The sequence below is a fragment of the Microbacterium mangrovi genome, from assembly GCF_000802305.1.
In the GTDB taxonomy this organism is placed as follows: Bacteria; Actinomycetota; Actinomycetes; order Actinomycetales; family Microbacteriaceae; genus Microbacterium; species Microbacterium mangrovi.
In genome coordinates this window covers 1-56033 of record NZ_JTDK01000015.1, presented here as the reverse complement: position 1 = coordinate 56033, position 56033 = coordinate 1, and the positions used below count along the sequence as shown (strand labels likewise).

Here is a 56033-nt window from a genome sequence, read left to right as displayed (position 1 = left end):
CGCCGTCGGTGATGCGCAGGACCTCCTCGTGGAGGTCCTGCTCGGAGATGTTGATCGTGATGTCGGCACCCATCCGGCGCGCGATCTCCAGGCGTGGCTGGCGGGTGTTCGAGACGATCACGGTCTGCACGCCCTGCTGCTTCGCCAGGAGGGCATGGAAGCACCCGATCGGGCCGGCCCCGACGATGACCACGACGTCGTCCGGCTGCAGGTCGACCTTGCGCTGGCCGTGCAGGCAGCACGACATCGGCTCCAGGATCGCCGCCTCCTCGAACGACAGCACATCCGGCACGTGCATGAGGTTGCCGCGCGCGATCGCCGCCGCAGGCACCCGCATGTACTCCTCGAAGCCGCCGTCCATCGTGATGCCGAAGGCCTCGTAGTCGGGGCACAGATTATTCAGCCCGCGCCGGCACATGCGGCACCGGCCGCATCCCACGTTGGGCACGACCGAGACGCGGTCGCCGACGGCGAAGCCGCGCACCTCGCTGCCGGCCTCCGCGATCTCGCCGGCGACCTCGTGGCCGAGAACGCGATGCTGCCCCGCGGGAAGCCGGAAGTGGCCGTGCTTCATGATGCGCAGATCGGTCCCGCAGATGCTCGCGGCACGGACGCGCACCAGTACCTCGTCGCTGCCGATCACGGGCACCGGGATGTCGTCGATCTCGATGACCCCGGGCTCGCGGAACACCGCCGCCCTCATGCCGGCACCTCCGCCGAGAACGATTCGGCGAGGATGCGTGCACCCTCCGCGAGGGCCGCTTCGGACACCGCGAACATCGACTTGTTCGACCACTGCGCCCGATCGGCGAGATCGGTGAACGCCTGCTGCGCGTCGTCGATGTCGATGACGTGACTGATGAGGTCGGCGCCCGCCACGTCGCGCCCGAGATGCGCGATGACCATGTCCCAGTCGCTGTGATCGCGCGGGGCGATCTTCGCGTTCCAGGTGCCGTGCAGCACGAGCTCGCGACGGAGGATGCGCGACACCGTCTCCTTCGCGAGAACGGCGTCGTCGCGCAGGTCGCCGAGGAGGATGACGTGGCCGGAGTGCGCGGCGGCGTTGATCGCCTGCACGAAGGTGAGGGCGAGTCCGCTCGCCTCGACGGCGATGTCGACCCCGCGACCGCCGGTGCGTTCGAGCACCTGCTCGTCGGAGGGTCCCGCCGCCGCATCGATCGTCTCGAACCCGAGGCGCTCCGCGAGGCGGCGCTTGCGATCGTCGACATCGGCCACGATCACCCGGGTGACTCCGAGCACCCGCAGCCACTGGGCGGCGAGCATCCCGATGGGGCCGGCTCCGATGACGAGCGCCGACGCGTTGGCCGGAACGGGGGCCTTGCGCACGGCGTGCAGCGCCACTCCGGCGGGTTCCACCATCGCGCCCTCGAGCAGGCCCATGTCGTCGCGCAACGGGAACAGGTTGCGCTCCGGCACCCGGAGGTACTCCTCCAGGCCGCCGTCGCGGCGGGAGCCGAAGTAGTCGTATCCGGTGCCGAGCGTGAACTCGCCGATCTCGGTCATGGGGTCGTCGGGGTTCGGGATGCACGGGAAGATCGCCACCCGGGTGCCCGCCTTCAGCCGCCCGGACGGCGAGTCCTCGGCGAGGGTGCCGGACATCTCGTGCCCGAGCACGAGGGGGAACCCGTAGCCCTTGCCGACGCTGAAGCGCAGCACGTCCGATCCGCACACCCCGACGGCGTCAATGCGCACGAGGGTGGCGGCGACGCCCACCGGCTCGGGGAGCGGGACGTCTTCGATCCGGATGTCCCGGATGCCGTGGAGGACCGCCGCTTTCACGGTCAGACCTCCATCCCGTAGCGGTGCGCCTTGTGCGTGGGGTACAGCGAGAACGTCGGGATGGTGACGTCCGGCGTGCGGGTCGCGATGTACAGGGCCGCCTCGGCGACGTTGGAGACGTCGATGCAGCTGGCCGCGATCCCCTCCTCGATCTCCTTCTCGTCGAGCCACCCGTCGGTGTAGGCGGGCAGGTCACCGTCGTAGAGGCCCTGGTCGATGATCTCGGTCATCGGCGTGCGCACGTGCGAGGGGTTGAGCACGGTCACGCCGATGTTCTTGTCGACGCCTTCCAGCAGGATGTTCTTCGAGAAGCCGAGCATGCCGTGCTTGCTCGCGCGGTAGGGGCTGTGGCCGGGACCGGATGCCACCCGGGTCGACGACGACCCCATGTTGATGATCCGGCCGCCGCTCTCCTGCGTCTCCATGATGAGGAACGCCTCGCGGCAGCAGAGGAACACGCCGGTCAGGTTCGGGCCGATCGTCTTGTTCCACTCTTCGAGGGTGACCTGCGTCACCGGCGGCGCGAGCGAGTCGCGGCCGGCGCTGTTGACCAGGATGTCGAGGCGCCCCCAGCGCTGGACGGTCTCGGCGAAGAACGCCCGAACGGCGTCCTCCGACACGACGTCCGCCACGGTGTCGACGACGTCGCCCCCGCGCTCGCGGATGTCGGCGGCGACCTCGCGCAGCCGCGCAGCGTCGGTGTCGATCATCGCGACGCGGGCGCCGTTCGCGGCGTACTCGCGCACGACCGCCTCTCCGATGCCGGAGGCGGCGCCCGTGACCAGCGCGACCTTTCCGACGAGGGCGTCGCCCGGACGGGGCAGGTAGTCGGGCACCATCGGGTGCTCCTCTCGTTCGTGGGACCTGTGCTGTCTCTGTCGCTCGGATCGGCGGAGCCGCCTCGCCTGTGAGGGGAGTTTCCGAGGTGGTCTCACCATAACAGAAATTTCTTCTCTATTGATGGCTCCGACGGAAAAACTGACCGCCGCACCCGTCGAGGACGGGTGCGGCGGTCGGTCGCGGCGGCGGATCAGCGCCAGTCGATGAGCACCTTGCCGACGACCTCGCCCCGGTCGACTGCGGCGAAGGCGCGCTGCGCGTCACTCGCCGGGTAGGACTCTCCGAGCAGGCGGCGTAGGTCCGGCATCCCGCGGGCGGCTCGGAAGATCGCCGGGATCTCATGGCGCTTGAAGATCCAAGTCCCGAGCACCCGCACCTCTTTGCGGATGAGATCGACTCCAGGGTCGATCTCCATCGAGCTGTTCGACCCGATGAGCAGCACCGTGCCGTGCGGGCGCACCGCCTCGGTCGCCTGGCGCTGCGCGCCGGCGTTCGCCGAGCATTCGATCACGATCTCCGCCCCCTCGCCCTCCGTGGCGGCACGGATCGCCGCGACCGGGTCCGCCGCGGTCGGATCCACCGCGATCGCGGCGCCGAGCTCGCGCGCGAAGTCCCGCCGCTCTGGGATCGGATCGACCGCGATCACACGGCATCCCGCAGCGACGGCCGCGATGACGACGCAGAGGCCGACCGCCCCGAGCCCCGTCACCACCACGCGATCGCCCACCCGAGCACCGCTCTTACGCAGGCCTGCGAACGCGGTGCCGAAGTTGCAGGCGATGAGCGCGGCGAGCGCGTCGTCGATGTCGTCCGGCAGCGGCACGAGCGAGACGTCCGGCGCAACGAGCCATTCGGCATCCGCCCCGTGCCGGTGATTCCCGAGGGTCTCACGCCCCGCACAGAACATCGGCTCCCCGGCCGCGCAGTGCTCGCACCGGCCCTCCCCGCTGTGGTGGTAGACGAGCACGCGGGTGCCCGCCGGCACCCCGCCGGGCGCCGCTTCGACCACGAACCCGACCGGTTCGTGCCCCGGGACGATGTGCGCGCGGCGCCCGAGATCGCCCGCCGGCGCGCGGTAATGAGGCAGATCACTGCCGCACACCGCCGACATGGTGATCCTCACCAGTGCCTCGCTCGGTCCCCGCGGCGGGACATCCAGCTCGGCGAGGCGCACCGCGCGGTCGCCGGCGAGCTGGATGCCCCGCATGCGGGTGGGCGCCTCGACGGTGGTCGCCGTCTCCGCGGGCTGCACAGGACTCACTCCCCCGCGTGCACGCGATAGCCGCGGTGGTCCGGGTTGGGCACGAGCGCCCAACCATCTCCGTCGGCCACGACGATATTCTTCATGCCGCCGGCGTCGGAGATCACCTGGTAGTCCTGGCCGGCATCCGCCGCGTAGCAGAACAGCGTGACGAATGGTTCGTCGCCGATGTTCACACTGCGGTGCACCCAGTGACCGGGGACGTCCACCGCCTTGCCCGGGGTGAGCTCGATCGCGGACGACTGCCCGTCGACGGTGTCCATGAGCATCACCCCGCGCCCGCTCAGGCAGTAGTAGAGCTCGGCACGGTCCGAGACCTCGTGGATGTGCCCGCGGGTGAGCGCGAACTCGTCGCCCATGCGGCCGGGCAGCACTGTGCTGGTGCCGACGATGAGAGCCCCCGGGCCCTCCTGGTAGCGGTGGTCGTCGACCCAGTACTCGAGGCGATCCGCGCCGTGCTCGGCGACGGCGGCCTCCCAGGCGTCCGCGTCGCGATAGACGCCGGCCATGTCCCCCAATCGCTTCTCGTAGCGGCGGCTGCGTCCCTCGATCCCGCCCTCCCGGGCGATCTCGAGCAGGACGGGGGTGTCGACGACGGGGTGAGTGGTCACGGTTTCTCCTTCGGATGTGTGGTGTAAGGGGTCGCGCCGGGTCAGTCCGGCGGCAGCGCCCCGGTCATGACGCCGACCAGGTCGTTCATCGACTGGTCGCCCGGCGTGCGCAGCGCGATGCGGCGCCCGAGCCGGTGGACGTGGATGTGGTCGGAGATCTCGTAGACGGACGGGATGTCGTGGCTGATGAGCACCACAGACCGGCCGGCATCGCGGATGCTGCGGATCAGGTCGAGCACGCCCTTCGTCTCGCGGACGCCGAGAGCGGCGGTGGGCTCGTCCATGATCACCACGTTCGTGCCGAAGATCGCCGCGCGGGCGACCGCCACGGTCTGCCGCTGCCCGCCGGACAGCGTCTCCACCCGCTGCGTGATCGACTGCAGGGTCGAGATCCCCAGTTCGTCCAGGCTCGCCTGGGCGTGCTTTTGCATCGTGCGGCTGTCCAGCATCCGCAGCACAGAGCCGAGCCCGCCGCGATACCGCTTCTCGCGTCCGAGGTAGAGGTTCGAGGCGATGTCGAGCTCGGGCACCATCGCGAGATCCTGGTAGACGGTCTCGATGCCCGCGCGCTGCGCGTCCTTCGGGCTCTTGAACGAGACCTCCGTGCCATTGAGGAAGATCTGCCCCGAGTCCGGGACGACGTCTCCCGAGAGCACCTTGATGAGCGACGACTTGCCCGCGCCGTTGTCTCCGATCACCGACAGGATCTCCCCGCGCCGGAGCTCGAAGTCGCTGTCGCGCACTGCGACGACGTGTCCGTACTGCTTGCGGATACCGACCGCCCTCAGAACCACTTCGTGTTCCGCCACGGCGGTCGCGCCGCTGCCGTTGCCGGCTTCTGCTTCAGGCAAGTCTCTCCACCCTTCGTGTGAACTGGTCAAGTGCGACGGCCGCGATCACGAGCGCACCGGTGAGCACCTGCTGGTACAGCGGATCCAGGCCCATCTGCGTCAGGCCCGACTGCAGCACGAGCACGATGAGCGTGCCGAAGTAGCTGCCGATCACGGTGCCGCGTCCGCCGAACAGGGAGGTCCCGCCGATCACCACGGCGCTGATGGTGTCGAGGTTGGCGGTGCCGAACACGTTCGCCGAGGTCGCCGGGCTGCGGCCGAACGCCTGCCAGGCGCCGAGCGCGTACAGCAGGCCGGCCACGAGGTACACGACCAGCAGCACGCGCCGCACGTTGATGCCGGTGCGCCGGGCTGCGGTCGGATTGCCGCCCACGGCATAGACGTGGCGACCCCACGCGGTCCGGGTGAGCACGTAGTGCAGGACGATGACGGACGCGATGACGACGAACACGCCGATCGTGATCTGGAACACGCCGAACAGGTAGCCGCCCGTCCCGAGGACGGTCAGGGGGCCGTCCGGCACCACCAGCGTCTGCTGCGAGTAGAGGCGCGCACCGGCCGTCAGCATGGTGTACATGCCGAGGGTGACGATGAACGCCGGGAGGGCGAACCTGGCCACCAGCACGCCGGAGACCAGAGCGAGTCCGCCGCAGACCAGGAAGCCCACCAGGAGGATGCCGAACTGTGCCGCCGGGGGCTGCCCTTGCGCCAGCTGCGCCATCACCAGCGCGCCCACCACCAGGATCGCGCCGTTGGCGAGGTCGATCCCGGCGGTCAGGATGATCAGTGTCTGACCGAGAGCGAGCGTGCCGATCACGACCGACTGCTGCAGGATGACCGAGAAGTTCTGCGCGCTGAAGAAGGTGCTCGTGGTCACCGAGAACAGCACGATCAGCACGAGCAGGGCGGCCAGCGGTCCGAAGAAGGGATTGCGGGCTGCCAGGGCGAGAACCTTCACCCCGGTGTCGTTCCCCTTCTTCGGCGGAAGCGGGATGCCGGCCGTGTCCGCCGCGCCATCGGAGGGCGCGGGGCGGACACGCGAGTCCGGGATCGTCACTTCGTCCCCCAGCAGTTGGCGGCGCCCCAGGTGGTGTCCTTGTAGCTGATCCCGTTGACGGCCTGGTCGGTGATCAGGGTTGTGCCGGTGTCGATGTAGCCCGACGACGGCATCGTCGGCTTCACGCCGTCCTTGATGTACTTGACGGCCGCGTCGATGGACATCTCGGCCATCTTCGCGGGGAACTGCATCACGGTCGCCGTGAACTGGCCGTCCTTGACCGATGCGACGCCGTCGCAGCTGCCGTCGATCGACCCGAGAAGGACCGCCTTGGTCTTGCCGGCATCGGCGATCGCGGTGGCGCCGCCGCGCCCGGCCGGCTCGTTGATGCTGTAGACGACGTTGATGCCGGGCTTCTTCTGGAGCATGTTCTCCATCGCCTGCTGCCCCTGGCTCTGGTCTCCGCCGGTGTCCTGCGCGGCCACCACTTCGGGGTCGGTCCGCTTGACGCCGAAGCCGTCGAGGAAGCCGGTGCGGCGCTGGTCGCCGACCGTCACGCCGGGGTGGTAGTCCAGCAGCGCGATCTGCGGGGTCTCCCCGGCGTCGTTCTTGCCGAACGCGGCCTTCACGTACTTGCCCAGCAGGACGCCGCCCTTGTAGTTGTCCGTGGCCCACGTGCCGTAGACGGCCTTGTTGCCGTCGACCTGGGTGTCCACGGCGAACGTCGCGACGCCCTGCTTCTGGGCGGACTGCAGCGCCGGGATGATGGCGGTGCTGTCGTTGGGATCGACGATGATCGCCTTCACGCCGCTCGTGATCATGTTCTGGATCGCGGTGATCTGGCCGTCGATGTCGCCGTCGTTCTTGCCGGCGGCGGTGATCAGGGTGACGCCCTGCTTCTTGGCCTCTTCCTGCGCCTTCTGCTGCATGAAGACCCAGAAGGGGTTCGAGTTCGTCTTCACGATGAACCCGATCTTGATGTCGCCGTTCGCCCCGCCCGAGGCGGCCGAATCGGTGGGCTTCGCGGTGCACGCAGACAGTGCGATCGCGGTGAGTGCGACGGCTGCGATCGCGAGGACTCGCTTCCCCGTCCTGGCTGTGACGCGCATTTGATCTCCTTCTCCGTTGGCGGATTCAAAACGTGCCGCAACGGGTCGGGTCGGATCGCCCTCGCCATCGTGGTCAACGCCCAAACTGTAGCAGGACTACATTCTGAGGGTCAACAGGTGCGCCAGGAGGTTGATTTTGCGTCGACTGTGCTCGATTCTGTAGTTCTACAAAACTTTCAGTCCTCGCTGCGGAACTGCGCGAGAGCGCGCTTCATCCCTCGGATCGCCTCGACGTGCTCGTCGCCGCGACGCATCGCCACGGTCGTCGCGAGGATGTCGACGATCACGAGAGCGGCCAGCCGGCTGACGGCGGGGGTGACGGTGTTGGTGTCTTCGAAGGTGCGGACGATGATGCCGATGTCACTGCGGTCCCAGAGCGGCGACTCGTCTCCGGTGATGCCGATGACGGTCATCCCCCGCGCCCGGGCGTGGTCGACCACCTCGAGCACCAGGGCCGTGCGCCCGGTGTTCGAGATCGCGATGACGACGGTGCCGGGGTCGCTCGTCATCGCCGCCATGAACTGCTGGTGCGGGTCCTCGGGGGCCGAGCAGGGCACGCCGAACAGGGCCGCCTTCTGCTCGGCATCCTTCGCGATCACCGCCGATGCCCCGAAGCCGATGAACAGCAGGGAGCTGGCTCCCATGATCGCATCCGCGGCCGCGGCGAGCGCATCGGTGTCGAGGTAGCGCCGCGCGCGGTCCAGGCTCGAGATGCTGTGATCGAAGGTCTTGCGGGAGACGTCGGCGATGTCGTCGTCCTGACGCAGCGCCGAATGGGTCACCGGCATGCCGAGAGCCAGCGCTTGGGCCAGGGAGAGCTTGAACGACTGGAAGCCGTCGAATCCGAGGCTGGTCGCGAAGCGCATCACCGTGGGCTCGCTCACGGTCGCCGCCTCGGCGACGGCGGCCATCGTCGACTCCACCACGAAGTGCGGATTGTCGAGCACGAGGGCCGCGACCTTGCGCTCCGACTTGCGCAGGCCCGTCAGTTCTCCTGAGAGCCGTTCCAGCACCGACCCGCCGGTCGCCGTCCCTTGATCGTGGACCTCGGTCATCGGTCCTCACCTTCCGTCTGCGACGAACGGCGGCATGTCCGCGCGCATCGCGCTCTGAGAATACTGTGCCGGATCAGCAGGCATCCCGTGACGAGGTCGGCCGTCCCGATCTGTGATGTTTCACTACATTCTCTCGCGGAGATCGCGGCCTGATCGGATCGAATCGGACGATTTTCGGAATGCTTCATCGCTATTCGTGTAGTCTAACTACATTCTGACGAATCAGAGATCGACTCCGAAAGAAGGAAGAACATGGATGTTCTCGCCGAGGTCGCGCAGATCCGCGTCGTTCCCGTCGTCGAGATCGACGATGTCGCGACCGCCGTCCCGCTCGCGCGCGCCCTGACCGCCGGCGGCATCCGCACCATGGAGGTCACGCTGCGCACACCGGCCGCGCTCGACGCGATCCGTGCCGTCGCAGCCGAGGTGGAGGGCTTCCTGGTGGGCGCCGGCAGCGTCGTCACGACCGATCAGGTCGCCGCGGCCGCGGCCGCGGGCGCGGTCTACGGGGTGAGCCCGGGGTGGCATCCCTCGCTGTCCGCGGCGGCCGCCGACGCGGCCTTCCCCTACGTCCCCGGGGTCGTGACGCCGTCCGAGGTCCTCGACGCCGCGGCGCACGGACATCGCCGGCTCAAGTTCTTCCCGGCCGGGGTCTACGGCGGGGCGGCAACCCTTCGCTCGTTCAGCGGCCCGTTCGGAGCCCTGGGCGTCTCGTTCATGCCCACGGGCGGCGTCACCCCCGCCAGTCTGCCCGATTTCCTCGCCCTCCCGAACGTGTTCGCCGTCGGGGGCACCTGGGTCGCCGCTCGCGGCACCATCGCCGCCGGAGACACCCCATCCATCACCCGCGCCGCCCGCGAAGCCGCGGCCGCCGCCGCGGCCTGACAACGAAGGAGCACCATGCCCCTGACCTTTACGTGGGACACGCTGGAGCCCGCACGAAAGCCGACCTTCTACTTCATCGGGGTCACCACCGGCCGGTCGTCGATCCGCACGGTCTTCCCGCTGTGGGCCGAGCACCTCGGCCTCGGCGACGTCGAAATGGTCGGCATCGACCTCGCCCTGCACGCCCCGGCGGAGCACTACCGCGCGGTGGTCGAGTTCCTCAAGAAGGACGAGCTGAGCCTCGGCGCGCTCGTGACGACGCACAAGCTCGACCTGTACGCGGCAGCCCGGGACCTCTTCGACGAGATCGACCCGCTCGCCGACCTGATGGACGAAGTGAGCTGCCTGTCCAAGCGAGACGGCCGTTTCCGCGCGCACGCGAAGGATCCGATCACCGCGGGCCACGCGCTCGACGCGCTCCTGCCGCCGGGCCACTTCGCCGCGACCGGAGCGGATGTCGTGGTCTTCGGCGCCGGAGGATCGGCGATCGCGATCGACTGGTACCTCTCCCGCCCGGCACGAGGTGCCGATCGGCCCCGCCGCATCCTGGTGACCAACCGGAGCGCCGCGCGACTGGAGACCCTGCGGCAGGTGCACGACGCATCCGGGACCGACACCGTGCTGGAGACGCGCCTGTGCCCGCAGCCCGCCGACAACGACGCCGTCCTCCTGACGGCTCCGGCCGGATCGCTCGTGATCAACGCGACCGGACTCGGCAAGGACGCCCCCGGCTCGCCGCTCACATTCGGCGGGGTCTTCCCGCAGGACGGTCTCGTGTGGGAGCTGAACTACCGGGGCGACCTCGTCTTCCTCGATCAGGCCCGCGCCCAGGAGCACTCGCGCAGCCTCGCGATCACCGACGGCTGGGTGTACTTCATCCACGGATGGACGCAGGTGATCGCCGAGGTGTTCGACGTCGAGATCGCCCCCTCCGGCCCGTCCTTCGATGCGCTCGTCGCGATCGCGGAGTCGACGCGATGACCCGCATCCTCGTGACCCCGCGCTCTCTGACCGCTGCCGGGCTCGACCGGGTCGATGCGCTCGGCGCGCTGCGCGAACGCGGGTGGGAGCTCGTGCCGGGCCCGGCCGGGCGACAGCCCGACCCCGCGGACCTCCACGACCTGCTGCCCGGCATCGACGGCTGGATCTGCGGTGTCGAGACGGTGTCGGCGGACGTTCTGCGGTCGGCGGACCGGCTCAGGGTCATCTCCCGCAACGGGGTGGGTGCGGAGAGCGTCGACCTCGCCGCAGCCGGCGCCCGCGGCATCCGGATCGTGCTCGCTCGCGGTGCGAACTCGCGCGGGGTCGCCGAACTCGCCGTCGCGCACATGCTCGGCGCCCTCCGCGACATCCCCGCCGCCGACCGGGCGCTCCATGCCGGGGACTGGGTGCGGCGCCAGGGCCGAGAGCTCGCCGACAGCGTCGTCGGCATCGTCGGCTTCGGGGCGATCGGGCGCCTCGTCGCCCGGCTGGTCCAGGCCTTCGGCGCCGATGTGCGCGCCTACGACCCGTTCGCGATCATCGACATGCCGGGCGTGCAGCAGGCCACCCTCGAAGAGCTCTTCGCCGAATGCGACGTCATCACCCTGCACTCCCCGCCGCCGGCCGACGGCGCTCCGCTCGTCGGATCCGCGCTCCTCGCGCGCAGCGCGCCCGGCACGGTCCTCGTCAACACGGCCCGCAGCGCCCTCGTCGACCAGGACGCCGTCCGCCTGGCACTCGAAGACGGCCGACTGCTGGCCTACGCCGTCGACGCGTTCGACGAAGAGCCGCCCGTGCTGAACGGACTGCTCCGGCATCCCCGGACGATCATGACCCCGCACGTCGGGGGCTTCACCGCGGCGAGCGTCGAGCGCGCGACGGAGCAGGCCGTGGCGAACCTGATCGACGCGCTAGCGGACCCGTCACCGGCATCCGCCGGAGCGGCGCGAGCGGACGCCGCGTCGTGAAGGCCGTCCACTTCGGCATCGGCAACATCGGTCGCGGACTCATCGGCCTCGTCCTCCACCGCGGCGGATACGAGATCACGTTCTGCGACGTCTCCTCAGCGCTGGTGGACGCGATGAACGCAGCAGGAAGCTACACCGTGCACGAGGCGGGCGTGGGCGGCGCCGTCTCGGTCGTCACGGGTTTCCGTGCCCTCGACAGCGGCATGGATCCCGACACTGTGGCCGCCGAGATCGCGACGGCCGACGTCGTCACCACGGCCGTGGGACCGACCGTCCTCTCCCGAATCGCGCCGCTCGTGGTCGCCGGACTGCGCCGCCGCGACCCTGCGCGACCGCCGCTGCAGGTCATGGCCTGCGAGAACGCGATCGGAGCGACCGATCTGCTCAAGAGCGAGATCGCGCGCCTCGCTGGAGGCGATGCGACGACCTTCCGGGCCGTCTTCGCCAACACCGCGATCGATCGCCTCGTGCCGACGCAGCCAAGCCGCGACGGCGTGGACGTCACGGTCGAGCCCTTCTTCGAGTGGGCCGTCGAACGCGCGCCCTTCGGCGATGACCCTCCGGTCCTCCCCGGTGCGCACCTTGTCGACGACCTCGCGCCGTTCATCCAGCGGAAGCTCTACACCGTCAACACCGGGCACGCCACCGCCGCCTATCTTGGGTTCCGGGCCGGCTTCGAGACCGTCCCCGAGGCACTCGCCGATCCTCAGATCGCGCGTGTCGTGGCGACCGCGATGGAGGAGACGTCCGCGGTCCTGGCACGTAGGCACGGTCTCGATGCGGTCGAGCTCGCCGAGTACCGAACGACGGCGCTGCGACGGCTCGCCGACCCGGCGATCCCCGCCGACACCGTGGCGCGCGTGGGACGCCAGCCGATGCGCAAGCTGTCCCGGCACGAGAGGTTCATCGGTCCGGCGGCGCTCGCCGCCGAGTGGGGATTGCCGGTGGAGGCTCTCCTCACCGGCATCGGCGCTGCGCTCGCCTTCGACGTGCCGGCGGACGCGCAGGCCGTCGAACTTCGGGCCCTGCTTCAGACGAGGGATGCCGGCGAGCTGACGAGCATCCTCACCGGCCTCGACGGCTCTCACCCGCTGTTCGCGGCGGTGCGGGCCCTGATCGTTGATCGTCAGGCGTCGAGCGTCAGGGGCAGGATGCCGTCGCGCGCCATCCGGGCGTAGAGTCGCATGACCCTCTCGGTGACCTGCAGGTCGAGCGCCATCACGCCGGGATCCGACGTCACCGAGGCTGCCTCCTCGAGCCGCCGTGGGCGGATGAGGCGAAGCGTCGAGATGCGGTCGGCTCGGCGCTCCTGCCATCGCGTCGTTCCGACGTCGCCGTGCTCCCAGTGCACGAGCTCGTGCGCGACCGCGCACCGCTCGACGGCGCCCTGCAGGTTCGGCCGCACGAAGATCACGCGGCGGCGATGGGAGTAGGCGGCCACCATCGAGCCGGGAAGGGTGGGGTTCGCGACGATCCGCGCGCCGAGCAGGTCGGCGTGCTCCCACGGGTCGTAGTCGCGCGCGTCCGGCGTGTCTGCGGCATCCACCCCGAACATGCGCGCGGTCGCGATCTCGGCGAGCCCCACCCCGATCACCGCCCTTCTAGGCGCGGCGGTCCGGATCCACCGCGCTGTCGTCTTCTGACGCTGCAAGGTCGTGCGCCTCCCGGGAGAGGTCCACGCTGTGGTCATCCTCCCGGCGGCCTCCGACATCGCCGCTCTCGCGCAGCCGCCGCACCAGTTCGGTGGCCAGCTCGAGCTCGCTGAAGTCGTCGAGAGTGTACGCACGAGGCGCAGCGGCGGGCAGCTGGGCCTCGGCCTCGGTCAGGTAGCCGGCCGCGATGAGCGCCGAGACCGGCGTCTGCCCGAAGGCGCGGGCGTAGGCGACGACCTGCCGGGGCTTGGGGTCGACCGTGCCCGTCCGCCAGCGCCCGACCGTCGCCGGGTCGACGCCGATCGATTCGGCGATCGCGTTGTTGTACGCGCCATCGCTGGTCGCGTCGATGTACTTGCTCCACTGTGTCTTATCCACCACGTGTGCAACCGTAACACTGTTCATTGCACTGTTGCAATGATCTTGCGACGTATACCACGCAGTTCATCTGCACCTCATCGCCACGACGCGTTGACATGGGTGCAAAGTGCTTGCGCTTCATCCATCATCGCGGATATGTTGATACTATGCGATCCCCAGGCAGAACGTCCAGAGGCCCCCACCTCACGGTGGAACGAGACCGACTCGACAGTCTCCGCAAGGCGCACGGCATCGACTCCGATGCGGACCTTGCACGAGTGATCGGTGTCGACCCCGCCACGCTGTACCGCGTGCGGGAAGGCAAGACCGTGGCCTCGAACGAATTCCTCGCGAAGGTGGCGATCGCCTTCCCCGGCGCATCCTTCGACCACCTCTTCACGGTGGTTCCCGGCGCGTGATCGGGCGCCGACGGAGTGGTCGCCGTGGGAGCGGCGAGCTTCTCGGGATCTGTCCATGAGCGGACCAACAGAACGGAAGGGGGTGACATGGAGAACGAACTTGCCAAGATCGAGCAGCTCGAGCCTCTCGAGGCTCCGGGCTGGGGCGAGTGGGTCGCCGGCATCGGCGCCGGACTCGTCGGCGGCGGTCTGCTGATCTACGGCGGCGTCGCCGTCGGTGTCGCCATCACCTGAGCGACGAAGGCCGACTTCTTGGACGAACCCACGGGAGGGGGTGACTGAAATGGAACAGAGCACGATCGACATCCGCGATGCCTTCGACGAAATCGTGGCGGGCATCGAATCCCTCGAGCCGCTCGAGGCGGCATGGGATTGGGGCGCCTTCTTCGGCGGTGTCGCCATCGGCGTCGGCGGAGCCGGCGTCTTCGCCGGCGGCGTCGCCATCGGCGTCGCGATCACGTGAGCCGGGATTCTCGGTCGTGGTCGGACGGCCGCGACCGAGAATCCCGCACTTTCCCGCCCGGCTGCAACCCCGGAGGCAAACCATGCCCGCAAACTCCAACAAGACCCCCCTCATCGCCGCCATCGGCGCCCTCGTGGCGGTGATCGGCGCACTCACCGCGGTCCTGGCCGTCACCATCGCGTCACCTCTGGTGACCGGAATCGGGATCGGCCTGGCCGCGATCCTCGTCGTGCTCCTCGGCATCCTCATCGGCCTGTCGATCTCGGAGCGGCGCACGCGATGACACCGCCGATCGTCGTCGACCGACTGTCGAAGAGGTACCGCTCCGTCTCCGCGTGCGACCGCATCTCCTTCACCGTCGAGTCGGGTCAATGCGTCGGTCTGATCGGCCCGAACGGGGCGGGCAAGACATCGCTTCTGTCCTGCCTGGCCGGACTCCGGCTCCCGACCACGGGTGTCGTGCGCATCGACGGGCACGACCCGACGCGCCTTCCGCACGCAGGATCCGCACTCGGCTACGCCTTCGACCCGCCGCCACTGACGACCGACCTGACCGCAGAGGGATGCATCGTGTGGGAGGCCCTCGCCCAGGGCTTGAGCATCTCGCAGGCGCAGTCCGTGATCGCCCGATACGACCTCAGCGACTATGCCCGCCGGCGCGTCGGCAGGATGTCCACCGGGCAGCGTCAGCGTGTCGCGATCGCCGCATCCCTCGTCGGAGACCCCGACGTCGTCATCCTCGACGAGCCGACCAACGGACTCGACATCGAGGCATCTCGGTGGCTGCGCGATCTCATCGTCGATCGCACCGCCCGCGGCAAGACGACCGTCGTTTCCTCCCATCAGCTCGGCGAAGTGCGGCGGATCGTCGACCGCATGATCGTCATCGACCGGTCGCTTCGATACGACGGCGCGGTCCCCGCCGGCTCCGACGAAGAACTCGAATCCTGGTATCTCGCCCAGATCGGCCGCGAAGCGGAGGTCGCCCGATGATCATCCGAGCCGAGATCTACCGATTCCTGCGCAACGGAGCGCTTCCGGCGCTGCTGATCATCGCGATCGGACTCAACGCTCTCGCCGTGTTCGGCACGTCCACCCAGCTGCCGCACGTTCCGGTCGCGACAGCGGCCACGAACGAGGCCCGCACCATTGAGCTGCTGCACCTCGGCTTCGGCGCGAGCCTGTTCTCGATCATCTTCGGCGCTCTCTCCGTCACCCGTGACTTCGGGACCCGCGTCGTCGGACGTGTCCGGCTGCTCACCGGCGGCTCCGGGCGCCTCCTCCTCTCGCGCGCGATCGTGGTCGCTCCCGGCATGCTCTCGTTCGGCGTCCTCGGCCCCGGGACGGTCATCCTGGTGGCGTGGATCGCCCTGCCTTCATCGGGCAGCAGTCTCGCCTGGTCGGCGGATGCCACGACGATCGTCGCGGGGACCGCGGTCTCGACCGTCTTCGCAGGCTACCTGGGGCAGTTCGTCGCCTGGCAGACCCGCCGGTCGCTGCTGACGGTCATCGGCCTCGTCGCCTGGACCGTGGTCCTCGAGACCTACGCCATCACCCTCCTCCCGCTCATCGGGCGCTTTCTGCCCGGCGGACTCGCCCAAGCCATGATGATCGACACGTCCACGACGACGGAGGTGCTCGACGCACCTGCCGGGTACCTCGGCTACGGCATCTGGCTCGTCGTCCTCGGCGCGCTGGCCTACTGGCGACTGCGACGCTCCGACCTGGTCAAATGACTCCGGGGACGTCCGCGGGAGGGCGCGGCTGGATCGAGCGCATCGCGTTGTCCGCGCCCGACCCGCAAGGCCGAGTCATCGTCTCGACAGCGGAGGGCCCCGTGCTCCGCCTCCCCGCAGCGCTGGCACCGGTCATGCGCGCGGTGCATGCCCACCCTGAACGCGACCCGGCCGACATCGCCGCAGAGCTCGACCTCACCGTCCCGCAAGTTCAGGCGGTCCTGGACCGTGTGGCCGCGGCGCCCTCGGTCGTCACGCCCCGGCGCCCTGCCCGCGTGCAGTTCCGCCCGCCGTTGACCGTCCAGTTCACCCTCATCGATCCGTCACGGCTGATCCGCCCGGATGGTGCGATCGCGCGCGCGGTGCGTGCGCGCGCCTTCTGGATCGGCCTGGTGGTCGTCAACGTGCTCGCCGCAGGCATCGCCGCCGCACTGATCACGGTCCCCGCGGGCCCGCTGTCCGAGCGACCGACGCCGTCCGCGTACGGATGGCTGCTCGCGGGGTTCCTCGGGTCGATGTTCGTCCACGAAGCAGCCCATGCCGTCACGCTCATCACCCACGGAGGCCGGACGCACCGGATGGGCTTCATGTTCTTCTATCTGGCACCCGCATTCTTCTGCGACGTTCGAGACAGCTGGTCGATCCCGCCGCGGGCGCGCGTGAAGGTGGCCGTTGCCGGGGTGATGGCGCAGGGCGTCATCTCCGCCGCCTGCGGTGCGGCATCCTTCGTGACGCCGCCGGACGCCGCCGCGGTGCTGGCGACGCTCGCTGTGCTCAACATCCTCTACTGGCTCCTCAACCTCATTCCCTTCGTCAAGCTCGACGGCTACGTCGCGCTGGCGGGGTACCTCGACCGTCCCTACCTGCGCGATCACGCGATCGGCGCGTTCCGCGAAGCGGTCGACTCAGCCCTCGGCATGCGCCCCCGAGCAGCGGCGCGACCCACCGCAGGATGGGTGCTGTTCGGCGCGGCTTCGCTGCTCTTCCCCGTCGTTCTCGTCATCGGCTTCGCGTTGTCCGTGAGGTCCGTCCTCGCGTCCCTGGGGACGACCGCGCTCTGGGTCGAGTTGATTCTCCTCGGGGGTCTTCTTCTCTGGGCGCTGCTGAAGATCGTGCGACACATCGGGCGTCGATGGCGGGATGCCGGCTCCCGGATTCGGCTGCTCGCCGCATGGAGCCTGACCGTTGCGGTCACCGTGGCCGCGGCGACCCTCATCCCCATTCCGCAGCTGCGAACGGGAGGGGTGTTCACAATGGACGGAGTCACCCGGATCGGTCTGCTCTCACCGCCTCCCCCCGGCGACCCGAGCGGCCGCGGAGTCGTCGTCCGGCAGGCGGGGATCATCCCGGGTCCCCGGATCGGCAGCGGGACGATCTCCGATGGCTTCCGCGCATGCCGGATTCCGCTGAACGCTGTCGTCTTCGTCAGAGCCGGCGGATTGTCATTGCCCGGCCGGTGCGCGGAGGTCTCGGAGGGTGGCCGGCTGCACGACGCCCTGAGATCAGAGCCCTACGGGGTGGCGAGCGGAATCGTGACGTTTCCCGCACGCACGACCGTCCAATACCTCGCAGACCTCTGGCGGACGGCCACATCATGAACGCGCATCGCCCTCGTTTCTCGGTGGTCTGCCCCACCTACCGGAGCGGACCCGGGCTGGCAGCGACGATCACCAGCGTCCTCAGCCAGACCGACGGCGATCTCGAACTGCTCATCGGCGACGACGGGTCGGACGACGGCACGCTCGCGCTCGCCTCCTCGTTCGCGGCGACGGACGAGCGCGTGCGCGTTCACCGCTTCGCGCACAGCGACGACCCGGGAGAGGTCCGCGCACGGCTCGTCGAACGCGCATGCGGCGACATCATCGCGTACATCGACCACGACGATCTCTTCCACCCCGAGCACCTCGCACAGCTCGGCGGTGCGATCAGCGTCACGCGCCCCTTCGTCGCCGCGGGAGCGGTGTATCGAGCGGAAGATCCGGATGCGGCGCCCATCGAGCGGACCGGCGAACTCTGGTCGCGCGAGATCGCCGTGGTGGACCCGGTGGCAGAGCCCTCGCGGATCGCACATCGGCGCAACATCCTCGAGGTCGCCAGCTGGCGTCGATCGGGTGGAGCGCTCGAAGACTGGGATCTGTGGTGGCGGCTCGCGACGCGGCGCGTGCCGTTCGCCGTGCTGGACGACGTCAGCGTCACAGTCCGGCTGAGTCCCGGCTCGCGCCGGAACCGACTGCGACACCGCCCGACGGTGGTGGTGGGGCACGCCGGGCGGGATGCCGACCCGGCGGAGCTTCTGGCCGCTTTGAGGCGCACCCATCTGGCCGCGTACGAGCGGGATCTCGCCCGCTGGCACCGTCAGCGCGGCCGACGCACGTCTTCGGTGCCGGCCGATCCCCACACCCCTCATCCGCCCCCGTCGTGGTTCGTGCCGTGCGCGATGCCGGGCGGGCCGCACGGATGGCTCCTCGGATACTTCGCCCCCGTGGTGGATCGGGCGCACGCCGCCGCCATCGCGGGCGTCATGCGTCGTCGCTTCCCGGGGCTCCTCGACGCCACCGCCGACGCCATCCGAGCGGTTCCCGGAACCGTCCGCGCAGACATGATCACCACGCCTCAGCCGTCAGAAGGGACCAGCCGATGAACGACGATGCAGACCACACGATGGCGGTCCAGGCGCCCCCTGGTGCCGCGGGTGCCGCGGCCGAGCGGCTCCGGATCTGGCTGGAGGGAGAACGGGCCGACCCGAGTGCCGTCGATGTCTTCGTCGAGCCCGACGCGCCGATCGACGCCGTGAAGCAGCTGCCTGCGGGCGACGTCGGCTGGGTGTTCGCCGAGCAGGGGCAGGCGGAGGCGCTGGCCGGCACGGGCACCAGGGTCGTCCCGTACACCGGACGACTCGACCTGCTCGGCGGGGAGGTGGCCCTCGCTGCCGACGTGCTCGTCCAGACCGAGAGCTACGCGACCGCGGCCTACGTTGCGATCTCGGTACCGACGGCCTTCAGCGTCGCCGACGAAGTCGATCTGTCGGCGCTTCGCATCGATGCGGAAGTCGCCCTCACCGAAGGGCGTTTTCCGGACCACCTCACGACCCCCATTGTGACCGTGGTCGACGAACGCGCCCTGTTGGTGCCGATCCTCCCCCCGCTCCCCCACGTCGCGCGGCTCCTCGTCCGTGCCGACGGGGAGGTGCTGGACGGTCCGCTCGGCGCGCAGACCGGGCCGGACCTCGGGCGGGCCGCCCCTCAGCGGGCCGGCCGTGACGCCGTTTCACTGGCGCGGTTCCTCGGAGCAGCCAAGGTCATCCGGGCGTTGCGGTCCCGGTTCGGTACCGAGGTCGAGATCGCAGACTTCGGTCCCCAGCGACGCATCCCTGCCCGCGAGCGCGACGATTCCGTGTTCGTCGCGTCGGCGGCTGGTCAGGCGTACGTCGTCGATCTCGCGACGCGGCGCGTGAGCCGCGTCCCGTCCCCGATCGCCGAGCTCGTCGAGCACATGTTCAGTACCTCCCGCGGGGCCGGGTTCGACGCGTCGGAGCGATCCGTGCTCGAAAGGCTCGGCCTGCAGCGATACGACGTCCCCGCGCCGATCGGTGCGGCGGAATGACCGGCGCAGCCCCCACCGCTTTGTACAGCGGGCGCGGTGCAGAACTGTACGACCGGATCGTCGCGGGGGACCGAGCCGAGCTGCGCGAGATCCTGCGGCGCATCGACCGCCGAAACCTGAGCGTGCTGGAGCTCGCCTGCGGGTCGGGACGCATCACACTGCCCCTTCTCGCGAGAGGCGCGGAGGTCACCGCGGTCGATCTCTCAGAGGATCTCCTCGCCCGTCTGCGGATGCGGGCCGGTCGCAATCCACGACTTCACGCGATCCAGGGCGACATCCTCTGCTGGGAGACCGATCGCCGCTTCGACAGGGTGGTCCTCGGAACCACGTCGATCAGCCTGTTCGATTCGTCCGAACGGCGCCGGCTGATGACGCGCGTCCGGCGGTGGCTGTCTCCCTCCGGTGAGCTGCTGCTCACCCTGCGCGTGCCGCGTGATCGATCGAACAACCGGCACGAGGTCGAGCCGGGGCTGCAGCTGCGCGAGGTGTACGACCCCGAACGACGGACCCTCACTGCGACGCTGGCGCACACCGCTCCCGACGGCAGCGTCGCTGAATACTCGGTGACCACGCACCTTCTGGAGCTCGACGAGCTGCGGGACGAACTCGCCGCCGGCGGTCTGGAAGTCGTCGACGAGACCGGCATCCCGCCGGCCCCCGGTGCCGCCCCCGTCGGCGACCACCGGCTGCTGACTGCCCGCCGCGCGCCGCGTCCCGCGTCGTTCGAGTTCTTCCGCCCACCGTCTGCCTGGGGCGGCGTCGAAGCGGTCGCCGCCCGAGGGACGACGGTCACATTCCGAGACGGCTCCGAGGCGATCTGCGCGATCAGCGGCATCTGGAACGCCTCCCTCGGCTACGGGAACGAACGCATCGCGCACGCGGTGCACCGGGCGAATCTCGATGCATCGGCCCTTCCTCTCTTCCGGCGCGGCAGCAGTTACGCCCGTGAAGCTGCCGCGCGCCTGCGGGCGTGGGCCGGATCCGACCGCTTCGCAGCCGTGTTCTTCTCCACCTCGGGAAGCGCGGCGCTCGACGCTGCCGTGAAGCTGAGCCGGCAGGTGGGCAAACTGGCGCACGGCCCGGCGCGACGCCGCGTCGTCAGCCTGGTCGGCAGCTATCACGGGATCACGAGCTCATCGATGGCGCTCAGCGGCGTGTACCTGTTCCAGGACGTCTACGACGCGGACGAGAGATGGCACATCAAGATCCCGCAGGACGATCCGCGCGCACTGGATGTCGTCATGCAGCGCCACGGCGACCAGATCGCCGCCGTCGTCGTCGAGCCCGTGCTCGGCTCGGGGGCACACCCCCTTCCCGGGGCCATGCTGGAGGCGCTGCAGCGGCACCGCGCGCAGCACGGATTCCTGCTCGTCGCAGACGAGGTCGCAACCGGCTTCTACCGGACGGGAACGCGGTTCGCGAGCGACAGCTGGACGCCCGGTCCCGACATCCTCATCACGAGCAAGGCCCTCACGAACGGCACCTGCGCCGCCTCCGCGCTGCTCGTCTCACCCGACGCTCTCGCCGTGCTGGACGATGCCGATGCGGTCTTCTGGCACGGGGAGACGCAAGCGGGGTCGCCGCAGTCGTGCGCAGCCATCCTCGCGACGATCGCGGAGTTCGAACGCCTCGACATCGCCTCGACGGTCCACGCGCTGTCTGACGCACTCGCAGCCGGCATCGGGGCGATCGCAGACAGTTCTGGTCGGCTGTCGACGACCGGATGCGGGGCGATGCGCGCCCTGCGGATCCGACACGAGGACGGCCGCGACCTCTCTACGGACGAGGTGCTCGACCTCGTGACCAGATGCCGCATCGCCGGCGTCGTCGTTCAGCCCTCGCCGTCCGCGATCCAATTCATGCCCGCTCTGACGATGCCCCTGGAGGTGCTCGAGGAGGCGATCGGCCGCGTGTCCCTGTGCGTCTCCGAGTTCCTCGCGGAGCCCGCATGATCCCTTCGACGCCGGTGGCACGCGGGCCGGCGCCGGCCCAGCTGGTCGGGACGGGAGCGGTCCGGGCGGCGATCGCTTCCCTCGGGATCTCGCATCCGGTGGTCTTCGTCGATGCGAACACCACCTCTGCTGCGGATACGGTGCTCGGCGGCTGCCCCGCCCTCTCACCCGCGGACCGCATCGTCGTCGACGCCCCGATCGGATGGACCCAGATCGAGTCGTTTGCACGGATCGTCCGCGACGCAGCGCCGGACGCGCTGCTGGCCATCGGCGGAGGCAACACGATGGATGCCGCGAAGCTGTCCGGCTGGTGCGCAGCCGCGGATCGGACGACAGGTGCGCTGCGGGCGCGGTCGCAGCTCGGCGGCCTGCTGTTCGCCGGACGCGCGGACGATCTGCTGCCGCTCGTCTGCGCCCCGACCACCGTGGGGACGGGAGCAGAGGTGTCATCGGTCGCTTGCACCGAGGTGAGACTCGGGGATGACTCGTTCAAATGCCTCGTCGGGTTCGAGCAGTCCACGGTTCGAGCGGCGGCGTATGATCCGCGGCTCCTGGACGTGCCGCGCCGGCTGCTGACGGCGGGCATCGCCGAGGCGTGGATCAGGGTGCTCGGCGCGTTCGTCGGGGCTTCGTCGAGCATCCCCGGTTCGGACCAGGAGGCCATTGCACTGATTGGTCGGCTGGCGTCGATCGCCGAAAGGACACACGGAGGCGACGACCCGGATCAGCGTGTCGTCGCGGATGTCGCTCTCGCAAGCGCGGCCACGCACACCGGCTGGGCTCTGCGCGGGCGCGGCCTGGCCCCGTCGCCGCTGTGGTTCATCGCCAACGAGCTGTCGATGATGGCGTCCGTCTCCAAGATGGAAGCGACGCAAGCCCTCCTCCCGGGATGGCTGCGAAGCGTGTCCACGGGTGATTCCGCCTGGGGTGCAGCGCCCCGTGTGCATCAGGCGCTGGAGGCCTCGGGCTGCGACCGCGGCAGCGACCTCGCCGCACGCATCCGCGCGCTCGTGGGTGCTCCGCGAATCACCTTCGATGCACGGCGCCTCGCCGACCGCGTCGTTGCCCGGTTCGGAGGCGGCCGGCCCCTTCCCCGGGCACTGACGAGGACCGTGATCGCGCGGATGGTCGCCCCGTCCGCGGATGACGAGAAGGGAGGATCCGATGCTGCGGATTGACGTCGCCGCCACGCTGGCCCGCCGCACGGGGGTCGTCCGCGAAGTGCGGGTCATCCCGCCGGACGGCGTGGAACGCGCGCTGTGGACGGTCGCCTGCGACGTCGGCATCGGAGATCGACGATGCGATGACTCGCCGCTCGACATCACATGGGTCGGCGCAGCCGGACTCCGCCGTGCCGGGACGATGGTGCGCGCCGCGGGCGAGAGCATCGAGCGCTGCGCACTCTCGATCGCGGGGGCCGGGCTCGGCGGCGGTGATCTCCCCTGGGCGCCGCGGGGGTCGTCGTGGGCGCCCGATGCAGAATCCGGCACCGTGCACACGTATCGGGCGCTCACGGTCACCGGAGGGGCCGGCCGCCCGACCCGCGTCCCGGCGGCCGCCGTGGACTACCCGCCGTTCGCCGAGTCCACCAATGTGGACCCTGGGCCGTCCGGAACAGCATCCGGCATCGGACGGGCGATGGCACTCCGATCCGCCGCGAAAGAGACGATCGAACGGGATGCCGCGATGCGCGCCTGGTATCGACCGGACCGGGCACTCCGACTGCCGGCCGATTTCTCGCGACTCGCACCTCCGGAAGTGGTCCGCGTCGTTGAATGGATGCGGGAAGCGGGGGTCGAGGTCCGCTGCTTCGCGCTCGACGCCGCCGGCGACGCACCCGTCGTCCTCGCGCTGGCGGTCGATCACGAGCGGGGCGTGGTCGGCGCGGGCCTCGGCCTGGAGTCCTTGACATCCCTCTCGGTCGTGCGTGCCGTTCAGGAATCCCTCCAGATCCGGACGCTGCTGCTCGATCTCACCACGGTGAGCCGCCCCGCCCGGCTTTCGGGGCCCGTCGAACGGGAGATCGACCGGGCGAGGTACTGGTCCGGTCCGGCAGCGATCCCGGCGGCGCTCCGATGGGTCGAGCAGACGAAGTCAGATGCTCGCGAGCTGCCGCACAAACCGGCGATCACCGACTGGACGGCGCTTCTGGACACCTATACCGCCGTGGAACTGACCCGGCGCCTTCCCGCTCGAGCCCGCGAACTCGGTTGGTCGGTGGTGCGCCTGTTCTGCCCGTCGATGCAGCCGCTGCGGATGTCAGAGGCGCTCGCGTGGAATGCCCTGGCTCCGGTGGGCTCCCCGACACCGCACCCGTTCGTGTGAGCGCGATCAAGCCCGCGTGCGCTCCGTGCCGCTCCCGCTCGGATGGGTGATCTCGAGCGACGTGCGAGTGCGGGAGTCATTGCGGCACCAGTAGCCGTTCGGCACGGGAACGCGGCTCCCTTCGGGGCAGAACAGCGCCGTGAAGTGGTCGCGCGCGAACAGCGTGACCCTTCCGCCGACGACCCGCAGGATCGTGCCCGGAACCGTCTCCGAGTACGCGACGATGCCGCCCGGCGCGATCACGATGATCTCGCCGGAGGACTGGCGATCGAATGTCTGGAAGCGACGGACCCCGACATCGGCCCACGGCGTGTCGACCGTCCAGTACGCCGGTTCGAGCGTCATCGCGAACCCTCCGTGAACACTCGCACGTGGTCTTCCGGCTCCTGCTGCAAGACCCGGAGGACCCGCGCGACCGAGATGCGATAGCTCTCGAAGAACGAAGACCGCCCCGCCGCCATCGCCTCCCGATGCAGCGGGTGGGCGACCCACCGGCTGTGCGCCTCATCGTCCTCGAACTCGACGATGGCGCAGTTCTCGCCGTCCTCGGCACGGAACCGCTTGAACGACACGAATCCGGGCACCTCGCGGGCGGCCTCCAACAGGCGCCGCTCGAGGTCCGCGTACTCCGCTCCGGCGTCGGACCGGGTGCGCTGTCGAAACACCGTGATGATCATCGAAAGTTCTCCTCCACTCCCCGGCTCCCCCTCGTTCTGCGGCGGCGGAAGCCTCTGTACTTCTACCGGCCGCACGGCCGCCCCACCGCCGAAAATGCCCTCTTCGAGTGCGCGATGGCCGAAATTGAGTAGTCCTCGCGAAAATCCGTGCAGGTCGAAAGATGGCACCCCTTCGAAGCAGTCTTCTAATATGGACATCGATGTCCCGGCTCATCATCGAACTGTCCGGCCCGTGCACGCTCTGCGGCGGCACGAGCGGCATCCGCGGTGCGCAGGGTCTCGAATGCGCGGTGTGCGGCTGGCGGGTCGGCGATGCGCCCGACTTCGAGCTGCCGCTCCCCCGCGTCGACGTCGTCTACTACCTGAGGTACCAGGACCGCATCAAGATCGGCACGTCCCGCAATCCCCGACAGCGGCTCGCGGCCATCTGGCACGACGAGCTGCTCGCGTTCGAACGCGGCGGCCGTGCGGTCGAACAGGCCCGGCACCGGCAGTTCGCCGATCTGCGCGAGGGCGGCGAATGGTTCACGGCCGCGCCCGAGCTGCTCGCCCACATCGCCACCCTCGCCCACGCCGACCCCTGGCACGCGTACGCGCGCTGGATCGCCGAGTCCCTCCGGTAGGGAACGTCAGGCGAATCATGCGATTCGTGTGATGCGGCCCCGCCCGGGGCCTCGATAGCGTCCGAAGCGACAGTGGGCGCCCACCCGTCGGCGTCCCGGTTTGATGAAAGGTACGACATTGTCCTTCTGGGATTTCTTGGTGTGGCTGTTCTGGGTCTACATCCTGTTCGCATGCATCTGGATCTTCATCACGATCATCATCGATGTGTTCCGCGACCACACGCTGGGCGGCTGGGCCAAGGCGCTCTGGGTGATCTTCCTCATCGTGTTCCCCTTCCTCGCCGCGATCATCTACCTGATCGCCCGCGGCCGCTCCATGTCGGAGCGCAACGCCGCCCGCATGCGCGACGCGCAGCAGGCGGATGCCGCCTACATCCGCGACGTCGCCGGCGGCGGATCGTCGCCCGCCGCGGAGATCGAGAAGGCTCAGCAGCTGCTCACCGCGGGCAGCATCACGCAGGCCGAATTCGACGCGATCAAGGCCAAGGCCCTCGCCTGACCCGCGGTCGCCGGATCGACGCAAGGAGCAAGCATGACTGACACGAACATCGACGCCGACGACGTTCTCGTCACGGCGGAGGACGTCGCGGCGGCGGAGGTCGAGGCCGTCCAGGCTCTCGCCGCCGACGCGGCGCTCGGCCCGATCGACTACATCGTCGTCGAGTTCCCCGCCGGTGAGAGCCGGCTGACCGGGGAGGCCGCCGCCGAACTGGTCGCCCTCTCGGCCGCCGGGACGATCCGGGTGCTGGACCTCGTCATCGTCCACAAGGGCGAAGACGGCTCCATCGAGGTGGACGAGTTCGAAGACCACGACGATCTCGGCATCCTGGGTGAGCTCGAGGCCGGACTGGCCGAGGTCCTCGCCGAGCAGGACCTCCTCGACATCTCCGCCGCTATGGAACCGGGCAGCAGTGCCGCGGTGCTGGTGTGGGAGAACACGTGGGCGGCGCCCTTCGCCGTCGCTGTCCGCCGCAACGGCGGCCAGCTGATCGCCTCGGGCCGCATCCCGACGCAGGCGATCATCGCCTCGATGTCGAACGAAGGAGAGTGACGATGCCCATGAGGATCGGACGCGTCGGGCGGGTCGGCATGATCGGCGCCCCCGTCGCACGCACGGCCGCTGTCGTCGGCACGGCCAAGGTGGTCTCCAACGGCGTGGACCGGCGGCAGGACCGTCGCCAGGACCGTCGCGACGACCGTCACGACCGGCGCTGACAGACCGCGACGGCACGGCCGCGCGCATCGTTCGACGATGCGCGCGGCCGTTCGGTTTCGGCCCGGTCGCCGCAGCCCGATAGGATGCCGACCGTGTCGGAGGCCACTCGAGCGTCCACTCTGGGGGAACGCGATCTGCAGGCGCTGCTGCTGGAAAGCAAGACGCAGGTGCCTTCGTGGCGCCCGGATGCCGTCAGCAGACGCCGCCTGATCGACCGCGCCCGGACGAGCGGCGCCCGCGTCGCCTGCGTCACGGCTCCGGCCGGCTATGGCAAGTCGACGCTGCTCGCGGAATGGGCGGCATCCGAGGGTCGCAGCGTCGCCTGGGTGTCGCTGGAGCGCACCGACGACGACCCGGCCGCGCTGCTGCCGGCGATCGCCGCGGCCTGTTCGCCGTTCTCCCCCGTCGTGGCGTCCGTGGCCGCCGACATGCGCGGCGCGGGTGACGGAGCCCTCGGACGCTCCGCGCCCCTGCTCGCCGCGGCGCTGGCATCCACCTCGACGGACTTCGTGCTGTTCATCGACGACCTGCACTTGGCGGGCTCGACCGCCTGCCAGGACGCGCTGGAGGTGATCCTCGCCCGCGTCCCCGCCGGCTCGCAGGTGGTCCTCGCCGGACGCCGGGAGCCCTCGCTCGTCGCGCGGCTGCGGACCGAAGGCGCCGCGTGGGAGGTCACCGCCGACGACCTGTCGCTGGACGCCGCCGCGGCACGTCGCGTGTTCGAGACCGCCGGCGCGCCGCCGGTCGCAGCAGACGACCTCGCCCGGATCGTCAGCCGCTGCGAAGGCTGGCCGACGGGCCTCTTCCTGTGCGCGCTGGTGGCGCGGGCGGGCGGGGATGCCACCGCCGTCACGGGCGACGAGCGGTACCTGGCGGACTACCTGTACCGGGAGTGCCTCTCCCGGCTTCCCGAGAACACCCAGGCCTTCCTCCGCCGCAGCTCCGTCCTCGATCAGTTCTCGCCGGATGCCTGCAACGCCGTGCTGCAGATCGGCGACGCCCGGGCGCAGCTTCGCGAGATCGAGGCGGCGAACCTCTTCCTGGTGCCGATGGACCGGAACCGCACGTGGTTCCGCTTCCACGCTCTGTTCCGGGAGTTCCTCCTCACCGAGCTGGAGCGCTCCGAAGGCGCCGAGGCCGCCGCCGACCTGCATCGTCGGGCGGCGACCTGGCACGAGGAGCAGGGCGCCCCGGCGATCGCCGTGGAGCACCTCCTGCAGGCGCGCGAGACCGAACGCGCCGCCGCCCTGGTCGCCGACCTCGGACTCGAGATGTACGGGCAGGGACAGGTGACGACCGTCCGCCGCTGGTTGGAGGAGCTCGGCGACGACGTGCTGCTGGCCAACCCCGCCCTGGTGGTCTCGATGACCTGGATCGCCGTGCTGCTCGGAGACGTGCGGCTCGGTGAGAAGTGGGCCGCCCTGCTCGACGCCATCGAGGCGAGCGCGCTGCCGGCCGACCATCGGGTGCCGTTCTCGTCGGCGCGCGCGATGGTCCGTGCAGCGATGTGCCCCGAGGGGTACCGGGCGGTCGTGGCGGATGCCGCCTACGCCCTCGAGCACGAGCCGGCATCGAGCCCGTGGCGCGACCAGGCTCTCCACCTGTGGGGATCGGCGCTGCAGCTCGACGGCGACCTCGCGGCATCCCGCCCGGTGTTCGAAGAGGCCGTCGAGGTCGCCTCGGCGATGCGCAATCCCGACACCGTCATCCTGAGCGAACCGGAGCTCGCCCTCCTCGCCATCGACGACGGACAGTGGGGCCGGGCCGCGCTTCACGCGCAGCGCGGCGTCGATGCGATCGTCGCGAGCCATATGGAGGGGTATCCGACCACCGCCCTGGCCCTGGCCGTCGCCGCCCGGGTCGCTGTGCACTCCGGCGACCGGGAACAGGGCGAACGGCTGCTGGCCCGGGGCATGCGGGCACGGGTGGGATGCACGCATCTGCTCCCCTACCTCGCCGTCCGCGCCCGCATCCAGCTGGCGAAGGCCCACGTCGCCCTCGGCGACCGTTCGGCCGCGTTCCACCTGCTCGCCGAATGCGACGAGCTGCAGCGCAAGCGCCCGGGCCTCGGCGCCGCCGGCCGGCAGCTCGAGGAGTTCCGTGGGGCGCTCTCCGCGGAACCCGCCACCGCCGGGACCGTCCCGCTGACGCCGGCCGAGCTGCGGCTTCTTCCCTATCTCCAGACGCACCTGACGATCGCCGAGATCGGGCGCCGCCTGTTCGTGTCGCGCAACACCGTCAGCTCCCAGCTCAGCTCGATCTACCGCAAACTGGCGGTCACCACCCGGGGCGCCGCCGTCGAGCGCGCCATCGCTCTGGGACTGCTGGGCGGGTAGTCACAGGGCGCCTCATCGACCATCGTCGGACACGCACAGCTCCTCCGCGTACCCGAGGGCCGCGGCGATCCGCGGCGCCGCCGCGACGGCGCGCGGCATCCCGACGACCGGGACGACCCCGTCGAGCACCGCAATGACCTCGTCCGGCCGCACGCCCACCCCCGTCGCGGCGTCGACGGCGCCGCGCACGGATGCCTCCGGCGCCGAGACGGCGACGAGGGCGCCCACGGTGATCAGAGCCCGCGTCCGGGCATCCAGCCGCTCCGTCCAGAGACTCCCGGACTCGTCCGCGAGCGCCGGGTCGCCGATGCAGAACCGCCGCAGCAGGTCCGATCCGTCCACGTCACTCTCCCGCCCTGGCCCGATCGACGCCCGTGCGCCGGTCGCCTCACACTCAACCGGGGACCGCTCCGGCGCGCATCCCACAGATCGCATGAACCCGGCAGAGGGCCGGGTCAGCTCCAGGTGTGCACCGGTTCGTTCGAGTGCATCGCCTCGCGGTACTCGAGCAGTGTCGCCCGGAGTGCGTCGAAGCGCTCCATTCCGCCGCGACGGTGCATCCGCTCGGAGAACCAGCCCGCACCGGTGACGCCGGTGAGGCACCGCCCCTCGATGACGCCGAGCAGGCGATCGCCCACCTCCGGCGCGACGCCCCAGGATCGAAGCCCCTCGTGCGCCATCGGCAGCAGCCGGCGCAGCACGAGCTCCGTCACCGGCACCTGGCCGACGCTCGGCCAGTACAGCTGCGCGTCGATGCCGTCGCGCGCGGCGGTGTGGAAGTTCTCGTCGGCGGCCCGGAACGACAGCTGCGACCACAGTGGCCGGTCGTTCTCGGCGATCGCCCGGACGAGCCCGAAGTAGAACGCGGCGTTGGCCATCATGTCCACGACGGTGGGCCCCGCAGGCAGCAGCCGGTTCTCGACCCGCAGGTGCGGCGTGCCGCCGGCGACGTCGTAGATCGGGCGATTCCACCGGTAGATCGTGCCGTTGTGCAGGCGCAGCTCGGCGAGGGCCGGGATGCCGCCCTCGTCGAGCACCCGCATCGGATCGTCGTCGTGGACGATCGGCAGCAGGGCCGGGAAGTACCGCACGTTCTCCTCGAAGAGGTCGAAGACGGAGGTGATCCACCGCTCCCCGAACCAGACCCGCGGGCGCACGCCCTGCGCCTTCAGCTCTTCGCTTCGGGTGTCGGTCGCCTGTTCGAACAGCGGGACCCGCGTCTCGCGCCACAGCTCGCGGCCGAGCAGATACGGCGAGTTCGCGGCGAGCGCCACCTGCACGCCCGCGATCGCCTGGGACGCGTTCCAGTAGGGGGCGAAGGAGTCGGGCGATGTCTGCACGTGCAGCTGCATGCTGGTGCACGCCGCCTCGGGCAGGATCGACTCGGACGTGGTGGCGAGCCGCTCGGCGCCGGCGATCGAGATCGCGATGTCCTCGCCGCGCGCATTGAGGATCTGCTCGCTCAGCAGCCGGTAGCGCGGATTGGCACTGATGCTGTCGGGTCGCAGGTGCCGCTCGTCGAGCGTCGGCAGGATGCCGATCGTCACCAGGTGCGCGCCGATCGCCGACGAGCGCTCTTCGGCATGGTTGAGGCTGCGCCGGAGTCCGTCCTCGAACGTGGTGAGCCCGCCTTCGCGCAGACGAGCGGGCGGCACATTGATCTCGATGTTGAACTGGCCGAGCTCGGTCTGGAAGGCGGCATCCGCGATCGCTTCCAGCGCGTCGGCGTTGCGCATCGCCGGATCGCCGGTCTCGTCGATGAGGTTCAGCTCGACTTCGAGGCCGGTGAGCGGATCGTCGGTGTCGAACTGCGCCTCGCGCAGCATCCGCGCGAACACGTCGAGGTTGCGCCGGACCTTCTCGCGGTGCCGCGTCCGATCCGCGCGGGTGAACTCCTGTGCCGGGACATCCTCCCCCATGACCGCACTCTAACCGCCACGAGCCGACGGAGCCACGGGGAACGGCGCGGTTCGGGTTTCTCGACCCCCGGGATTGCACGCATACAAGGCTCTTGCACCAAGTCGACTGTCGTGATGGGATGGATCCCATGCAGTCCTGGCGCAACAAGTCCATCCGTCTCGAAGGAGGAGAGGAATGACACGTTCGACCACGATGCGCTCGATCATGCGACGCCTGCGACTGCGAGGAGGCGGCGACCGGACGCGTGCGCGACTGATCGCCGCAGGGGCGTTGAGTCTCGCCCTCGTCGCCGGCGGCACGACGACGGCGTCCGCCGCCGGCGATGTGAGTCCCGAGCGGGTCGTCCGCCAGAGCACGACCTACAAGGTGGTCAACATCAGCCGCAGCTATCACGTCCGCGGCACACAGGAAATCGGGCGCTGCGGGGTGGGTTCGAACGGGACCACCTGCTCCATCACCAAGACCCGGGGTGCAACCCGGTCGATCCAGTCGTCGTTCGGCCTCACCCGCGGTGCCGTCGCGGCGGGCCTGAGCATCACCTCGGCTGCCAGCGTCCAGGTCAGCGTCGGCTGCTCTCGGAAGATCAACCGGAATCAGGTGCTCGTCGCGTACCCGATCGGCACGAAGTACCGCTATCGCATCCGGAAGACCGTCAGCACGTTCACCGGCATCCGAACCAGCAAGCACACGTCGTACAGCCGGTACCTGACGGCGTTCAGCCCGGGAGGTGCCTCCATCTACTGCGTCGTGAAGTCGAGGTGAACATGCAGGCGCGCAAACGGATGGCGGCCGCGGTGGCGGTGATCGCTTCGCTCGGGCTGGCACTCGTGGGGTGCTCAGGCAACGGCGAACCCTCTCCGACAAAGCCCCCGTCATCGTCACCGACCAGACCTGCATCGGCATTCGTGGGGAAGTCGCTGCAGGACGCATTCGCCCATTCGCCCGGCAGCGTCACGTCCATGGACGCCGTCAAGGAGCTCGGCCTCCGGCCCGCTTCACCCGCACCGGCGTCGCGTACCACCGTGATCGCCGCCTGCTACTACAACGACACCCAGGTGAACGTCGTCGTGATTCCGAGCACGAGCGTCACGGAGAAGATCCGGGATGACGCCCGGCGCGGGAAGTACGACTCCCTTCTCACCGACTGTCGGAAGTGACCTCGCACGGCGAAGGCCGACGAATCCCCCACATCGCCGGTCTTCGCCGTCCTGGCGGCATCCTCCCCGAGTAGTGTGGCGCCTGACGGGAGGTCGCATGAGTTTCACGACACCGGACGGCACGTACGGCATCACGCTGAAGCCGAACCGCGTGATGCGGTGGTTCCTCGCGCGCCAGGTGCGCGGCATCCGTCGCGGCAAGAAGAAGATGATGGGGTTCGACGCCCTCGTCCTCATCACCCGCGGACGCAAGAGCGGCAAGGTCTACGAGACCCCGATCGCGTACTGGTCGCAGCCCGACGGAACCTGGACCGTCTGCGCGTCCGCGGCGGGTGCGGCGAAGAACCCGGCCTGGTACCGCAATCTTGCTGCCCACCCCGAGTCGGCGCGGATCATCATCGCCGGCGAAGAGATCGCCGTGTCCGCGGAAGAACTGCACGGGGCGGCCCGCGACGCGGCCTGGACTCAGATCATCACGGAAGCTCCGAGCTTCGGCGACTACCCGAAGAAGACCGACCGGCTGCTTCCCGTCATCCGCTTCACGCGGCTCCCGGATCCGAGCCTGACGGGCAACTGAGACGAGCGGGGGATGCCCCGCGTCCAAACCGCCCGCGAGGGACGAACGGTCGCTACGATCGGGCCATGGAAGCCATCTACGATCCGTCGGGCGAGGTGGTCGCCTGGCTGGATCCGCCGGACTTCGTCCTCGGACTGGACGGCGCGGTCCTCGGATGGCTCAACCACGGCGCAGTGATCGATCGCACCGGGCGGCAGGTCGGGTCCTTCGCCCACGGTCATTTCCGCGATCCCGACGGGGCCGTCGTCGCGTGGATGAAGGGTGCGACCGGCCCGAGCCCGACGAAACCCATCCGCACGGTGAAACCCGCCAAGCCCGTCCGGCACATGCGTCCCGGCCGCCCCGCCCGGCACGGCCGCTTCATCACGTCGGCACCCGTGCCCGTCTGGTCCTACCTCTCGATCGAGGAGTTCCTCTCCCCCGACGGCGGAGGCTGACGGATCGATGCCGGCGGGCATCCGATCGCCGGCCGAGAACAGCAGGATGGCCGAGAACAGGCTGTTCCACCTGGAATCCGCCGGTTCTCGGCCATCAGCCTGCAGCCGGCCGGCCCCCACACCCCGCACCGCCGGATGGTTCCGCTGTCCTGAACGGTACGAATCGCTGCGAAACAGGACAGCGGAACACAGTAACCGCGCGGGTGGCGACGAAGCCGTCTCGTCAGGCCGAGCTTCGGACTCGGGGGAGGTATGACTCGAGCGGCCTGAGGGCGGGTTGCGACTGCTGCTGCTCAACCGCCGACGCCCCGACTGCGCACGCCCGGTGAAGCGCGTCCGGCAGATTGTCCCCCCGGATGATTCCGAGGGTCAGTGCCGCAGCGAACGCGTCGCCGGCGCCGACCGTGCTGACGAGGCCGCGGGCCTCGACGCGGGCGCGCGCCACTTCGACGCCCTCGCGGAGGAGTACCGCGCCTCGATCTCCCAGAGTCACTGCGGTCATGCGCGCCGTTTCAAGCTCGGGATGCGCCGCGTACTCGGTTTCGTTGACGATGAACAGATCTCCTCGTTCCCGGAGTTGTGCGGATATGGCGCCGGCAGGCGAGACGTTGATGGCGACGAAGCCGTCCGTTGCGGCGACGATCGACTCGACGACCGTCACGGGGATCTCCAGTTGGGCCAGCACCGCGGTGTGGGGATCGACCCGCAACGCGGATGCGTCGATGTGAAGGTTGGCGCCCGGGCACACGACGATGGAGTTCTCTCCGTTGTCATCGACCACGATCAGCGCTGATCCTGTCGGGGCTCCGACTCGCTGCACCGATGCCGTGTCGACGTCCGAGGCCGCGAGGTTCGCGAGCTGGGCGTTCCCGTCCGGGTCGTCGCCGACCGCGCCGACCATGCGGACACGCGCTCCGAGTCGCGCGGACGCGACCGCCTGGTTGGCGCCTTTGCCCCCTGATAGCCGAGTCAGCCTTCCATCCGCCACCGTCTCACCCGGACCGGGCGCGCGCGACACGCACGCCGTCAAGTCGACGTTGATGGCGCCGGCGACCGTAAGGAGGGGTCGATCGCTCATGCCGATCTCCCGGCGGCGGTCTCGGCATCCGAACCCGAACCCGCGACGATCCCGTCGACGATGGCGAGGGCCGTCGCCGGGGCATCCAGTCCGACCGTGATCCGCGTGCGCCCGTCCTGGCCGGGCAGAAAACGGCTGACCCCGTCCTCATCGCCGCCGTCGATCGCCACGACACCGTACTCCGAGAATCGGAACATGCGGGGCCTGGTGAGCGTCAGAACCGTGACCGGGTCATGGGGCACGTTCCATTCCTCGTTCCAGAACCTCCACCACTGCTCGATCTCGGATTGCACGATCCGACCCAATCGGCCGGACTCCGCGATCCGCGTCAGCTCGGCACTTCCGATGTGGATCTGCCGGGTGACCTCGAGCCCGGTGACGGTCGTCGGGATGCCGGCGGCGAACACGATTCGCGCGGCGGCTGCGTCGCTGCGGAAATTGTGTTCCGGCTCTTCACTGGTGAATGCGCCGCCCATGACCCAGAGATGACGAAGAGAACCAGCGAATGAGGGGTGTGCAGCGATCGCCCGGGCGACATTGGTGAGAGGGCCGATCGCGATCAGATCGATCTCGCCAGGTGCCGACAGGACGGTGTCGACGAGGAACTGCACCGCGTCGTCCGATTCGTAGTGTTCGTCGTCCAGGTCCGCGTGGAGGACGCCTTCGTGGCCGGCCCACCAGACCTCTCGCCCCGAGAGCGTGGCGCTCTCACCCGCGTGGATCGGTACGCTCCGTCCGGCCGTTGCGAGCACACGCGCGGTCAGCTGGGCCCGCAGGCGCGTATCGCCGTACACGGTGGTCACCCCGACAAGTTCGATCTCGGGGCTTCCGAGGATCAGAGCGAGTGCCATGAGGTCGTCGACGTCGGTGCCGATGTCGGTGTCGAGGAGAACACGGTGGAGTGGAGACACAGCGGTGCCGTCCTTTCTGGACAAGAGAGGCCTACTTGAGCCCCGTCGTGCTGACGGACTGGATGAAGTAGCGCTGGAAGCCGAGGATGATCGCGAGCGGGATGAGGACGAGGATCATCGATGCGGCGAACAGGACGCCGTAGTCGACGTGGAACTGCCCCTGCATGTTGGCGAGGGCGACGGGCCCGAGAATGTGCGTGTTGTCGGTTCCCATGAGCAGCGGCCACACGTACGCCTGCCACTGGAAGAGGAAGAGCATCAAGCCCGCGCCGATCAGAGCGGGCCGCGACAAAGGCACGTAGATGCGCGTGAAGATCCCCCACCAGCCGAGACCGTCGAGTCGTCCGGCCTCGACGAGTTCTTCCGGGATCGCGAGGAAGAACGTGCGCAGCAGGAAGATGGCCATGCCGTTCCCGATGCCCGGGAGGATGAGGCCGAGGAACGTGTTCTGCAGGTGCCAGTCGCGGAACATGGCGGCCAACGGGATCGCGATCGCGTCGAACGGGATCAGGAACGACAGGATGACGACGGAGAACAGCACCCCTCGTCCGCGGAAGCGGAACGCCGACAGCCCGTAGGCCGCCGTCGCACAGACGGCGAGGCCCGCGACCACCGTGACGACACTCACGAAGAGAGAGTTGAGGATCGCCCGCCAAAGGTCGGTCTGCAGCAGCGCCGCATAGTTCTGCAGGCTCGGAGTCAGAGTGAAGAACGTCTGCCAGGACAGCGGATTCAAGTACGTGAACGTCTCGGCACCGGGCCGGAGCGAGCTGATGAACGTCCACCACAACGGGACGAGGAAGGCGATCCCGACGGAGACCGCGAGGAGGGTCGTCCAGATGGTGACGACGGTTCGTCGTGTGAACCGACGACGCCCTGCAGGCAGTGCGGTCGTGGCCATCATCAGTCCTCCGCCCTCAAGAGCCGGAACTGCAGTGCCACGATCGCCACGGTGATGACCACCAGGATCACGACCTCGGCCTGTGCCTTGTTGATGTCCCCGAACGTGTAGGCCCGGGTGTAGAGGTCGTACATCAGGAGATTGGTCGATCCGTTCGGGCCACCCTTGGTGAGGATCTGCACGGGCGCGAACACGAGGAAGTTCGAGACGGTGTCCGCGACGAGCACGAAGGCGAGAGGACGGCGCAGGAGGGGGAGGGTGATCGACCACAGCTGACGCCAGCCGGATGCCCCGTCGATCGAAGCCGCCTCGTAGTACGAGGCGGGGATGTCGTTGAGCCCGGCGATCAGGAACATCATCCAGTAGCCCACGCCGATCCACGAGAGAAGGATCATGATCGAGAGGAGCGCTTGACTCTGAGACGTCAGGAACGGCTGCGGCGGGATGCCGAACACCGCGAGGAATGAGTTCGCGAGGCCGTCCGGCCGGTAGATCACGCTCCAGACGACGGCCGACACTGCGGGCGGCACGGCGATGGGCAGGATCACCATCGATCGCCAGAATCGTGACCCGGCCGCGCGCTTCGTGAAGAGGATGGCGAGGAGCACGGCTGCGGCGATCTGCAGCGGGTTGATCACAAGTGCGAACAGCAGGGTCACGCCGATCGCATTCTGAAAGTCCGGATTCGCGAACAGCTCGAAGTAGTTTCCGAGGCCGACGAACGACGTCCCGCCGAGCAGTGTGGTGCGTGACAGGCTGTCGACGAGTGCGACGGCAGCGGGCGCCAGGCGGAGCACCACCAGAGCGAGCAACGCCGGAAGGAGGAACAGCAGGGCGATGCTGCCGGGCCCAGGGCGATGACGTCCGCGTCGCGGCGCCCGGGCGCGGGGCCGACTCGTCGTCGTCCCCGCACCCTTGACGGTCATGGTCATTTCAGCTGGCTCCAGGCATCCTTGATCTGCTGCTGGGCCTGCTCGAGCCGGGACGCGACATCGGCACCGTTCCGGATGTCGCCGAACGCCTTGTTGATGAGCGACTCGAACTGCACGTAGCCGACCGACACGGGACGAGCGACGGCCGTGTGCGAGATCTCGTACGTGATGAGGTTGGCGACACCCTTGCTGTGGGCGCCGCCCATGGCCTCGAGCTTCGGAAGATACTGCGCAGCGGCCTCGGTGTTCGCGGGAATGATCGTGGTCGCTTCGGTGGTCGCGAGGCTGCCGGCCGGATCGAGCGCTGCGAACTCGATGAACTCCTTCGCCGCGGCCTGGTTCTTCGAGGCGGTGTTGACACCCCAAGACCACGATCCGGTCGGCGTCACCTTGCTGCCGCCTTCGAAATACGGCTGCGGCGCGATGCCCCAGTCGAACTTGGCGTTGGCCGCGAAGTTTCCGACATCCCACGGCCCGCCGACGAAGAAGGCCGTCTTCTTGTCCGTGAAGACGGCGCTGGTCTGGAACCCGCCGACGCCCCGAGGCGACAGCCCCGACGCGAAGGTATTGCCGTACCACTGCATGGCCTTGTTCCAGCCCGGGTTCGTGACATCGACATCCAACATGTCCTTGCCCGAGATGCCCGAACCTCCCCCGACCGATTCCACGAGGGGCTGCAGCTGGTAGTACGCCTCGACCTGCTCGAGAAGAAGACCGGAGGCCGCGCCCGCGGTCATCGCCTTCTTGCCGGCCGCTGCCGTCTGCTCCCACGTCCAGCGCTGTGCCGGATCCGCAGAGGGTGCTGCGACGCCTGCCTTGTCGAGCATGTCCTTGTTGTAGAACATCATCTGGGTGGAGTTCCAGATCGACAGCGCATACATCTTGTCGTTGTAGATGTTGATCTTGTACTGCGCATCGGACGTCGCCGCCTTGGCCTTGTCCTTCAGATCGCTCAGGTCGACGAGGAAGCCCTGCGCGGCCATCTGGGCGAGGTTCGGCTGGTCGACGGCGAACACGTCGATCGTGTCGTCCTTGGCGGACAGACGCTGCTGCAGCGTGGTCGAGTACTGGTCGAACGGAACCTGCGTGTATTTGATCGTGATGTCCGGATGCTTCTTCTCGAATGCCGAGATCACCGGCGCGAAGGTCTTCGGATCCTCCGGGCCGAGGAACTGGACCGTGCCCGACGCTTTCGTGGATGTCGCGGAGCTTCCATCCGGGCTGGAGCAGCCGGAGAGCAGGAGTGCGACCGCCGCCACTCCGGTGACGAGCCCGAGTGCTCGCTTCATCTGTTTCTCCTTCGAATCAGTGCATCTATGCGGTTAGACGATGCGGTTAGATGAACCATAACCCGCCACGCGATCGGAATCAAGCGGAAGTTCCGGGGAGACTGCTGATAGCCTGAGCCCGGATCTAAGCGGTTAGGAGGCGACGGTGGCAACTGCCCGAGAGGTCGCGGCGCGCGCCGGCACGTCAACGGCAGTGGTGAGCTACGTGTTCAACGACGGGCCCCGCAACGTCGCCCCGGAAACCCGCGAAAAGGTCCTCCGAGCCGCAGCCGAGCTGAACTACCACCCCAACGCGCTCGCACGCGCCCTGAGTTTCGGCAAGACCCGCTCGATCGGACTCATCGTCCCGGACATCGCGAATCGCTTCTTCGGTGAACTCGCCCGCGCACTCGAAGAGGCTGCCGCCGCACGGGGGAACCTGCTTCTGATCGGGGACTCCGGACTGAACCCGGAGCGCGAGCAGTCCCATGTCGCGGCGTTCGTCCAGCGGCGCGTGGACTCCGTCGTCCTCGTCTCTCTCGCCGACGACCCGGACGTCGCCCCCTTCGCGGAAGCCGCGATCCCGGTCATCGCTCTGCACCCGCTCGCGGCGCGCGAGGGCGTTTCGACGATCTCCATCGACTATAAGGCCGCGGCCGGCGCGGCCACTCGGCACCTCCTGGACCACGGCTACCGGACGATCGCCATGTTCAACGGCCCGAGCGATTCCGCCGGTTCGCGACAGCACCGGGAAGGCTTCGAACTGGCGCTCAGCGAACACCCCGAAGTCGCCGCGACGATCTACAACAGCCAGATCTCGCGTGCCCACTCAGCCCAGGTTGCGCTGGACATCCTCGCGCGCCCGGACCGCCCCCGAGCGGTCTATTGCTCGACGGATGAGCAGGCGTACGGCGTCCTCTTCGCCTGCCACCGCCTCGGTTTGCGTGTTCCCGACGACGTCGCCGTGACCGGCTTCGACGGCACCGAACACTCTGCGTATTCGTATCCCCCGCTCACCACCATCCGACAACCGATCCCGGAAATCGCGGAGCGCGTGGTGCACCTCCTCACCGGCGACGCGGCGAATCTGCCGGTGTACGAGACGGCAGCCTTCGATCTGGTGGTTCGCGAGTCGTGCGGACAGCACGACGAAAGCCCCGCGGCACCCTGACTGTTCCGCTGTCCTGAACGGCACGAATCGCTGCGAAACAGGACAGCGGGAGCGCGCGGCGCGGGAGCGCGCGGCGCGGGAGCGCGCGGCGCGGGAGCGCGGCGAGCGGCCGGCGTCAGCCCCCGACGAGGTCGGTGAGCACCGCGCGGGGGCCGCGCTCGCGGAGGGCGGCGCGGGCGGCGACGAATGCCGACCGCAGGCGGGCGTCCTGACCGAGGCCGCCGAAGAGGTCCAGGTCGAGGAACGACCCCGGGTCGGCCGCCTCGGCGACGGCAGCGGCCCGCAGCTCGGCGAGGCGCCGATCCACCGGCGGCACCGCGGGGGGCGCTGCGGGATCGAGGCAGATGCTCCAGGCCGCGAGCACCAGCACGGCGCGGCGGATGTCGCCTCCGGCGGCGAGCTGTGCGCGGATGACCGGGAGGAGGAACTTGGGGATGCGGTCGGAGGCATCTACGATCTGCCGGGCGAGGGTGTCGCGCACCGCGGCGCTGCCGAAGCGCTCCAGCAGCTGGTCGCGGTACCGCTCCAGATCGATCCCGGGCACCGGGGGCAGCGTCGGGATCGCCTCGCGCGTCATGTAGTCGCGCACGAATGCGCCGAGCTGCGGATCACCGCACGCCTCGTCGACGGTGGTGAGGCCGGCGAGGATGCCGACGTGGCTCATCACCTGGTGCGAGGCGTTCAGCATCCGCAGCTTCATCAGCTCGTACGGCACGACGTCCGGCACGAGCTGGACGCCGACGTCTTCCAGCGGCGGTCGGCCGGCGGTGAAGGCGTCCTCCAGCACCCACTGCGCGAACGATTCGGAACGCACCGGCCAGCGGTCGCGGATGCCGAACGCTGCCTCGATCTCGGCGCGGACGGCGTCGGTCGTGGCGGGCGTGATGCGATCGACCATCGAGTTCGGGAACGCGACCTCGCGGTCGATCCAGGCGGCGAGGCCCGGGTCGAGGCGGGCGGCGAAGCCGACGACGGCGACCTTCGCGATCTGGCCGTTGCCGGGGATGTTGTCGCACGACATGACCGTGAACGGAACCGTTCCGGCGGCGCGACGCTCGGCGAGCGCGCGCACCAGGAATCCGAGCACGCTGCGCCGCGGGGCATCCGGGGCGTCGAGGTCGGCGAGGGTCGCGGCATCCGTCGGGGCGAACTCACCGGTGGCGTCCGACACCTCGTAGCCGCCCTCGGTGATCGTCAGCGAGACGATCCGCGTGGACGGCGACGCGAGCTGCCGCGAGACAGCCTCCGGATCGTCCGGGGCGAAGAGGTAGGTGACGATCGATCCGATCGTCTGCGCCTCCTCCGTCGCGTCGGGCGCGACGGTGACGAGCGTGTACGAGCCGTCCTGCGCGGCGAGCGCGTCGCGCATCGCGGCATCCTCCGGGCGCACGCCCACACCGCAGATCCCCCACTCGGTGCCGCCGGCGCGCAGCAGGCGGTCGAGGTACATCGCCTCGTGGGCGCGGTGGAAACCGCCGACGCCGAAGTGCACGATCGCCGGAGCGACGGCTGCGCGATCGTAGGGGACGGTGAACTCGGTCACGACGATTCCAATCGGGGATCGGGAAGAGGAAATGCGTCGCCCGCGGGCGCTGCTGCACCCGCGGGCGACGACGGTTCGATCAGTCCTGTCGGGTGATCAGTTGCAGGAGGACTTGTACGCCGCGTCCTTGCCCTCGGCGGAGTCCATGTTGTCCTTGGTGATGATGGTGAAGCCCGTCGTGATCTTCGGGGTGACCGTCTTGCCCTGCAGAGCGTTGAGGGCCTGCTCCACGCCGTCCTTGCCGATGGTGCCCGGCTGCTGGGCGATGAGCGCCTGGACCTGGCCCTCCTTCAGCTGGTTCATCTGGTCGGGGCCGGCGTCGAATCCGACCAGCGTGATGCCCTTCTTGCCCGCCTGCTGGATGCCGGTGGCCGAGCCCTGCGCCGCGAACAGGTTGGCCGCGAAGATGCCCACGATGTCCGGGTCCTTGGCCAGCGCGGCGGTCACGATCTGCGCGGCCGTGGCCGGCTGGTTGTGGCTGTACTGCACGCCGAGGTACTGGAACTTCGGGTCCGCGGCGGCGGCCGCCTTGAAGCCCTGCTCGCGCTGGTCGGTGGTGGTGATGCCGGGGTCGACCGAGACGACGAGCACCTTGCCGCCGTCCGGGTGCGCCTGCTGGATCGCCTTGAACGCCGCAGCGCCGCCGGCCTTGTTGTCGGACGAGATCTGTGACTCCGCGACCGACGGGTCGCTCAGCGTGGTGTCCACGAGGATGACCTTGATGCCGGCTGCCTTCGCCGCAGCGATCGGCGCCTGCATGGCGGTCGCGTCGGTCGGGGCGACCAGCAGCGCGTCGGGGTGCGACGCGACGACCGAGTCGACGATCGGCTTCTGCAGGGTCGGGTCGAACTTCTGCGGACCCTGGGTCGTGACCGTGGCACCGGCCGCCTTGGCGGCATCCTGGATGCCGCACTGCATGGTGATGTAGAACTGGTCGCCCGCGACGCCCTGGACGAACGCGAGCTTGTAGGCCTTGCTGCCGCCCGAGCCGGCCGACGTGTCGCCGCCGCCCGAGCTCGAGCATCCGGCGAGGGCCAGGGTCGCTGCGGCACCGACGGCGAGGACACCGAGGGCTGCTTTGTTCCACTTCATCGTGTTGTTCCGTTTCTCTGGTGGGTGGTGTGATTGCGGTTTGGGTTCGGGCGGAGTCAGCTGCCGGTTCTGCGGAACAGGAGCTTCTTCCAGAGGCCTCCGCTGGCGCCACGGGCGGCGGCGGAGCGGCGGAGCTGGTCGGCGTAGACCGCGACGATCAGCACGGCGCCGACGGCGACCTGCTGCCAGTACGGCTGGACGCCGGTGATCACGAAGCCGTTCTGCAGCACGGCGGGGATGAACAGGCCCACGACCGTGCCGATGATCGTGCCGTAGCCGCCGAACAGGGATGTCCCGCCGATGACGACCGCCGCGATGACGTTCAGGTTGGTCAGCGACTGACCGGCGATCGCCGTGGTGGCGAACTGCGAGAGCGAGAGGATGCCGGCGAAGCCGGCCAGCGCGCCGGTCATCGTGTAGACGTAGATGAGCTGGCGGTCGACCTTGACGCCGACCCGGCGCGCCGCCTCTTCGCTCGAGCCGACGGCCCGGGTGTAGAGGCCGAACTTCGTGTAGGCGAGCATGATCGCGCCGATCACCACGACGACCGCCGCGATGACGACGATCACCGGCAGCGACCCGAACACGTTGCCGTAGCCGATCGAGGTGGTGAGCACCAGCGGGACGGCGCTGATGTCGACGCCGCCGGTGAGGATCTGCGCGAACCCGAGGGTGGCGCCGAACGTGCCGAGCGTCACGATGAGCGGCGGGATCTTGGCCTTGGCGACGAGGACGCCGTTGACCCAGCCCCAGAAGATGCCGCAGATGATCGCGACGACGATGCCGACGATCGCGGTGCCCCAGCCCTGGCCGCCCATCGAGCGCATCACCATGGCCGAGACGACGCCGGAGAAGACGAGCACGGATCCGATGGACAGGTCGATGCCGGCGGTGACGATGACGAACGTCATCCCGACGCCGAGCACGGCGAGGATCGACGCGTTCTGCATGATCAGGCGGAAGTTCGACCACTGGGCGAAGGTCGACGGCGCGAGCACCGCGAAGACCGCGATGATGACGAGCAGGATCAGGAAGATCTGGAACGCCTGGGCGCCGAAGATCTTCTTCCACCACGGCGCGTTCGGCTCGTCGATGGTGCCGATCGCGACAGTCTCGGTGCGGGGGGCGGGATCGATCATGCGTTGTCCTCCTTGACGATCGCACCGGTCATGAGGCCGACGAGCTCCTCCATGTTCGTGTCCTTGGCGTCGAGGGTCGCGACCCGGGTGCCCAGGCGCAGCACCTGGATGCGGTCGGAGACCTCCATCACGTGCGGCATCGAGTGGCTGATGAACACGACGGCGATGCCCTTGTCGCTGACCCGGCGGATGGTGTCCAGAACATTCTTCGTCTGGCGCACGCCGAGCGCGGCGGTCGGCTCGTCGAGGAACACGAGGCGGCTGGCCCAGTGCACGGCGCGGGCGATCGCGATCGCCTGACGCTGGCCGCCGGACATCGCGCCCACCTCGGCCGACAGCGACCGGACCGTGGCGCCGAGGTCGTCGAAGGCGGCCTTCGAGCGCTTGCGCATCTCCTTGTTGTCCATGAACCCGAGGGCGCCGGCGAGACCGGATGCCTTGAGCTCACGACCGAGGTACATGTTCTGCACCGGGTCGAGGTGCGGAGCGAGCGCCAGGTCCTGGTAGACGGTCTCGATGCCGAGGGCGCTCACCGCCGACGGCGTCGACATGTCGACCTGCTGACCGTCGAACCGGATGGTCCCGCTGTCCACCGCGAGACTGCCCGAGAGCGCCTTCACCAGGGTGGACTTGCCGGCGCCGTTGTCGCCGATGAGCGACACCACCTCACCCGGGTAGATGTCGAAATTCGCCTCGTTGAGCGCACGCACATGCCCGAATTGCCGGGACAGCCCTCTCGCTTCGAGGACGGGCACTCGTTCATCGGTCATGAACAGCTCCTTCGCGGTTCTGTGGTCGTGGTGAGCAAGTTACGCGCCTCATGTCACCGGTGTCAAGCCTCGACATCCGTCGTGATCGAAAAGCGATCAACGCTCGATCGGCGCGCCTCAGCCGCGCCGAGGAGGCCGCCGAAGGATGCCGGTCACGGCACGGCGACCAGGCGCAGTCCGTCCGGATCGACCTCGATGCGCACCCGGTCCAGGCCGTCCACGACGAGACTGGCGTCGGCCAGTTCGGCGGGCGAACCGGTGCCGGTGACGGCGAGCACGTGGCATCCGGCGGCCCGCGCCGAGGCGATGCCGGCCTGGGCATCCTCGATGACCAGGCACCGCCGCGGATCGACGCCGAGCCGCTCGGCGGCGCGGAGATAGGGCTCCGGATCAGGCTTTCCGTGGATCACTTCCTCCGCCGTGACCCACACGGCGGGGCGCTGCATGCCGGCCGCGGCGAGCCGGGCCGTCGCGATCGCCACGGTTCCCGACGTGACGATCGCGCGCTGCCGCTCGGGCAGCGACGCCCAGAAGGCGGCGGCACCGCGCACGGCGGGCAGCCCGACCGCGTCGGCGACCTCCAGCCGCTCGATGCGCTCGCGCGCCTCCGCCCGGGCCGCCTCGTCGTCGATGAGCGCGGCGACGAGGACGTCGGCCGGACGCCCGTGGTTCGCGTGCAGCGCCTCGGCCGAGACCCCGTAGTGGTCGGCCCACCGCCGCCACGAGCGCGCGACCGACGCGGTCGAGTCGACGAGGGAGCCGTCCAGGTCGCACAGCACCGCGTCGAACCGCTCGCCGAACAGCGCCGCGCCGACGTCGAACGGCGCCCGCGCGCCCAGCGCCGGAAGCAGCCGCGCCAGTTGCTGCGCCGTGCTGAGATCGGCGTCGACCTCGATCACCGGCACCCCGATCACGGGCTCCGGTTGCGCCGGGCGGTGCTCGTCGCGCGCCTCCCCCCGCTCGGCGCGGCGGGCCGCGAACAGTGCCGGGTCGCCGACGAGCCGCACCAGCTGCACCGGACCGCACAGGGCGTCCAGCTTCGCCCAGGCGTCTCCGCCTTCGAGTTCGGCGGTGAACGGCGCCACCAGCACCGCGCCGCCCGCCGTCTCGACGACGTCGCGGGCGACGGCGCGCAGCGCGGCGTACCGGCCGTCGCGGATCACCGCGGCATCCGGACCCGACAGCCAGTGCCCGTCGCGCGGCAGGGCGTCCAGCAGGGGGGTGGTCACGCTGTCGAGATCGACGAGGGGAAGCCGCAGCTGAAGGGCGAGTGCCCGCCCGAGCGTGCTCTTCCCGCTGCCGGCCTCGCCGCTGACGGCGATCGTCCGAGGAGCTACTTGACAGGAATCGTGCACACCGCCCACGATAGAGGAAGATTCATGTCACCGGTGTCACGATGGTTCTCGATTTCGTCATGTCACCGGTGTCACGCCCACCTCTTGCAGGTGGCGCCCTGTCACCGCCGAGAGGATGCCCGGACATGCCCCGACCGCTGCCGCTGACCGCCGGGATCGACCTCGGCAGCACCTCGCTGAAGCTGCTCGTCGTCGACGGCGACGGCACGCAGGTCGCCTGCGAGCAGGTCGCCACGCCCTGGCGCAGCGGCGCCGGCGGGACGACCGAGTTGGATGCCCCAGCCCTCCGGACGGCGCTCGATCGCCTCGTCGCCACCACGGCGGCCGCGCTCCCGGACGGGACGACCGTCGCCGCGATCGGCATCGCGGGGATGGGTGAGACCGGCTACCTCGTCGACGACGCCGGGGAGGTCGCGGGCCCCGCGTTCGCGTGGTTCGATCCCCGCGGCGCCGCCGACGCCGCCGCGTTCTCCGCCGAGCTGCGGGCCGAGTTCCCCGGACGCACCGGACTCCCCCTCGGCGCGCAGGTGTCGCTCGCCAAACTCGCCCACGAGCGCAGGCGCGGCGTCCCCCTCGAGCGGTATCGGTGGCTGAGCATCCCCGAGTTCGCCGCCGCCCACCTCGGCGGCGACGTCGCCGCCGAGTACTCCCTGGCCTCCCGCACCGGCCTGCTCGACCAGAACTCCGGCGAGCCGTGGCAGCGCGCGCTCGACGAGCTCGGCGTCACCGCCGCATTCCTGCCGCCGCTGCGCTGGGCGGGCTCGCCCTGGGGAACGGCATCCGCCGTCGCATCCGGCCCGTTCGCCGGCGCGGCCCTCACCGTCGCCGGGCACGACCATCTCGTCGCGGCCGAGGCTCTCGGGTCGTTGCATCCCGGCCGGTACCACGTCTCGATGGGCACCGCCGAGGTGATCCTCCGCGTCACCGACGCGCCGCTCCCGCCGGAGGCCCGTGCCCGGCTCGCCGCGAAGCTCATCAACGAGGTGCGGCACATCGTTCCGGGCCGCCACGTCATCGTCGCCGGCGTCAAGAGCGGCCTCCTGCTGCGCCGGGCCCTCCAGCTGGCCGGCATCGGCGACCGCGACGGCCGCGACGAGCTCGACGCCGCAGTGTCGGCGCTGCCGTTCGAGGGCGTCCTGCCGGACGGCGCCATCGTCGCCTCCGGCGCCCGCAACGACGACGGCGTGCTGGCGCTCGACATCCGCAGCGACGGAGTAAGCCCCGCGGAGCTGTTCGGCGCCGTGCTGCGCCACAGCAACGACGAGATCCGCATCCTCCTCGACGCCATCGAGCGAGAGCTCCCGCCTGCCACCACCACGACCCTCACCGGTGGCTGGAGCGGGATGTCCAGCGTCCGACGCGCACGCAGCCGCGTGCTCCCCGACCTCACCGTATCCACCCGCGAACAGGACACCGCCCACGGTGCCGCCCTGCTCGCACGCACCCTGCTGAGGAGCAGCCGATGAACGCCCTGACCACCGTCGAACGCCGCGCCGTGCAGCGCATCTCCACGCCCGCGGGCAACATGCTCATCGTCGCCGCCGACCAGCGCAACAGCATGAAGGCGGTGGTGCAGGATGCCCCGGCCTCCGGCATCTCGTCCGCACAGCTCGCCGAGATCAAGGCCGACCTCGTCCACTACCTCGCCAACCACGCCCCGGCCATCCTGCTCGACCCGGAGGTGGCTCTGCCCGCCATCGTCGACGACGCCACCCTGGCGCGGGACACGGCACTCGTCGTGGGGCTCGACGCCTCGGGCGCCGACGTCGAGGACGGCCTCAAGTACACGGCCTTCGTGCCCGGCGTCAGCGCCCGGCAGGTGCGCGACGTGGGCGGCGACGTCGCCAAGATGCTCTACTACACGCGCCCCGACCGGCAGCAGGACGATGCGCGCCTGCTGCGGGACCTGTACCGCGCGATCGAGGACTGCGAACGTGAAGGCGTGCTGCTGATCGTCGAGCTGCTCACGTACCGCCTCGAGGGCGAGACCGACGAGGAGTATCGCGCGAAGTTCACCGATCTGGTCGCCGACGGCGCCCGCCTCGCCGCGGGACACGGCGCCAAGGTGCTGAAGCTGCAGTACCCGGGCTCGGCGGAGGGATGCCGCGCGGTCACCGAGGCCGCCGCCGGCGTGCCGTGGGCCGTGCTGTCGGCCGGCGTCGACCACGAGACGTTCGTGGAGCAGGTGCGCACCGCCATGGCCGGCGGCGCCGCGGGCGCCATGGCGGGCCGATCGCTGTGGAAGGACGCCCTGTCGTTCGATCCCACCGACCGCGAGGAGCTGCTCACCGCCCGTGCTCTGCCGCGCCTGCACGAGCTGCGCGCGGCGGTCGACGGACACTGACCGAAACAGGCGGCGCCGGACACCGGGCGTGCGGGTACTCTTGCATGACACATGTGACATCGGCGTCGCCTATGACGACCTCGCAAGGGAGTGAACCGTGGCCACGATGCGGGAAGTCGCCGCCCTCGCGGGGGTCAGCGCCAAGACGGTCTCCCGGGTCTTCAACGACGATCCGCACGTGCTTCCCGAGACGCGCGAGACCGTCGAGAAGGCGATGCGCGAGCTCAACTACGTGCCCAACGCCCTGGCGACGACGTTTCGCGCGGGGCGCACGGCGGCCCTGGGCGTGGCCGTCCCCGACCTCGTCGACCCGTTCTTCGCCGCGATCGCGCGGGCGATCGACGAGGTGGCGGCCGGACACGGGATGTCGACCCTCGTCACGAGCCTCGGCAGCGACCCCGACGCCGAGCAGGGCATCGTCGAACGGCTCCTCGGACGCCAGCTGACCGGCTTGATCATCACTCCGGTGAGCACCGATCAGCACTGGCTCACGCGCTGGCAGGACCACACGCCGATGGTGTTCATCGACCGGGCGCCGCAGCATCTCGTCGCCGACTCGTTCACCTATGACGACGTGGGCGGCAGCATCGCGGCGGTGTCGCACCTGATCGACAAGCGACATCGCCGCATCGCGTACATCGGGCACGACCCGGAGCTCGTGACCGAGGTCGACCGGCGCAGCGGCTACCGGAAGGCGTTGGAGCGGCACGGCATCCCGTACGATCCGGACCTCGTCGTGGAGCACGTCGACCAGCGCGACAGTGCCGCGGCCGCCGTCGCGCAGCTGTTCGAACTGGCCGATCCCCCCACAGCGGTCTTCACCTCCAACGCCCGCACGTCGATGCCGGTGACCGCGGCTCTGCGCGACAGCGGCCTCGCGATGGTCGGATTCGGCGACTTCCCGATGGCCGACATGCTGACGCCGTCGCTCACCGTCATGGACCAGGATCCGGCGCGCATCGGGCGGCTCGCCGCCCAGCGCATCTACGACCGGCTGGCATCCCCCCGCGCGGAGTTCCCGCTGCACACCGTGCTCGACGTGCCGCTGGTGGAACGGGAATCGAGCGGGGCACAGTCGTTCGGCGCACCCGCTGCCTGACTCGCGGCGCCCCACCCGATGAATCACCCTCGCAATGACACCGGTGACATGTAGTCTGGAGCCTGACCTTCCTCCCCTCATCGCCGAACGGAGAGCCCCGCTCATGACCGACTTCACCGGCCGCACCATCCTCGTCACCGGCGCCGCAGGCGGAATCGGCGGCGAGACCGTGCGCCAGCTCGTCGCCGCCGGCGCTGACGTGCTCGCCTCCGGCCGCACCGCCGAGAGCCTGGAGGCGATCGTCGCCGAGACCGGATGCCGTGCCCTCCCCTTCGACCTGGAGTCCGAGGAATCCATCCGCGCGGCGATCGAGGGCGTCGACCTCTCCGGCGTCGTCAACTGCGGCGGCTGGGGCGGGGAGATCGCCACCCCGATGGACACCGACATCGACGTCTTCGACCGCGTCATGCGCATCAACGCCCGCGGGTCGCTGCTGGTCACCAAGTACGCCGCCCGCGAGATGATCCGCGTCGGCCGCGGCGGCGCCATCGTCAACGTGTCCAGCCAGGCATCCCTCGTCGCCCTCGAGGGCCACATCTCGTACGGCTCGTCCAAGGCGGCGCTCGACAACATCACCCGGGTCTCGGCGCTCGAACTCGGCGGCCACGGCATCCGGGTGAACAGCGTCAACCCGACCGTCGTGATGACGCCGATGTCGGCCTGGTACTGGGGACGCCCGGAGATCGAGGGCCCGTTCCTGGCCGCCATGCCCCTGCACCGGTGGGCGACCGAGGCCGAGATCGCCGCGCCCATCGTGTTCCTGCTCTCCGACGGCGCCTCGATGATCTCGGGCGTCTCCCTCCCCATCGACGGCGGCTACACCGCGCGCTGACACAGTTCACGCCTGCGCCACCGGAATATAACCGGCTCCGTCTACCGTGGCAAGGCCGTCGACCCGGCGATTTCGCGCACCTATCCTGGCGGGGAACACGGGCCGCTCGGCCCCGCCGGAGGGGGACGCCATGGCAGGAATCGGTTCGACGAGTCGTCACGCCACGTGCGCGAGCACTGCGGAGCCTCCGGAGCCGAACCCTCCGGCATATGCACGGGTCGACATCGACCGCTACGTCGTGCTGCTCGACGGCCCGGTGGGGTACGTGGAGGTCGTGCCGCCGGTCATCGTCTGCTACGCCGGGCATCCGTTCCCCGTCGCCGTCGAGATCGCGCAGGTCCACGACTTCGACATCGCCGTCCGAACCGTCCGGGAGCACGCGCGCCGGGCCCGTCGGACGCCGGCATCCGATACGCTTCGGGCCACGCCCCGACCCGAGAACCGGACATGAAGCGAACGCCCACCTCCACCTACCGCCTGCAGATCACCCCCGCCTTTCCGCTCCCGGACGCGGCAGAGGTCGCGCCGTACCTCCGGCAACTCGGCGCGTCCTGGGCGTACGTCTCGCCGCTGCTCGCGGCCACGACCGGTTCGGATCACGGCTACGACGTCGTCGACCACTCGCGCGTCGACCCCGCGCGCGGCGGGTCGGCGGGGCTGCGGGCCTTCGCCGATGCCGCCCACGGCGAGGGACTCGGCATCCTCGTCGACATCGTGCCCAACCACGTCGGCGTCTCGGTGCCGCGCGAGAACCCGTGGTGGTGGGAGGTGCTGCGCCTCGGCCGGGATGCCCCGAACGCCGAGGCGTTCGACATCGACTGGGTGCACGGGGGCGGAGGACTGACCCTGCCGATCCTCGGCACGCAGCCCGCCGACGCGGTCGCTTCCGGACACATCGTCATCGACCCGGCGCCGGCCGAGGACGCGCCGGACGGCATCCTCCGCTACTTCGACCACGTGCTGCCCCTCGCCCCGGGAACGGCGCCGCTGCGCGACGACCTGCCGGCGCTCCTCGCCGCCCAGCACTACGACCTGCGGCACTGGCGGGAGCAGAACACCGAACTCGACTACCGCCGGTTCTTCGCGGTGTCCGAGCTCGCGGCGATCCGCGTGGAGCTGCCCGACGTGTTCGACCGCTCGCACGCCGAGATCATCCGCTGGGTGCGCGACGGGCTCGTGGACGGGATCCGCGTCGATCATCCGGACGGCCTGGCCGACCCCACCGCGTACCTCGAGCGCCTCGCCGACGCCACCGGCGGCGTCTACACCGTCGTCGAGAAGATCCTCGAGCCCGGGGAGCCGCTGCCGCCGTGGTGGCGTGCCGACGGCACGACCGGCTACGACGCCCTCACCGAGTTCGACCGCGTCCTGGTCGACCCGGCCGGAATCCCGGCGCTGGCGGCCCTGGATGCGCGGCTGCGCGCCGAGACCGGCCTGCCGCCCGCCCCGGCGTGGACCGACCTCACCCACGACACCAAGCGGATGATCGCCGACGAGCTGCTGCAGTCCGAGGTGCGGCGACTCGTGCGGACGCTGCCGCACCCGGACCCGGACGCGGCGGATGCCCTCGCCGAGATCGTCGCCTGCTTCCCGGTGTACCGCTCGTACCTCCCCGCAGGCGAGGAGCACCTGCGGGCGGCGATCGCCGAGGCGCGGCGCAGACGACCGGATCTGGATGCCGCGATCGGCATCCTCGCGCCCCTCCTCGCCGACTCGGGCACGGAGGTCGCGCAGCGCTTCCCCCAGCTGAGCGGTGCGGTGATGGCCAAAGGAGTGGAAGACACCGCTTTCTATCGGGACACCCGCCTCGGCACCCTCACCGAGGTCGGTGCGGATCCGTCGCGGCCTCCGCTCAGCCCGGCGTGGTTCCACGCCGCGCAGCAGGCGCGGGCCGCGTCCTGGCCGCATTCCCTGACGACGCTGTCGACCCACGACACGAAGCGGTCCGAGGACGTCCGGGCGCGGCTCGCCGTGCTGTCCGAGGTCCCGGATCGGTGGGCCGCGGTTCTCGACGAGCTGCGCGCCCTCGCGACGACCGGCCACGGCCCCCTCGACGCGCTGCTGTGGCAGGCCGTGGTCGGCGCGTGGCCGATTCCGTCCGACCGGGTGCTCGCGTATGCGACGAAGGCCGCCCGCGAGGCCGCCGAGCGCACCCGCTGGCAGGATCCCGATGCAGCATTCGAGACCGGGCTGCGTGCCCTCGCCGAGGCGGCGAACGGCGCGGCGCGGAGCGTCGTCGAGGGATTCGTCGATGAGATCGTCGGGTTCGGCCGGTCGAACTCGCTGTCGGCCAAGCTGCTGCAGCTGACCGGACCCGGCGTTCCGGACGTCTACCAGGGCACCGAGCTGTGGGACCTGTCGCTCGTCGACCCCGACAATCGCCGCCCGGTGGACTTCGCGGCACGGCGCGAGCTGCTGCGTCGCCTGGACGAGGATGCCGCGCGCGGCGTCCTGCCGCCGATCGACGACTCCGGCCGGGCCAAGCTGCTCGTCACGTCGCGGGCCCTGCGGCTGCGCCGCGATCATCCGGAGCTGTTCGGCATCCATCGTGCGGGCGAGGTGGCGGGCGATGCCGCCGCGCACGCGGTCGCCGTGGACCGCGGCGGGGTGACCGCCGTCGCGACCCGGCTGCCGGTGGGTCTCGCCGCCCGGGGCGGCTGGTGCGACACGGTGCTGATGCGGGCGCGGCGCCCCGCCGTGGACGTGCTCACCGGACGCCGGGTCGAGGGCGGGCCGGTCCGGCTGGCGGAGCTGCTCGCCGACTACCCGGTCGCGCTGCTGCGGGAGGAGCGATGATCTCGGTCTGGGCGCCCCGCGCCGAGCGCGTCCGCGTGCGCCTGCTGGATGCCGGCGGCCGCACCCGTGCCGAGCACGACCTCGAGCGGATGGAACGCGACGACGGGCAGACCGGCTGGTGGGCGAGCGGGCTGCGCCTCGCCGACGGCGACCGCTACGGATTCGTCCTCGGCGACGGCGACAGCCTGCGGCCGGACCCCCGCTCGCGCCGGCAGCCCGACGGCGTGCACGCCGCCTCCGCCGCGTTCGACGCTCAGGCGTTCGCGTGGACGGATGCCGCCTGGCACGGACGACAGCTCGCCGGCGCGGTGGTCTACGAGCTGCACCTGGGCACGTTCACGCCCGCCGGGACGCTGGATGCCGCCATCGACCGCCTCGATCACCTCGTCGCGCTCGGCGTCACCCACGTCGAGCTCCTGCCGGTGAACGCTTTCAACGGCGCGTGGAACTGGGGCTACGACGGCGTGCTCTGGTACGCCGTGCACGAGGGCTACGGCGGACCTCGTGCCTACCAGCGGTTCGTGGATGCCGCCCACGCCCGCGGCCTCGCCGTCGTCCAGGACGTCGTCTACAACCATCTCGGCCCGAGCGGCAACTATCTGCCCGAGTTCGGCCCGTACCTGCGCGAGGGCTCCCGCAACACGTGGGGCGACTCGATCGACCTCGACCAGCCGCCGGTGCGGTCCTTCATCGTGGAGAACGCGCTGATGTGGCTGCGCGACCACCACGTCGACGGTCTGCGGCTGGATGCCGTGCACGCGCTGCACGACGAGCAGCCGACGCACATCCTGAAGGAGCTCGCCGAGCAGGTCGACGCCCTGTCCGCGCACCTCGGCCGGCCGTTCACGCTCATCGCCGAGTCGGATCTCAACGACCCGACCCTGATCCTGCCGCGCGAAGCCGGCGGGGACGGGCTCACCGCCCAGTGGTCGGACGACTGGCACCATGCCGTGCACGTCGCCCTGACCGGCGAGACGACGGGCTACTACGCCGACTTCGCCGCGCCCGATGCCCTCGCGAAGGTCACCCGCGGCGGGTTCTTCCACGACGGGACGTACTCGTCGTTCCGCCGCCGGCCGCACGGCACGCCGATCCCCGACGACGTGCCCGCGTGGCGCCTGGTCACGTTCGCACAGGACCACGACCAGATCGGCAACCGCGCCGCCGGAGACCGGCTGAGCGCCACGCTCTCCCCCGACCGCCTCGCCGTCGCCGCCGTGCTCACGCTCACCGCTCCCGGCACCCCGATGCTGTTCATGGGCGAGGAGTGGGGCGCGTCGACACCCTGGCAGTTCTTCACCTCGCACCCCGAGCCCGAACTCGGGCGCGCGACCGCCGAGGGCCGCATCGCCGAGTTCGCGCGGATGGGCTGGGATCCGGAGCTCGTGCCCGATCCGCAGGACCCCGACACGTTCGCGCGCTCGCACCTCGACTGGGGCGAGCTCGCCGCGGCCGGGCACGCCCGGCTGCTCGAGCTGTACCGCGCGCTGATCGCTCTGCGGCGGGACCGTCCGGAGCTGACGGATCCCCGCAACGCGGCCAACACGGCGACGCTCGTCGTCGACGGCGACCCGGATGCCCGGGCGTGGCGCATCGAACGCAGCGGGCTCGCGGTCCTGGTCAACCTGACCCCGCATCCGGTGTCGTTCTCGGTCGGGGACGGCCGCGGCATCCTGCTGGCCACGCGCGAGGTCACCCGGTCGGCCGGCGACGTCGCCCTCCCGCCCGATTCCGCCGCCGTCGTCGCACCGCCCGGTCCCTGAGCGAGCGCCGCCCCTCCCCCGGTCCCTGAGCGAGCGCCGGCGAGACGAAGGGACACCGCCCAGACAGGGCCGCGGCGCACCCGTCTCGACGGCAGCACCCTGTTTCGCGACCGGACCGGTCGCTTCCCCGCTACCGCGCCAGGGTCACCACCAGGTCCGCGCGGGCGCGGGTCGCGGTGACGGTCGCCGCGTTGACCTCGTCGACGCCCTGCACCCAGGCGGTCGCGGCCGCGAGGTCCTCGCCGTGGGACTGCCGTCGGCGCACCAGGCGCGACGCGCGCACGTCGGCGGGGAGGTCGAGGAACCACGACTCGTCCAGCCGCGCGGCGACACGGTCCCAGCCGTGCTCGCGCAGCAGCAGGTAGTTGCCCTCCGTGATCACGAGCGGGATGTCGGACCGGACCGCCTGGGCGCTGCCGATCGACGTCTCGACGGCACGGTCGAAGACCGGGGCGTAGACGACGGCATCCGTCTGGGTCCGCAGGCGATCCAGCAGCGCGACGTACCCGCCGACGTCGAAGGTGTCCGGGGCGCCCTTGCGGTCGCGGCGGCCGAGGCGCACGAGCTCGTCGTTGGCGAGGTGGAATCCGTCCATCCCGACGAGCACCGCGTCGTCGCCGAGCGCATCCAGGAGCGCGGCGCACAGGGTGGATTTGCCCGCTCCGGGCGCTCCGGTGATGCCGAGGATGCGGCGCCCGCCCGCACCGGCGAGGCTGCGCGCCCGCGTCACGAGCTGCTCAATCGTCTCGCTGACGACGAGGGGGTGCGGGTCGTCGGTTCCGGGCAGGGTCATGCGATTCCTCGGGGATCAGCCGGCCGGCTCGACGAGCACACGCGCCGGATCGGGGTCGACGGTGGTGACGGCCTCGGGGAGTCCGTCGAGGGACGTGATGAGCGTCGCCTCCTGGCTGACCGCGAGGGCGCCGAACCGCGCCGCCATCGTGCAGGCGGCGACGAGGTCGAGCTCCTCGCCCTCCCCCGCCCCGAGCACGAAGCCGGCGAGGGAGGCATCCCCCGCCCCCGCGGTGCTCGCCAGGCGCGGAGCCTGCGCGAGGGAGTGCACCACGGTGTCGGCGGTGACGACGAGCGCGCCGTCGGGCCCCATGCTGACGTAGAGCAGCGGGATGCCGCGGGCGATGACCACCCGCGCCGCGGCGACCACGTCGCCGACGGTCCTGAGCGGGATGCCGCCGAGCGCCTCGGACAGTTCGTGCACGTTCGGCTTCATCAGCGCGATGCCGGAGGGCTCGGCGAGCAACCGCCGCAGCGGTTCGCCGCTCGTGTCCAGCGCGATGCGCGCGCCGCGGGCGGTGGCCCCGGCGATGAGGCTGCGGATGTCGGGGAGACCCCCGGCGACGTGGGGCAGCGAGCCCCCGACGACGAGCCATCCGGCGGCGGTGTCGTCGAGCGCGTCGTCGATCGCCTCGACGATTCCCTGCCACTCGTCCGCGGCGAGCGGCGGCAGGGGGCCGTTGATCTTGGTCGTGACGCCGTCGCGGTCGACGATCTGGGTGCTCACCCGGGTCGGGCCGGGGACGAGCACGGGCCGCAGCAGACCGGCGTGCGGGGAGGCATCCGCCAGCGACGCGTCGTCGGCGCCGAGCACCACGACCGCGGTGGCATCCATCCCGCCGGTCTGGAGCGCGACGGCCACGTTGACGCCCTTGCCGCTCACCTCGCGCACCGCGGCCTCGGCGCGGATCAGCTCTCCGCGCCGCAGGTCGTCGATGCGGTAGGTCAGGTCGATCGCGCCGCACGGCGTGACGGTGACGACGCTCATGCGGTTTCTCCGAGGGTGATGGTGCGCAGCATTCGTTCGACTTCGGTCGCGACGGCGGCGCGGGCGGGTTTCAGGAACGCGCGCGGGTCGATCAACGACTCGTCGGCCACCAACGCGGCCCGGACCGTGTCGGTGAAGACCCGGCCCACATGGGTGCCGATGTTGATCTTCCGCATCCCCGCCGCCACCGCCTGCACGATCGTCTCATCCGCCACCCCACTGGACCCGTGCAACACCAAAGGCACCCCGGTGGACGCCGCCAACCGGGCGATCAACCCCAGATCCAGCGACGCCGACCGCTCCCGCATCGCATGCTCACTGCCCACCGCGACCGCCAACGCATCCACCCCCGTCTCCGAAACGAACCCCGCCGCCTCGCCCGGGTCGGTGCGCACCCCCGGCGTATGCGCCCCGCCCTTCCCCCCGATCCTGCCCAGCTCCGCCTCCA

At 70.1% G+C, this 56033-nt stretch carries 61 protein-coding genes (1 of these 61 running past the window's edge); 33 read left to right on the top strand and 28 right to left on the bottom strand.

Annotated features, from left to right (window positions below; translation table 11 throughout):
* The 9 genes from LK09_RS15405 to LK09_RS15365 form a co-directional block, all read right to left on the bottom strand.
* Window positions 1-703, bottom strand: the 5' portion of a protein-coding gene (locus tag LK09_RS15405; RefSeq protein WP_039401398.1) for a zinc-dependent dehydrogenase. The gene continues 341 nt to the left of window position 1, outside the view; only the first 703 of its 1044 coding nucleotides appear in the window; its start codon is at window positions 701-703; its stop codon lies beyond the left edge, outside the window.
* Window positions 700-1800 carry a galactitol-1-phosphate 5-dehydrogenase gene (locus LK09_RS15400; RefSeq protein ID WP_039401396.1) on the bottom strand — a complete coding sequence of 367 codons (1101 nt, stop codon included), beginning with the start codon at window positions 1798-1800 and terminating at the stop codon, window positions 700-702. Before LK09_RS15400 ends, LK09_RS15405 begins: the two co-directional genes overlap by 4 nt.
* 2 nt (window positions 1801-1802) lie before the next feature.
* Window positions 1803-2639, bottom strand: coding sequence for an SDR family NAD(P)-dependent oxidoreductase (locus LK09_RS15395; RefSeq protein WP_039401394.1), 837 nt, complete (start codon window positions 2637-2639; stop codon window positions 1803-1805).
* Window positions 2640-2830: 191 nt separating this feature from the next.
* A complete protein-coding gene (locus tag LK09_RS15390; RefSeq protein WP_197061080.1) occupies window positions 2831-3901 on the bottom strand; it encodes a zinc-dependent alcohol dehydrogenase in 1071 nt (356 codons plus the stop codon).
* Window positions 3898-4512 (bottom strand): glucose-6-phosphate isomerase family protein, encoded by a 615-nt coding sequence (locus LK09_RS15385; RefSeq protein ID WP_052226864.1) that lies wholly within the window; start codon window positions 4510-4512, stop codon window positions 3898-3900. Before LK09_RS15385 ends, LK09_RS15390 begins: the two co-directional genes overlap by 4 nt.
* Window positions 4513-4553: 41 nt before the next feature.
* Entirely contained in the window at window positions 4554-5363 is an 810-nt protein-coding gene (locus tag LK09_RS15380) for an ATP-binding cassette domain-containing protein (RefSeq protein WP_231563084.1), read from the bottom strand.
* The gene (locus LK09_RS15375; RefSeq protein ID WP_197061079.1) at window positions 5356-6420 is read right to left on the bottom strand and encodes an ABC transporter permease; all 1065 of its coding nucleotides are present in this window, start codon (window positions 6418-6420) and stop codon (window positions 5356-5358) included. Before LK09_RS15375 ends, LK09_RS15380 begins: the two co-directional genes overlap by 8 nt.
* Window positions 6417-7469, bottom strand: coding sequence for a substrate-binding domain-containing protein (locus tag LK09_RS15370; RefSeq protein ID WP_039401390.1), 1053 nt, complete (start codon window positions 7467-7469; stop codon window positions 6417-6419). Before LK09_RS15370 ends, LK09_RS15375 begins: the two co-directional genes overlap by 4 nt.
* Before the next feature lie 176 nt (window positions 7470-7645).
* Complete coding sequence (locus LK09_RS15365; RefSeq protein ID WP_039401388.1) at window positions 7646-8524, bottom strand: MurR/RpiR family transcriptional regulator; 879 nt, start codon at window positions 8522-8524, stop codon at window positions 7646-7648.
* Between the two features lie 252 nt (window positions 8525-8776).
* Here LK09_RS15365 and eda point away from each other — a divergent pair, with 252 nt between their 5' ends.
* Genes eda through LK09_RS15345 form a run of 4 tightly spaced genes read left to right on the top strand, consistent with a single transcriptional unit; the run spans window position 8777 to window position 12536 of the window.
* On the top strand, window positions 8777-9409 hold the full coding sequence (eda, locus tag LK09_RS15360; RefSeq protein ID WP_039401386.1) for a bifunctional 4-hydroxy-2-oxoglutarate aldolase/2-dehydro-3-deoxy-phosphogluconate aldolase: 633 nt from the start codon (window positions 8777-8779) through the stop codon (window positions 9407-9409).
* Window positions 9410-9424: 15 nt separating this feature from the next.
* Complete coding sequence (locus tag LK09_RS15355; protein WP_039401385.1) at window positions 9425-10390, top strand: shikimate dehydrogenase family protein; 966 nt, start codon at window positions 9425-9427, stop codon at window positions 10388-10390.
* Entirely contained in the window at window positions 10387-11358 is a 972-nt protein-coding gene (locus LK09_RS15350) for a phosphoglycerate dehydrogenase (protein ID WP_052226863.1), read from the top strand. Before LK09_RS15355 ends, LK09_RS15350 begins: the two co-directional genes overlap by 4 nt.
* Complete coding sequence (locus LK09_RS15345) at window positions 11355-12536, top strand: mannitol-1-phosphate 5-dehydrogenase (RefSeq protein ID WP_052226862.1); 1182 nt, start codon at window positions 11355-11357, stop codon at window positions 12534-12536. Before LK09_RS15350 ends, LK09_RS15345 begins: the two co-directional genes overlap by 4 nt.
* Here LK09_RS15345 and LK09_RS15340 read toward each other — a convergent pair.
* Window positions 12485-12952 (bottom strand): hypothetical protein, encoded by a 468-nt coding sequence (locus tag LK09_RS15340; RefSeq protein ID WP_039401383.1) that lies wholly within the window; start codon window positions 12950-12952, stop codon window positions 12485-12487. The genes LK09_RS15345 and LK09_RS15340 overlap by 52 nt on opposite strands.
* Window positions 12953-12959: 7 nt before the next feature.
* Entirely contained in the window at window positions 12960-13391 is a 432-nt protein-coding gene (locus LK09_RS15335) for a helix-turn-helix domain-containing protein (RefSeq protein ID WP_039401381.1), read from the bottom strand.
* 95 nt (window positions 13392-13486) lie between these two features.
* On the opposite strand from LK09_RS15335, the gene LK09_RS22150 reads away from it, so the two are divergent.
* The 12 genes from LK09_RS22150 (at window position 13487) to LK09_RS15280 (ending at window position 23868) form a co-directional block, all read left to right on the top strand.
* The gene (locus LK09_RS22150; RefSeq protein WP_156138853.1) at window positions 13487-13789 is read left to right on the top strand and encodes a helix-turn-helix domain-containing protein; all 303 of its coding nucleotides are present in this window, start codon (window positions 13487-13489) and stop codon (window positions 13787-13789) included.
* An 87-nt stretch (window positions 13790-13876) separates the two neighbouring features.
* Entirely contained in the window at window positions 13877-14023 is a 147-nt protein-coding gene (locus tag LK09_RS21815) for a hypothetical protein (protein WP_197061078.1), read from the top strand.
* 49 nt (window positions 14024-14072) lie between these two features.
* Window positions 14073-14252 (top strand): hypothetical protein, encoded by a 180-nt coding sequence (locus LK09_RS15325; protein WP_039401377.1) that lies wholly within the window; start codon window positions 14073-14075, stop codon window positions 14250-14252.
* A gap of 82 nt (window positions 14253-14334) precedes the next feature.
* On the top strand, window positions 14335-14535 hold the full coding sequence (locus LK09_RS15320) for a hypothetical protein (protein ID WP_039401375.1): 201 nt from the start codon (window positions 14335-14337) through the stop codon (window positions 14533-14535).
* Complete coding sequence (locus LK09_RS15315; RefSeq protein ID WP_039401373.1) at window positions 14532-15245, top strand: ABC transporter ATP-binding protein; 714 nt, start codon at window positions 14532-14534, stop codon at window positions 15243-15245. The genes LK09_RS15320 and LK09_RS15315 overlap by 4 nt, the downstream gene beginning before the upstream one ends.
* Window positions 15242-15988 (top strand): ABC transporter permease, encoded by a 747-nt coding sequence (locus LK09_RS15310; protein WP_039401371.1) that lies wholly within the window; start codon window positions 15242-15244, stop codon window positions 15986-15988. The genes LK09_RS15315 and LK09_RS15310 overlap by 4 nt, the downstream gene beginning before the upstream one ends.
* A 101-nt stretch (window positions 15989-16089) precedes the next feature.
* Window positions 16090-17586 (top strand): zinc metalloprotease, encoded by a 1497-nt coding sequence (locus LK09_RS21195; RefSeq protein WP_052226861.1) that lies wholly within the window; start codon window positions 16090-16092, stop codon window positions 17584-17586.
* On the top strand, window positions 17583-18629 hold the full coding sequence (locus LK09_RS21810) for a glycosyltransferase family 2 protein (protein WP_197061077.1): 1047 nt from the start codon (window positions 17583-17585) through the stop codon (window positions 18627-18629). Before LK09_RS21195 ends, LK09_RS21810 begins: the two co-directional genes overlap by 4 nt.
* Complete coding sequence (locus LK09_RS15295; protein ID WP_039401369.1) at window positions 18626-19591, top strand: hypothetical protein; 966 nt, start codon at window positions 18626-18628, stop codon at window positions 19589-19591. The genes LK09_RS21810 and LK09_RS15295 overlap by 4 nt, the downstream gene beginning before the upstream one ends.
* Window positions 19588-21543 (top strand): daptide-type RiPP biosynthesis methyltransferase, encoded by a 1956-nt coding sequence (gene mpaM, locus LK09_RS20875; RefSeq protein ID WP_052226859.1) that lies wholly within the window; start codon window positions 19588-19590, stop codon window positions 21541-21543. Before LK09_RS15295 ends, mpaM begins: the two co-directional genes overlap by 4 nt.
* A complete protein-coding gene (locus LK09_RS15285; protein WP_039401367.1) occupies window positions 21540-22721 on the top strand; it encodes an iron-containing alcohol dehydrogenase in 1182 nt (393 codons plus the stop codon). Before mpaM ends, LK09_RS15285 begins: the two co-directional genes overlap by 4 nt.
* Window positions 22708-23868, top strand: a complete 1161-nt coding sequence (locus LK09_RS15280; RefSeq protein ID WP_039401366.1) for a YcaO-like family protein — start codon at window positions 22708-22710, stop codon at window positions 23866-23868. The genes LK09_RS15285 and LK09_RS15280 overlap by 14 nt, the downstream gene beginning before the upstream one ends.
* Before the next feature lie 6 nt (window positions 23869-23874).
* Here the strand turns inward: LK09_RS15280 and LK09_RS15275 are convergent, their stop codons facing one another.
* Entirely contained in the window at window positions 23875-24213 is a 339-nt protein-coding gene (locus tag LK09_RS15275; protein WP_039401364.1) for a hypothetical protein, read from the bottom strand.
* A complete protein-coding gene (locus LK09_RS21585) occupies window positions 24210-24713 on the bottom strand; it encodes an antibiotic biosynthesis monooxygenase family protein (RefSeq protein WP_197061076.1) in 504 nt (167 codons plus the stop codon). Before LK09_RS21585 ends, LK09_RS15275 begins: the two co-directional genes overlap by 4 nt.
* 32 nt (window positions 24714-24745) lie before the next feature.
* On the opposite strand from LK09_RS21585, the gene LK09_RS15265 reads away from it, so the two are divergent.
* The 5 genes from LK09_RS15265 to LK09_RS15250 all read left to right on the top strand — a co-directional run bounded on the left by LK09_RS15265 (window position 24746) and on the right by LK09_RS15250 (window position 28720).
* A complete protein-coding gene (locus LK09_RS15265) occupies window positions 24746-25168 on the top strand; it encodes a GIY-YIG nuclease family protein (protein ID WP_039401362.1) in 423 nt (140 codons plus the stop codon).
* Window positions 25169-25286: 118 nt separating this feature from the next.
* Window positions 25287-25667: an SHOCT domain-containing protein gene (locus tag LK09_RS15260; protein ID WP_231563080.1), complete on the top strand. Its 381-nt coding sequence runs from the start codon at window positions 25287-25289 to the stop codon at window positions 25665-25667.
* Between the two features lie 33 nt (window positions 25668-25700).
* The gene (locus LK09_RS15255; RefSeq protein ID WP_231563078.1) at window positions 25701-26219 is read left to right on the top strand and encodes a DUF6325 family protein; all 519 of its coding nucleotides are present in this window, start codon (window positions 25701-25703) and stop codon (window positions 26217-26219) included.
* A 2-nt stretch (window positions 26220-26221) separates the two neighbouring features.
* On the top strand, window positions 26222-26383 hold the full coding sequence (locus tag LK09_RS21580) for a hypothetical protein (protein ID WP_156138851.1): 162 nt from the start codon (window positions 26222-26224) through the stop codon (window positions 26381-26383).
* 93 nt (window positions 26384-26476) lie between these two features.
* Entirely contained in the window at window positions 26477-28720 is a 2244-nt protein-coding gene (locus tag LK09_RS15250; protein WP_197061074.1) for a LuxR C-terminal-related transcriptional regulator, read from the top strand.
* Window positions 28721-28732: 12 nt separating this feature from the next.
* Here the strand turns inward: LK09_RS15250 and LK09_RS15245 are convergent, their stop codons facing one another.
* Together LK09_RS15245 and LK09_RS15240 are read right to left on the bottom strand one after the other, a co-directional pair.
* Window positions 28733-29062, bottom strand: a complete 330-nt coding sequence (locus tag LK09_RS15245) for a carboxymuconolactone decarboxylase family protein (RefSeq protein WP_039401359.1) — start codon at window positions 29060-29062, stop codon at window positions 28733-28735.
* Between the two features lie 113 nt (window positions 29063-29175).
* Window positions 29176-30639 carry a glutamate--cysteine ligase family protein gene (locus LK09_RS15240; protein WP_039401356.1) on the bottom strand — a complete coding sequence of 488 codons (1464 nt, stop codon included), beginning with the start codon at window positions 30637-30639 and terminating at the stop codon, window positions 29176-29178.
* Window positions 30640-30814: 175 nt separating this feature from the next.
* Between LK09_RS15240 and LK09_RS15235 the strand changes: the two genes are divergently transcribed.
* The 4 genes from LK09_RS15235 to LK09_RS15220 all read left to right on the top strand — a co-directional run bounded on the left by LK09_RS15235 (window position 30815) and on the right by LK09_RS15220 (window position 32811).
* Complete coding sequence (locus LK09_RS15235) at window positions 30815-31402, top strand: hypothetical protein (protein WP_039401354.1); 588 nt, start codon at window positions 30815-30817, stop codon at window positions 31400-31402.
* The gene (locus LK09_RS15230; RefSeq protein WP_156138850.1) at window positions 31399-31797 is read left to right on the top strand and encodes a hypothetical protein; all 399 of its coding nucleotides are present in this window, start codon (window positions 31399-31401) and stop codon (window positions 31795-31797) included. The genes LK09_RS15235 and LK09_RS15230 overlap by 4 nt, the downstream gene beginning before the upstream one ends.
* A 97-nt stretch (window positions 31798-31894) precedes the next feature.
* Window positions 31895-32374: a nitroreductase/quinone reductase family protein gene (locus tag LK09_RS15225; protein ID WP_082008306.1), complete on the top strand. Its 480-nt coding sequence runs from the start codon at window positions 31895-31897 to the stop codon at window positions 32372-32374.
* A gap of 65 nt (window positions 32375-32439) precedes the next feature.
* Window positions 32440-32811, top strand: coding sequence for a 4-fold beta flower protein (locus tag LK09_RS15220; protein ID WP_039401351.1), 372 nt, complete (start codon window positions 32440-32442; stop codon window positions 32809-32811).
* Between the two features lie 223 nt (window positions 32812-33034).
* On the opposite strand, the gene LK09_RS15215 is transcribed toward LK09_RS15220, so the two are convergent.
* The 5 genes from LK09_RS15215 to LK09_RS15195 are packed head-to-tail and all read right to left on the bottom strand — an operon-like array spanning window position 33035 to window position 37922.
* Window positions 33035-33889, bottom strand: coding sequence for a ribokinase (locus LK09_RS15215; protein ID WP_039401348.1), 855 nt, complete (start codon window positions 33887-33889; stop codon window positions 33035-33037).
* Entirely contained in the window at window positions 33886-34800 is a 915-nt protein-coding gene (locus tag LK09_RS20870) for a nucleoside hydrolase (RefSeq protein WP_052226856.1), read from the bottom strand. The genes LK09_RS15215 and LK09_RS20870 overlap by 4 nt, the downstream gene beginning before the upstream one ends.
* A 31-nt stretch (window positions 34801-34831) precedes the next feature.
* Window positions 34832-35701, bottom strand: coding sequence for a carbohydrate ABC transporter permease (locus tag LK09_RS15205; RefSeq protein ID WP_052226855.1), 870 nt, complete (start codon window positions 35699-35701; stop codon window positions 34832-34834).
* 2 nt (window positions 35702-35703) lie between these two features.
* Window positions 35704-36633 (bottom strand): carbohydrate ABC transporter permease, encoded by a 930-nt coding sequence (locus LK09_RS15200; protein ID WP_052226854.1) that lies wholly within the window; start codon window positions 36631-36633, stop codon window positions 35704-35706.
* Window positions 36630-37922, bottom strand: a complete 1293-nt coding sequence (locus tag LK09_RS15195) for an ABC transporter substrate-binding protein (protein ID WP_052226853.1) — start codon at window positions 37920-37922, stop codon at window positions 36630-36632. The genes LK09_RS15200 and LK09_RS15195 overlap by 4 nt, the downstream gene beginning before the upstream one ends.
* A 145-nt stretch (window positions 37923-38067) precedes the next feature.
* Here LK09_RS15195 and LK09_RS15190 point away from each other — a divergent pair, with 145 nt between their 5' ends.
* Window positions 38068-39072, top strand: a complete 1005-nt coding sequence (locus LK09_RS15190) for a LacI family DNA-binding transcriptional regulator (protein WP_039401345.1) — start codon at window positions 38068-38070, stop codon at window positions 39070-39072.
* 115 nt (window positions 39073-39187) lie between these two features.
* Here the strand turns inward: LK09_RS15190 and LK09_RS15185 are convergent, their stop codons facing one another.
* The 5 genes from LK09_RS15185 to LK09_RS21575 form a co-directional block, all read right to left on the bottom strand.
* Window positions 39188-40615: a mannitol dehydrogenase family protein gene (locus LK09_RS15185; protein WP_231563076.1), complete on the bottom strand. Its 1428-nt coding sequence runs from the start codon at window positions 40613-40615 to the stop codon at window positions 39188-39190.
* 96 nt (window positions 40616-40711) lie between these two features.
* Complete coding sequence (locus LK09_RS15180; RefSeq protein ID WP_039401341.1) at window positions 40712-41707, bottom strand: ABC transporter substrate-binding protein; 996 nt, start codon at window positions 41705-41707, stop codon at window positions 40712-40714.
* Window positions 41708-41763: 56 nt separating this feature from the next.
* Entirely contained in the window at window positions 41764-42846 is a 1083-nt protein-coding gene (locus tag LK09_RS15175) for an ABC transporter permease (protein WP_082008304.1), read from the bottom strand.
* Window positions 42843-43616 (bottom strand): ATP-binding cassette domain-containing protein, encoded by a 774-nt coding sequence (locus LK09_RS15170; protein WP_039401338.1) that lies wholly within the window; start codon window positions 43614-43616, stop codon window positions 42843-42845. Before LK09_RS15170 ends, LK09_RS15175 begins: the two co-directional genes overlap by 4 nt.
* A gap of 152 nt (window positions 43617-43768) precedes the next feature.
* On the bottom strand, window positions 43769-44971 hold the full coding sequence (locus tag LK09_RS21575; RefSeq protein ID WP_156138849.1) for an HAD-IA family hydrolase: 1203 nt from the start codon (window positions 44969-44971) through the stop codon (window positions 43769-43771).
* A gap of 125 nt (window positions 44972-45096) precedes the next feature.
* Here LK09_RS21575 and LK09_RS15160 point away from each other — a divergent pair, with 125 nt between their 5' ends.
* The 7 genes from LK09_RS15160 to treZ all read left to right on the top strand — a co-directional run bounded on the left by LK09_RS15160 (window position 45097) and on the right by treZ (window position 53805).
* Window positions 45097-46437 carry an FGGY-family carbohydrate kinase gene (locus LK09_RS15160; protein ID WP_039401337.1) on the top strand — a complete coding sequence of 447 codons (1341 nt, stop codon included), beginning with the start codon at window positions 45097-45099 and terminating at the stop codon, window positions 46435-46437.
* On the top strand, window positions 46434-47315 hold the full coding sequence (locus LK09_RS15155) for a tagatose-bisphosphate aldolase (RefSeq protein ID WP_039401335.1): 882 nt from the start codon (window positions 46434-46436) through the stop codon (window positions 47313-47315). The genes LK09_RS15160 and LK09_RS15155 overlap by 4 nt, the downstream gene beginning before the upstream one ends.
* Before the next feature lie 106 nt (window positions 47316-47421).
* Window positions 47422-48414 (top strand): LacI family DNA-binding transcriptional regulator, encoded by a 993-nt coding sequence (locus LK09_RS15150; RefSeq protein WP_231563092.1) that lies wholly within the window; start codon window positions 47422-47424, stop codon window positions 48412-48414.
* 103 nt (window positions 48415-48517) lie between these two features.
* Window positions 48518-49246: an SDR family oxidoreductase gene (locus LK09_RS15145; RefSeq protein ID WP_039401331.1), complete on the top strand. Its 729-nt coding sequence runs from the start codon at window positions 48518-48520 to the stop codon at window positions 49244-49246.
* 130 nt (window positions 49247-49376) lie between these two features.
* Window positions 49377-49697 carry a hypothetical protein gene (locus LK09_RS15140; RefSeq protein WP_039401329.1) on the top strand — a complete coding sequence of 107 codons (321 nt, stop codon included), beginning with the start codon at window positions 49377-49379 and terminating at the stop codon, window positions 49695-49697.
* Window positions 49694-52042 carry a malto-oligosyltrehalose synthase gene (gene treY / locus LK09_RS15135; RefSeq protein WP_039401327.1) on the top strand — a complete coding sequence of 783 codons (2349 nt, stop codon included), beginning with the start codon at window positions 49694-49696 and terminating at the stop codon, window positions 52040-52042. The genes LK09_RS15140 and treY overlap by 4 nt, the downstream gene beginning before the upstream one ends.
* Window positions 52039-53805, top strand: coding sequence for a malto-oligosyltrehalose trehalohydrolase (gene treZ / locus LK09_RS15130; protein WP_039401326.1), 1767 nt, complete (start codon window positions 52039-52041; stop codon window positions 53803-53805). Before treY ends, treZ begins: the two co-directional genes overlap by 4 nt.
* Before the next feature lie 130 nt (window positions 53806-53935).
* Here treZ and LK09_RS15125 read toward each other — a convergent pair whose 3' ends face one another.
* From LK09_RS15125 to LK09_RS15115, 3 genes are all read right to left on the bottom strand, one after another.
* A complete protein-coding gene (locus LK09_RS15125) occupies window positions 53936-54598 on the bottom strand; it encodes a nucleoside/nucleotide kinase family protein (RefSeq protein WP_052226850.1) in 663 nt (220 codons plus the stop codon).
* 15 nt (window positions 54599-54613) lie between these two features.
* Window positions 54614-55585: a 1-phosphofructokinase family hexose kinase gene (locus LK09_RS15120; RefSeq protein WP_052226849.1), complete on the bottom strand. Its 972-nt coding sequence runs from the start codon at window positions 55583-55585 to the stop codon at window positions 54614-54616.
* Window positions 55582-56033: class II fructose-bisphosphate aldolase (locus LK09_RS15115; RefSeq protein WP_039401324.1), on the bottom strand; the 452-nt coding region annotated here is incomplete at its 5' end. The genes LK09_RS15120 and LK09_RS15115, both read right to left, overlap by 4 nt.

Bases quoted from the DNA above. Each gene is read 5' to 3' on its own strand.
- LK09_RS15395 (WP_039401394.1), bottom strand. From the start codon at position 2,639: ATGGTGCCCGACTACCTGCCCCGTCCGGGCGACGCCCTCGTCGGAAAG.
- LK09_RS15370 (WP_039401390.1), bottom strand. From the start codon at position 7,469: ATGCGCGTCACAGCCAGGACGGGGAAGCGAGTCCTCGCGATCGCAGCC.
- LK09_RS15365 (WP_039401388.1), bottom strand. From the start codon at position 8,524: ATGACCGAGGTCCACGATCAAGGGACGGCGACCGGCGGGTCGGTGCTG.
- eda (WP_039401386.1), top strand. From the start codon at position 8,777: ATGGATGTTCTCGCCGAGGTCGCGCAGATCCGCGTCGTTCCCGTCGTC.
- LK09_RS15355 (WP_039401385.1), top strand. From the start codon at position 9,425: ATGCCCCTGACCTTTACGTGGGACACGCTGGAGCCCGCACGAAAGCCG.
- LK09_RS15350 (WP_052226863.1), top strand. From the start codon at position 10,387: ATGACCCGCATCCTCGTGACCCCGCGCTCTCTGACCGCTGCCGGGCTC.
- LK09_RS22150 (WP_156138853.1), top strand. From the start codon at position 13,487: ATGGGTGCAAAGTGCTTGCGCTTCATCCATCATCGCGGATATGTTGAT.
- LK09_RS21815 (WP_197061078.1), top strand. From the start codon at position 13,877: ATGGAGAACGAACTTGCCAAGATCGAGCAGCTCGAGCCTCTCGAGGCT.
- LK09_RS15325 (WP_039401377.1), top strand. From the start codon at position 14,073: ATGGAACAGAGCACGATCGACATCCGCGATGCCTTCGACGAAATCGTG.
- LK09_RS15320 (WP_039401375.1), top strand. From the start codon at position 14,335: ATGCCCGCAAACTCCAACAAGACCCCCCTCATCGCCGCCATCGGCGCC.
- LK09_RS15315 (WP_039401373.1), top strand. From the start codon at position 14,532: ATGACACCGCCGATCGTCGTCGACCGACTGTCGAAGAGGTACCGCTCC.
- LK09_RS15310 (WP_039401371.1), top strand. From the start codon at position 15,242: ATGATCATCCGAGCCGAGATCTACCGATTCCTGCGCAACGGAGCGCTT.
- LK09_RS21810 (WP_197061077.1), top strand. From the start codon at position 17,583: ATGAACGCGCATCGCCCTCGTTTCTCGGTGGTCTGCCCCACCTACCGG.
- LK09_RS15295 (WP_039401369.1), top strand. From the start codon at position 18,626: ATGAACGACGATGCAGACCACACGATGGCGGTCCAGGCGCCCCCTGGT.
- mpaM (WP_052226859.1), top strand. From the start codon at position 19,588: ATGACCGGCGCAGCCCCCACCGCTTTGTACAGCGGGCGCGGTGCAGAA.
- LK09_RS15285 (WP_039401367.1), top strand. From the start codon at position 21,540: ATGATCCCTTCGACGCCGGTGGCACGCGGGCCGGCGCCGGCCCAGCTG.
- LK09_RS15280 (WP_039401366.1), top strand. From the start codon at position 22,708: ATGCTGCGGATTGACGTCGCCGCCACGCTGGCCCGCCGCACGGGGGTC.
- LK09_RS15275 (WP_039401364.1), bottom strand. From the start codon at position 24,213: ATGACGCTCGAACCGGCGTACTGGACGGTCGACACGCCGTGGGCCGAT.
- LK09_RS15265 (WP_039401362.1), top strand. From the start codon at position 24,746: ATGTCCCGGCTCATCATCGAACTGTCCGGCCCGTGCACGCTCTGCGGC.
- LK09_RS15255 (WP_231563078.1), top strand. From the start codon at position 25,701: ATGACTGACACGAACATCGACGCCGACGACGTTCTCGTCACGGCGGAG.
- LK09_RS21580 (WP_156138851.1), top strand. From the start codon at position 26,222: ATGCCCATGAGGATCGGACGCGTCGGGCGGGTCGGCATGATCGGCGCC.
- LK09_RS15240 (WP_039401356.1), bottom strand. From the start codon at position 30,639: ATGGGGGAGGATGTCCCGGCACAGGAGTTCACCCGCGCGGATCGGACG.
- LK09_RS15235 (WP_039401354.1), top strand. From the start codon at position 30,815: ATGACACGTTCGACCACGATGCGCTCGATCATGCGACGCCTGCGACTG.
- LK09_RS15225 (WP_082008306.1), top strand. From the start codon at position 31,895: ATGAGTTTCACGACACCGGACGGCACGTACGGCATCACGCTGAAGCCG.
- LK09_RS15220 (WP_039401351.1), top strand. From the start codon at position 32,440: ATGGAAGCCATCTACGATCCGTCGGGCGAGGTGGTCGCCTGGCTGGAT.
- LK09_RS15215 (WP_039401348.1), bottom strand. From the start codon at position 33,889: ATGAGCGATCGACCCCTCCTTACGGTCGCCGGCGCCATCAACGTCGAC.
- LK09_RS15205 (WP_052226855.1), bottom strand. From the start codon at position 35,701: ATGGCCACGACCGCACTGCCTGCAGGGCGTCGTCGGTTCACACGACGA.
- LK09_RS15200 (WP_052226854.1), bottom strand. From the start codon at position 36,633: ATGACCATGACCGTCAAGGGTGCGGGGACGACGACGAGTCGGCCCCGC.
- LK09_RS15195 (WP_052226853.1), bottom strand. From the start codon at position 37,922: ATGAAGCGAGCACTCGGGCTCGTCACCGGAGTGGCGGCGGTCGCACTC.
- LK09_RS15180 (WP_039401341.1), bottom strand. From the start codon at position 41,707: ATGAAGTGGAACAAAGCAGCCCTCGGTGTCCTCGCCGTCGGTGCCGCA.
- LK09_RS15175 (WP_082008304.1), bottom strand. From the start codon at position 42,846: ATGATCGATCCCGCCCCCCGCACCGAGACTGTCGCGATCGGCACCATC.
- LK09_RS15170 (WP_039401338.1), bottom strand. From the start codon at position 43,616: ATGACCGATGAACGAGTGCCCGTCCTCGAAGCGAGAGGGCTGTCCCGG.
- LK09_RS15160 (WP_039401337.1), top strand. From the start codon at position 45,097: ATGCCCCGACCGCTGCCGCTGACCGCCGGGATCGACCTCGGCAGCACC.
- LK09_RS15155 (WP_039401335.1), top strand. From the start codon at position 46,434: ATGAACGCCCTGACCACCGTCGAACGCCGCGCCGTGCAGCGCATCTCC.
- LK09_RS15150 (WP_231563092.1), top strand. From the start codon at position 47,422: ATGCGGGAAGTCGCCGCCCTCGCGGGGGTCAGCGCCAAGACGGTCTCC.
- LK09_RS15145 (WP_039401331.1), top strand. From the start codon at position 48,518: ATGACCGACTTCACCGGCCGCACCATCCTCGTCACCGGCGCCGCAGGC.
- LK09_RS15140 (WP_039401329.1), top strand. From the start codon at position 49,377: ATGGCAGGAATCGGTTCGACGAGTCGTCACGCCACGTGCGCGAGCACT.
- treY (WP_039401327.1), top strand. From the start codon at position 49,694: ATGAAGCGAACGCCCACCTCCACCTACCGCCTGCAGATCACCCCCGCC.
- treZ (WP_039401326.1), top strand. From the start codon at position 52,039: ATGATCTCGGTCTGGGCGCCCCGCGCCGAGCGCGTCCGCGTGCGCCTG.
- LK09_RS15125 (WP_052226850.1), bottom strand. From the start codon at position 54,598: ATGACCCTGCCCGGAACCGACGACCCGCACCCCCTCGTCGTCAGCGAG.
- LK09_RS15120 (WP_052226849.1), bottom strand. From the start codon at position 55,585: ATGAGCGTCGTCACCGTCACGCCGTGCGGCGCGATCGACCTGACCTAC.